This window comes from Vibrio lentus (assembly GCF_002875945.1).
GTDB classification, from domain to species: domain Bacteria; phylum Pseudomonadota; class Gammaproteobacteria; order Enterobacterales; family Vibrionaceae; genus Vibrio; species Vibrio apostichopi.
Map to the genome: position 1 here is coordinate 1 of NZ_MCZK01000148.1, position 57,671 is coordinate 57,671.

Below are 57,671 nucleotides of genomic sequence, written 5' to 3' on the forward strand. Positions count from 1 at the left end.
AGAAGAGCCCTTCAGCTAATCGCACTTCTTACTCAAAAGTTCATATCTGAAAAGACAAGAGTGCGAGTATTTCAGACAAAAAAACAGCCAGTAGGAAATGTTCTACTGGCTTACGTTTGTGAACACGAAGTCCACTAACAACGTCAGTTGGCTAGGTGACCCGAAGGTCAGTTAAATAACTGCATCGTTCGTGCCACATAGATAACACATTGATTGTTTAAAACAGAGAAAGAAATGTTCCACAAATACTGTGGTTAATTTGCATAATGCAAAGCGGAATGCGATTATAATAATAAATGCAAATTATAATGGCTAGGATATGCAATCAAAAACACTAGATAACAAATCGAAGTATTTGTTGATGGTAGAGGATACCGCTTCGGTAGCGGCTCTATATCGCTCGTATCTTACACCGCTCGAAATTGATATCAACATTGTCGGTACAGGCCGCGATGCAATTGAGAGTTTGAATCACCGAACCCCTGACCTTATTTTATTAGATCTACGTCTACCTGATATGACGGGTATGGACGTGCTATTTGCTGTAAAACAAAAATATCCAGAAGTTCCTGTCATCTTTATGAGGGCTCACGGCTCGATTGATACAGCCGTTGAAGCGATGCGTCATGGTTCTCAAGATTTCCTTATCAAACCGTGTGAAGCCGACCGACTTCGTATTACGGTGAACAACGCGATCCGCAAAGCGACAAAACTCAAAAACAGCGCTGAACATCCCGGCAATCAAAACTATCAAGGCTTCATTGGTAGCAGCCAAACCATGCAGCAGGTCTACCGAACGATTGATTCTGCAGCATCAAGTAAGGCGAGTATCTTCATCACGGGTGAAAGTGGTACCGGTAAAGAGGTGTGTGCAGAAGCGATTCACGCTGCGAGTAAGCGTGGCGATAAGCCTTTCATCGCGATTAACTGTGCCGCTATTCCTAAAGATTTGATTGAAAGTGAATTGTTTGGTCATGTTAAGGGAGCCTTTACTGGCGCGGCAACGGATCGTCAAGGTGCAGCTGAGCTCGCAGATGGTGGAACCCTGTTCCTCGATGAGTTGTGCGAAATGGATCTTGAGTTGCAAACTAAGCTTCTGCGCTTCATTCAAACCGGTACTTTCCAAAAAGTGGGTTCTTCAAAAATGAAGAGTGTTGATGTGCGCTTTGTTTGTGCAACCAACCGTGACCCTTGGAAAGAAGTACAAGAAGGTCGCTTTAGAGAAGATTTATACTATCGTTTATACGTGATTCCTTTGCACTTGCCGCCACTGCGTGAGCGTGGGGAAGATGTTATTGAAATTGCGTACTCGCTGCTGGGCTATATGTCTGTTGAGGAAGGTAAGGCCTTTGTGCGTTTTGCTCAGGAAGTGCTGGATCGCTTTAATCAATACGAGTGGCCGGGTAACGTTCGTCAGCTACAAAACGTATTACGAAATGTGGTGGTATTGAATAATGGTAAAGAGATTACTCTGAACATGCTTCCGCCGCCATTGAATCAACCGATTGAAAACAGTCTGCGACTGAAAGAGAAGCAGAATGAAGACATCACGGTAAAAGATATTTTCCCATTGTGGATCACTGAGAAAACGGCAATCGAACAGGCCATAAAAGCGTGTGATGGCAACATCCCACGCGCGGCAGGTTTCTTGGATGTCAGCCCATCGACGATTTACCGTAAATTGCAAACGTGGAATGCGAAGCAGTAATCACCAAACAATAAGAAAGAACGATGATGAAAGTATTAAATCAGCAAAAAGTTGATGAGCTTGCCGGCGAAATTGGGCAAGAGAATGTTCCAGTGCTACTGGAAATATTTTTAGGTGAATTGAAAGGATACTATGAGCACCTAGATCTCAATAAAGACACGGATACATCGAAGTATCTGGCTGACATTAGCCATGCCTTAAAGAGCAGCGCCGCGAGCTTTGGTGCCGATTCTTTGTGTAGTTTTGCGATTAGTGTGGATGCAAAAGTGAAACAAGCGTTACCCGTGACAGACGTTGATTTTCAAGATATGCAAGAACTTCTGTTATCAACGTACACGGAATATCAGCAGTTGATGACTGATCTCTAAAACGGTTGATGGTGGCATAAGTAGATATTAAAAAAGGAGCATGATGCTCCTTTTTTTGTTTTTACTGGTCTCAGTCGTTTAGCCTAAGCTACAAGCTACAAGCTACAAGCTATAAGTATTAAGCGAGTTGAGCCCGAATCGCCTGTTGAAGTTTTAAACGGTCATGTCGCCAATCTCGGTTAGGAGAGGCAAGGTCGGTGGTCACGCAGTTCCAAAGTCCTTCAAGTTCAGGGTGCGGCGCATTGCCCAGCACGACATCAATTTTCCTTGCTTTGCAGGTACGCTCACACCATTCAAGCTGTTCTTGAAGCGTCATTTTTCCTGCAGGGCCATGTTCTGGCGAAAGGTTTTCAATGAAGATAACCTTAGCCTTGGTGTTCTCAGCGATGGCTTTCCCAATCTCTGGAAGGAGAAGAGGGGGCATAACACTGGTCAGGAAGCTGCCAGGGCCAAGAACGATACAGTCGGCTTGTTCGACGGCTGCAACGGCTTCTTTGGTTGCGGGCACTTCTGGAGACAAGTCCATCATGCGCAGTTTTTCTGTCATGTCGTCAACGTTGGTTTCACCCGTAACCCAACGACCATCCATTGATAACGCGGTGAGATCGGAAGGATGCTCGGTCATCGGCACGATATTCACATCGACCTTCAACATGTTTCTGATCAGGTTGATGGCTTCCAACGGACGAACGGATAAGTTATCTAAGGCGGTAAGCATCAGATTGCCGAGGTTGTGGCCGTCCAGCTCACCTTGACCGCGAAAACGGTACTCAAACATCATCGAACTGATGGAAGGTTCGGTGATCAATTGATTGATACAGTTTCGAGTATCTCCCCAAGCGATACCACCTTGGCAGTCTCGAATTCGTCCGGTTGAACCACCGTTATCTGTTGTTGCAACAATGCCAGTCGCATTGCTACCAAAGTCTTTTAATGCAGCAAGCATACGACCTAAGCCATGGCCTCCACCGATTGCTACGACTTTCTTTGAAGAGTAAATATTCATTTTTTGTTCTTGTTAGATTATTACCAACTATAATTTAGGTTAAATGCTTCTCGTCAGATACTCAACAAGAGTTATTTTGAGGGTTTGATACGTTTTTTTTGCCGATGTGACCCGTTTTTTGTCATCAGAGCTAGATTCACGTACAAATATTAAGTATTTTATTACTCAGCTACTGCGCGTGTGAATATAACGTGCAGTTGCCATAACTCCGAGCTCTCGCATGCTAAGTCGCACAGTGGAATTTGCTGTACCGATACGCATCAAGAGCCAGTGACATGTTGTCACAAGGGCTTAATTGGAAATGATTATGCCTCCCGTGTTTGGAAAGGTGTTCCGTGGCGCAACAATTCGAAGATAGATTCCATCGCAAATTTTATTATTTGCGCTTGTCGGTTACAGACGTCTGTAACTTTAAATGTACTTACTGCTTGCCAGATGGTTATAAACCGTCAGGGCAAAAAAACTCGTCTTTTTTAAGTGTTCCCGAGATCAAACGCGTTGTAAGAGCGTTTGTAGATTGTGGTACCTCAAAGATCCGCATTACAGGCGGAGAGCCGAGTCTGCGTAAAGACTTTCCTGAAATCATACATACCGTTGCTTCTACTCCAGGCATCGAAAAAATAGCCACGACAACCAATGGCTACCGCATGGAGAAACAAGTAGGGCAATGGCGTGATGCTGGTTTAACCCATATAAACGTCAGCGTGGATAGCTTAGATTCACGCATGTTCCATCAGATCACTGGTGAGAATAAGTTTACTGAGGTTATGCGAGGCATTGATAAAGCGTTTGAGGTTGGCTATGAACAAGTCAAAGTCAACGTTGTATTGATGAAAGACCTCAACAGTCAGGAATTACCAGCCTTCCTTAATTGGATCAAAGACAAACCTATTCAATTACGTTTTATCGAGCTGATGAAAACCGGCGAGATGGACGAGTTGTTCGATAAACATCATGTATCTGGCGTTGCGATTCGCAATCAGCTTATTGCTAACGGTTGGCTGTTAAAAGTCAAAGCTGTTAATGATGGCCCAGCACAAGTGTTTGTCCACCCAGACTACAAGGGTGAAATTGGTTTGATCATGCCTTACGAGAAAGACTTCTGTGAGAGTTGTAACCGACTGCGTGTTTCTGCGACCGGTAAACTTCACCTGTGTCTGTTTGGCGACCACGGTGTTGAACTGCGAGATCTGATTCAAGAAGATCAACAAGAGCAAGAGCTCATTGATCGAATTCAGGCCCAGCTTCAAACCAAGTCCGTTAGCCACTTCTTGCATGATGGCAACAGCGGCATGACTCCAAACTTGGCGTCAATCGGCGGTTAACCCGCTATACATACTCTAAAGCATTTTATCGCTCAGCTTTTTTAAGCTGGGCGAATCAGTCTAATCATTGAAAAATTTATATAGGTGAACAAATGGGTCACGCAGAAAGCAAATTCCAAGCAGCAAACATCGCAGTACTAACCGTTTCAGATACTCGTACAGAAGAAAATGACACGTCAGGTGGTTACCTAGCTGAGCATGCTAAAGAAGCAGGCCACAACGTGGTTGATAAGCAAATTGTTATCGATGACATGTACAAGATCCGTGCGATCGTCTCTAAGTGGATCGCGGATGAAAGCGTTCAAGCTATCATGATCACGGGCGGTACGGGTTTTACATCTCGTGACAGTACACCGGAAGCGCTTAAGCCACTGTTCGACAAAGAAGTAGAAGGCTTTGGTGAGCTATTCCGCCAAGTGTCTTACGAAGAGATCGGCACATCGACGATTCAATCTCGTGCGATCGCGGGTTTTGCTAATCACACGGTTATCTTTGCGATGCCTGGTTCTACAGGTGCTTGCCGTACAGGTTGGACTAAGATCATCAAGCAACAGATGGATGCTAGCCACCGTCCTTGTAACTTCATGCCACATCTTTCTGTATAAGGTGGTTTGAGCATGAGCCAATTTACTCACATTAACGCGTCTGGCGAAGCAAACATGGTCGATGTATCGGCTAAAGCAGAGACAGTACGCGAAGCGAGAGCTGAGGCTTTCGTTCAAATGTCAGCAGAAACGCTAGAACTGATTGTTTCTGGCAGCCACCATAAAGGTGATGTTTTCGCAACGGCACGTATTGCTGGCATTCAAGCGGCGAAGAAGACTTGGGACTTGATTCCACTGTGTCACCCTTTGTTGCTGACTAAGGTCGAAGTTCAGCTTGAGGCTATCGAGTCTGAAAATAAGGTTCGCATCGAATCTGTTTGTAAGCTTGCTGGTAAGACAGGCGTAGAAATGGAAGCGCTAACGGCGGCTTCTGTTGCTGCGCTAACGATTTACGATATGTGTAAAGCTGTTCAGAAAGACATCGTCATCGAGAATGTACGCTTGTTAGAGAAGACCGGTGGTAAATCAGGTCACTTCAAGGTGGAATCATGATTACTGTACTGTTTTTTGCTCAAACGCGTGAACTTGTTGGTGTGGACAGCGTTGAAGTTGATGCACAGTTCAAGACGATTGAAGCTATTCGCAGCCACCTTGTAGCACAAGAAGGCAAATGGGACATCGCTTTGGAAGAGGGCAAGCTTCTGGCTGCGCTTAACCAATCTATCGTACCTCTAACGACTGAAGTGAAAGACGGCGACGAAGTGGCTTTCTTCCCACCTGTGACTGGAGGTTAACCATGAATGACTCTCAAGTTCTTGACCCAAGAGTACTCGTTACTGCAGATGATTTTTCTGTGGGCGACGAATACGATTACTTGGCTCAAGGTACGGCTGCGGGAGCGGTTGTGACGTTTGTAGGTAAAGTTCGCGACATGAACCTTGGCGACAACGTGATTGGTTTGTCTCTAGAACATTATCCGGGTATGACAGAGAAGTCTCTGAGTGAGATTTGTGATCAAGCTGAAGCGCGCTGGCCTATCCAGAAGATGCGAGTGATTCACCGCGTTGGTGACCTAGATATCGGTGACCAGATTGTTTACGTTGGTATATCCAGTGCACATCGTGGCGCTGCCTTCGAAGCGTGTGAGTTTGTTATGGACTTTCTGAAAACCAAAGCGCCGTTTTGGAAAAAAGAACGTACTACTGAGGCGACTCGTTGGGTTGACTCTCGAGACTCCGACGCGAAAGCAGCAGAGCGTTGGGAAAAGTAAGCTATCCCATATCGTGTATCGTCCTTAACGTAAAGAACACATTTCAGGACGGGACAGTGAATAATAAGAAAGCCGACGTTGAACGTCGGCTTTTTTGTGCGTGCTACAAAGTAATTTATAAATAAACACTGCATTTAATAAATGGTTAAGCATTCAAGATGCATATAAATTCTAGGTGGGATTTTGTCTGGTTTGGTGCAGTGTTGAATCTGTTTTGGTGCAGCGCATTATGCTGTTTTGTAAAAAGTGATAATCCTCACAAATAGTGTAGTCTGTTTAGGTGATATGTGATGTGCAATTAGATTTCATGTGGCATTAATGTTAATTTGCCGGCAGTGTTCTAGCATAAGATGCTAAAAAAAAGTATCAACACAGATACATCAACACTAAAGGCTGTTTTTTAATAATTCCCTATGTGTAACTCACTATGTATTAGGTTTTTATTAGAGATTTACACTGATACCTTGAATACTTCGGAGAATTATCCGATTTTTTGCGACTTGTTTATGGCAAATTACTTCAATGGTTGATAGTGTGTGCCTCAATCTTTGTAAGGTTTTAGATTTTTATGCTTAATTTTTGAGCTAAAGAAATCTAAATCACTGCCGTTCAGTGAACCTGGCAAAGAAGTCATGGATGCAATACGAAAAACTTGGAGTTTATTGAATGTACAAGAATAAAATCACTCAGGCCCTTCTTCTAGGTGCTGGTTTGGCAGTGGCTGCCACTTCTACTCTTTCTATCGCTGCTGAAGTTCCAGCAGGCACAGAACTAGCAAAAGTTCAGGAACTTGTTCGCGGTAACGGTACTGAAGTTGCGACTATCGACCCACACAAATCTCAAGGTGTACCAGAATCTCACGTAATTCGTGATCTTCTAGAAGGTCTAGTGAACCAAGACGACGAAGGTAATACAATCCCAGGTGTAGCCGAAAGCTGGGAAACGACAGACAACAAAACATTCACTTTCCACCTACGCAAAGACGCAAAATGGTCTAACGGCGATCCTGTAACAGCTGAAGATTTCGTTTACAGCTGGCAACGTGCAGTTGATCCTGCCACTGCTTCTCCATACGCTTGGTACATGGAATATACCAAGATGGTGAACGCGAAAGACATCGTCGCGGGTAAGAAAGACAAGAGTGAGCTAGGCGTTAAAGCTGTAGATGCGAACACACTTGTTATTGAATTAGAAACAGCGGTACCGTACTTCGTAATGATGATGGGCCACACAACAGTTAAGCCAGTACATAAAGCAACTGTTGAAAAATATGGCGACCAATGGACTAAACCAGATCACTTTGTTGGCAATGGCGCATTTGCTGTTGATAAATGGGTTGTTAACGAACGCCTAGTACTTAAGCGTAACGACCAATACTGGAACAACGATAAGACGGTTCTAAACAAAGTAACGTTCCTGCCAATCGAAAACCAAGTAGCGGAAATGAACCGTTTCCTATCTGGTGAAATCGACTTCACAAACGAACTTCCAGTAGAGCACTTTAAGCGTCTTAAGAAAGAACACGCTGAAGATGTATCGGTAGCGGGTAACCTATGTACTTACTACTACATCTTTAACACTAAGAAAGCACCATTTGATGATGTTCGTGTACGTAAGGCTATCTCTTACGCAATTGATCGTAATATCGTAAGTGACGCAATCTTAGCGCAAGGTCAAAAACCAGCTTACTTCCTAACGCCTGAAATTACAGCGGGCTTCGATCCAGAACTTCCTTCTTACGGCAAGATGTCTCAAAAAGAGCGTAATGAAGAAGCTGCTCGTCTTCTTGAAGAAGCGGGTTACGGTAAAGACAATCCACTTAACTTCAACCTACTTTACAACACTTCTGAAAACCATAAGAAGATTGCTGTAGCGCTGGGTTCTATGTGGAAGAAGACACTAGGTCTAAAAGTAACGCTTGAAAACCAAGAGTGGAAAACTTACCTATCTTCTAAAGATTCAGGTGATTTCGAAGTAGCACGTGCTGGTTGGTGTGGTGACTACAACGAAGCGTCGTCATTCCTAACGCTAATGAAGAGTAACAACACTACCGGTGGTGTTCACTACGATAGCGCTGAGTACGACCAAATCATTGATAAAGCACTTAACTCTACATCAGCAGAAGAGCGTGAAGCACTTTACCTAGAAGCTGAGGCGTTAATGGCTAAAGACATGCCTATCGCACCTATCTACCAATACGTGAAATCACGTCTACTAAATCCGCACGTTGGTGGTTTCCCTACTAACAACGCGGAAGATAAGATCTTCTCGAAAGACTTATACATCAAAGCTCAATAATAAGAGCTTAGATTCTAAAAAGTTAATATAACTATAACGATACAGACACTACATGCGCAGGGCGCGCATGTAGCGTCTTTCTAATTTTAATTGTCACAGACTGAAAGAGTGAGTTTATGCTTAAATTCATTATGAAAAGGATATTTGAAGCGATTCCAACCATGTTGGTGTTGATCACTATATCTTTCTTTCTCATGCGTTTCGCACCGGGTAACCCGTTTTCAAGCGAGCGTCCATTACCGCCAGAAGTTATGGCTAACATCGAAGCTAAATACGGCTTAGATAAACCTGTATTTGAACAGTACACCACGTACTTGACCAACATCCTTCAGGGTGATTTTGGTCCATCTTTTAAATACCAAGATTACACCGTAAATGAGCTGATCGCTGTTGCACTTCCAGTATCTGCGAAGGTAGGTTTTGTTGCCTTTATCTTCACATTATTGATGGGGGTAACGGTCGGAACCATTGCCGCCTTGAAGCACAACACCTGGATCGACTACACCATAATGTCGACCGCCATGCTCGGGGTGGTGATGCCATCCTTCGTGTTGGCACCAGCGCTTATTTACCTATTCTCTCTACACTGGCATATATTTCCAGCAGGTGGTTGGCACGGTGGTACGTACATGTACATCGTCCTACCCGTTATCGCGATGTCTCTTTTATACGTAGCAACCTTTGCTCGTATCACTCGCGGTAGCATGATTGAAACCCTAAACAGTAACTTTATCCGTACAGCTCGTGCTAAAGGTCTAAGTTACCGTTATATCGTTCTTAAACATGCGCTTAAGCCAGCAATGCTACCTGTTGTTTCATACATGGGGCCTGCGTTCGTAGGTATCATCACAGGTTCTGTTGTTGTTGAAACCATCTTCGGCCTGCCGGGTATCGGTAAGCTGTTTGTTAACGCCGCGTTTAACCGTGATTATTCGTTAGTAATGGGTGTAACCATTTTGATTGGTTTCCTATTCATCTTGTTCAACGCAATCGTTGATATTTTACTAGCGCTTATTGACCCGAAAATTCGCTACTAGCAGGGACGCATGGTTATGTTGAAGAAAAAAGAAAACTTAGAAGCGATCGAAAAATTCTCTGAGAGTTTGGAAATTGAAGGTCGTAGTTTGTGGCAGGATGCGCGTATTCGTTTTATGCGCAACAAAGCGGCAATGATCAGTCTGTTCATTCTAATTGTTATGGTGCTATCGGTAATCTTCTTACCTATGTTGGCGCAGCATGCTTACGATGATACTGACTGGTACGCAATGCACGTTGGCCCAAATGCTGATCACTGGTTCGGTACTGACAGTTTAGGTCGTGACCTATACGTTCGTACGATGATCGGTGGCCGTATTTCTCTTATGGTTGGTGTGATGGGTGCATTCGTAGCGGTACTGATAGGTACGCTTTACGGTGCAGCTTCAGGTTTCATTGGCGGTCGTACTGACCGAGTGATGATGCGTATCCTGGAGATTCTATACGCCGTGCCATTCATGTTCCTAGTGATCGTACTGGTGACGTTCTTTGGTCGTAATATCGTACTTATTTTTGTTGCTATCGGCGCGATTGCTTGGCTCGATATGGCGCGAATCGTACGTGGCCAAACGTTGAGTTTACGTAGTAAAGAATTCATTGAGGCTGCGCACGTATGTGGTGTTAGCAAATGGAAAATCATTACACGTCACATCGTACCGAACGTATTGGGTATTGTTGCGGTTTACTCAACGCTACTTATCCCGAGCATGATCCTTACAGAATCATTCTTATCTTTCCTTGGTCTTGGTGTTCAAGAGCCTATGACAAGTTGGGGCGCGCTATTACAAGAAGGCTCGCAAACAATGGAAGTTGCTATTTGGCAATTGGCATTCCCTGCAGCATTCATGGTAGTTACGCTGTTCTGCTTTAACTACGTAGGTGATGGTCTGCGCGACGCGCTTGATCCAAAAGACAGATAAAGAAATAGCAATTAAAAGCTATAAAAGATTAAGGAAGCAATAATGAGCTTATTAGATGTCAAAGATCTGCGCGTCGAATTTACCACGCAAGATGGTACGGTAACCGCAGTAAACGACCTGAACTTCTCACTCAACCAAGGTGAAACGCTGGGTATTGTTGGTGAGTCGGGTTCGGGTAAATCTCAAACGGTATTTGCACTGATGGGACTGCTGGCTAAGAACGGCATCATCTCAGGCAGTGCAAAGTTTGAAGGTAATGAGATTCTCAATCTACCTGAGAAAGCACTGAACAAAGTTCGCGCTGAACAGATCGCGATGATCTTCCAAGATCCAATGACGTCACTGAATCCTTACATGAAAGTATGTGATCAGCTGATGGAAGTTCTTATGCTGCATAAAGGCATGGGAAAATCGGAAGCGTTCGAAGAATCAGTACGCATGCTGGAAGCGGTTAAAATCCCTGAGGCACGTAAACGTATTACCATGTATCCACACGAATTTTCTGGCGGTATGCGTCAGCGTGTGATGATCGCAATGGCTCTGTTATGTCGTCCAAAGCTACTGATTGCTGATGAACCAACAACGGCGTTGGATGTAACCATTCAAGCGCAAATCATGGAATTGCTGAACGAGCTTAAAGATGAGTTCAATACAGCAATCATCATGATCACTCATGATTTGGGTGTAGTTGCCGGTTCTTGTGACAAAGTTCTAGTGATGTACGCTGGCCGCACCATGGAATACGGCACAGTAGACGAAATCTTCTATGAGCCTAGCCACCCTTATGCGGAAGGCCTGCTTAAAGCAATTCCTCGTTTGGATACCGAAGGTGAAATTCTACCGACGATTCCAGGTAACCCACCTAACTTACTTCGCCTACCAACCGGTTGTCCTTATCAAGACCGTTGTCACCGTGTAATGGACCGTTGTAAGCAAGAAGCACCGATTTTGCAGCCATTTGCAAAAGATCGTCAGCGTGCTTGTTTTTCTGATTGGGAGACTTGGACAAAATGAGTAAAGAATTACTATTAGATATTAAAAACCTTAAGGTTCACTTTAGCATTGCGGCTAAGTCTGCTTGGCCTTGGGCGAAACCATCAAACCTTAAAGCGGTTGATGGTGTGGATGTTCACCTTTACGAAGGTGAGACTCTGGGTGTAGTAGGGGAGTCTGGCTGTGGTAAATCAACATTTGCGCGCGCAATTATTGGTTTAGTTGAGGCAACTGAAGGCGAAGTTATGTGGTTAGGTCAAGACCTGACTAAGATGCAGGAAGTGAAGCGTCGTGAGACTCGTAAAGAGATTCAGATGATCTTCCAAGACCCGCTAGCATCGCTTAACCCGCGTATGTCAGTTGGAGACATCATTGCTGAGCCTCTACAAACTTTCTATCCTGAGCTTTCTAAACAGGAAGTGAAGGACAGAGTTAAAGAAATGATGGCAAAGGTTGGTCTACTACCCAACGTAATCAACCGTTACCCACATGAATTCTCTGGTGGCCAGTGTCAACGTATCGGTATCGCACGTGCACTTATCTTGAAACCTAAGATGATCATTTGTGATGAGCCGGTTTCTGCTCTGGATGTATCTATCCAAGCTCAAGTAGTTAACCTTCTTATGGAACTACAGAAAGAGTTGGGTTTGTCTTTGGTATTCATCGCACACGATTTGTCGGTTGTGAAACACATTTCTGACCGTGTATTGGTGATGTACTTAGGTAATGCTGTTGAGCTAGGTGAATCAGATGCCTTGTTCTCAGATCCTAAACATCCATATACCAAAGCATTGATGTCTGCAGTTCCGATTCCAGATCCACGCTTAGAGCGCAGCAAAACGATTCAGATGCTGGAGGGTGATCTCCCATCACCAATTAATCCACCATCAGGTTGTGTGTTCCGTACTCGTTGCCCTGAAGCAACCGAGGCCTGCGCGCAAACCAAGCCAACTATTCAAGGCGATGACGTACACGCAGTATCTTGCTTGCACGTACAAGTCTAGAACCCATTTAAAACGGTTCAGCCTGTGACAGGCTTAAGCGCAACTTTTTTATGAGTTGCGCTTTTTTTGTGCCCAAAATTCTTCTTAAACAACCTTCTTCAAATAATTCGAACAACTAAGCCAACTTATTCTAGTTTTGAAAGATTAGGCTTTTCTTATACTAATACCAATCGTAGTAAATAACTGCTCATCCTAGCTTGTTAAAACGCTCGATAACGGCGTTAGAATTTTTGATTGTAGAATAACTACTAACAGAAAAATTCTTCCTTGTTCTCAAGCCTTTTCTCTGCGCTATTTCTGAACATTTACTTACTGTGATTGGTATATAAAATTTTGGATGATAGAGGTTTGGATATGGGCAAGTTAGTTGAAGGTGTTTGGCACGATGTGTGGTATGACACCAAAGAAAGCGGTGGTAAGTTCGTTCGTGAAGATGCGGGCTTTCGTAGTTGGATCGAGAACAAGGCCGGCGCGCAGTTTGAACCAGAAAGTGGTCGCTACCATCTATACGTATCGTTAGCTTGTCCTTGGGCGCACCGCACTCTTATCTTCCGAGAGCTGAAAGACCTAACCGATCATATTGACGTGACAGTGGTTTGCCCAGACATGATGAGCGAAGGCTGGCAAATGGGTTTGCCTGAACCTCTGTTTGGCCACACTCGTATGCACCAAATTTACACTCAAGCCAAACCTGACTACTCAGGCCGAGTAACGGTTCCTGTGCTATGGGACAAGAAAACCAACACCATCGTGAGTAACGAGTCCTCTGAAATTATCCGCATGTTCAACTCAGAATTTAATGAGTTAACAGGCAACACCGATGACTACTATCCGTGGGAATTGTCCAAGAAGATTGATGAGTGGAATGACTACATCTATCCAAGCATTAATAACGGTGTTTATCGTACTGGCTTTGCAACCACACAAGAAGCTTATGAAGAAGCGTATGACGCGTTATTTGAGGCGTTAGACAAAGTAGATGCACATCTTAGTGAACATCGTTATCTAGCGGGTAATGACATCACAGAAGCAGATTGGAGATTGTTTACCACTCTGGTTAGATTCGATGCGGTGTATGTTGGCCACTTTAAGTGTAACAAGCAGCGAATTTCAGACTACGTCCATATTCAGGGCTACTTAAAAGAGCTCTATCAGATTGAAGGCATCAAAGAGACGACCGACTTTTATCACATCAAGCGTCACTACTATTACAGTCACACAGGTATCAACCCAACTCAAGTTGTGCCGAAAGGACCTGCGCTAGATTTAGAATCAGCCCATGGGCGAGGCTAGATTCATCTTAAGAGCATCAAATAACCTTAAGCATTAGACATAAAAAAACCCTAGATAAACATCTAGGGTTTTGGCTTTCTACAAAAGAAAAATTAGTTAATTACTTTTTCTTCAGCTTGAGCAGCTTGGTCTGCTTGGATAGCCGTTAGAGCTACTGTGTAAACGATATCGTCTACTAGAGCGCCGCGAGACAAGTCATTTACTGGCTTGCGCATACCTTGAAGCATTGGACCGATAGACACTAGGTCTGCTGAACGCTGTACAGCTTTGTAGGTCGTGTTACCCGTGTTTAGGTCTGGGAATACGAATACTGTCGCTTTACCTGCAACTGGAGAGTTAGGCGCTTTAGAAGCGGCTACGTTTTCCATGATTGCTGCGTCGTACTGAAGAGGACCGTCGATCACTAGATCAGGACGTTTCGCTTGAGCAAGTTTAGTTGCTTCACGTACTTTATCTACGTCTGCACCTTTACCAGATTCACCAGTAGAGTAAGAGATCATAGCAACGCGTGGGTCGATACCGAATGCCGCAGCAGAATCTGCAGATTGGATAGCGATTTCAGCAAGCTGTTCAGCTGTTGGATCTGGGTTGATCGCACAGTCACCGTATACAAGCACTTGATCAGGCAGAAGCATGAAGAAGATGGAAGATACGATAGAAGCATCAGGAGCCGTCTTGATGATCTGGAACGGAGGAACGATTGTGTTCGCCGTTGTGTGAACAGCACCAGAAACTAGACCGTCAACTTCACCCGCTTCAAGCATCATAGTGCCTAGGAATACTGAATCGTTTAGCTTCTCACGAGCAACAACTTCAGTCATACCTTTAGCGCCACGAAGTTCTACTAGACGAGCTACGTAGTTTTCGCGAACAGATGCAGAATCGATGATCTCAACGCCAGCGCCTAGTTCAACACCTTGTTGTGCAGCAACGCGACGGATTTCGTCTGGGTTACCAAGAAGCACACAAGTTGCGATACCGCGTTCAGCACAGATAGAAGCTGCTTTAACAGTACGTGGCTCATCACCTTCAGGAAGAACGATACGCTTAGCCGCTTTACGAGCAAATTCAGTTAGCTGGTAACGGAATGCTGGTGGGCTTAGACGACGAATGCCTTGAGTACCTTCAGATAGAGAATCAATCCAAGGGCCATCGATATGGCTAGCAACGTGATCGTTAACGAACTCGATACGCTCTTTATCGTCTGCAGGTACTTCTAGGTTGAAGCTCTGTAGGTTAAGAGACGTCTGCCAAGTGTTACCTTGAGCCTTGAAGATCGGTAGACCTGAAGCGAATGCTGGTGCACAAAGGTTAGCAATGCTTTCTGGAATGTCGTAACCGCCAGTCAGTAGGATTGCGCCAATTTCAACACCGTTTTTCGCAGCAAGAGCCGCAGCAACGATAACGTCAGGACGGTCTGCAGAAGTTACTAGCAGTGAACCTGGTTTGAAGTGCTCAATCATGTGCGGTAGAGAACGTGCACAGAAAGTGATGCTCTTAATACGACGAGTTGAGATTTCACCTTCGTTAACGATTTCAGCGTTAAGGTGCTTAGCCATATCAACCGCACGAGTAGCGATTAGGTCGATGCTCCATGGCACACAGCCAAGAACACGGATAGGGCTAGAGTTGAAGATTTGCATTACTTCAAGGTTCGCTTGCTGAGCGCTATCTGCATCATCGAAGATTTCAGAAAGGTCAGGGCGAGTACGGCCAGCTTCATCAACAGGTGCATTCAGTTTGTTAATAATAACGCCTGAGATGTTCTTGTTTTTAGTGCCGCCGAAGTTAGAACATGCTACTTCGATGTGCTCTTTAAGCTGACTAGGGTTGTATGTACCCGGAGTCGCAACGAATACGATCTCTGCGCCTAGTGTTTTAGCGATTTCCGCGTTCACTTGGTTAGCAAATGGGTGCTTACGAGTCGGTACTAGACCTTCGATTAGCGTTACTTCTGCGTCTTTGTTGATCTTGTTGTATTGCTCAACAACAGACTCTAGAAGCTCGTCCATTTTTTCGCTACCGATCAAAGCTTCAGCTTTAGTCATTGCGATTGGCTCACCAATCTTAATGTCGCTGTTTGCGCTGATGATAGTAGACGTTAAATCAGGTTGGTTACCACCGCTGCGAGGTTGAGCGATTGGCTTGTAGAAAGAAACACTTACGCCCTTACGCTCCATAGCGCGAAGAACACCCATGCTAACACTAGTAAGACCAACACCAGCGCTTGTAGGGATAAGCATAATAGTACGGGACATTGACGAACACCTTTGACTATTGGAAATAAAAAAAGCTCAACTGCTATTCCCACCGATATTTAAATTGGGGTAGGAATAGAAGTTGAGCCCCATTTTCTTGATATGAAAAACTGACTAGCTTCGAGTGAAGCTAGTCAGGAAAATCAATTAAAGACCTGCTAGTTTCGCAGTGTCTTCAGCAATTACTAGCTCTTCATTAGTAGAGATAACCATTGCAGGGATACGGCTGTTAGCTGTAGTGATAGTACCTTCGCCGCCGAAACGTGCTTTAAGGTTAGCTTCGCTGTCAACTTCGATGCCGAAGATGCCTAGGCGGTTAAGAACCATTTCACGGATTGGGCCAGAGTTTTCGCCGATGCCGCCAGTGAAAGTGATTGCGTCTAGACGACCTTCTAGAGTTGCAGTGTAACCAGCAACGTACTTAGCTAGACGGTGACAGAACACGTCCATTGCACGAGTTGCTTCTTCTTTCTCACCGTAGTTGTCTTCAACGAAACGACAGTCAGAAGTCACTTCAGTTAGACCAGCAAGACCAGACTCTTTAGTTAGCATGTTGTTGATTTCTTCAACAGAGTAACCAAGAGCGTCGTGTAGGTGGAAGATGATCGCAGGATCTAGGTCACCACAACGAGTACCCATTACTAGACCTTCAAGAGGAGTAAGACCCATAGAAGTATCTACAGATTGACCGTTCTTGATAGCACATACAGATGCGCCGTTACCTAGGTGACAGTTGATGATGTTAACTTCTTCAACTGGCTTGTTTAGTAGACCAGCTACTTCACGAGTAATGAACAGGTGAGAAGTACCGTGCATGCCGTAACGACGGATGCCGTGCTCTTTGTACAGGTTGTACGGTAGAGCGTATAGGTAAGACTCAGAAGGCATTGTTTGGTGGAACGCAGTGTCAAATACAGCAACGTTTTGTAGGCCAGGGAAGTTCTGTTGAGCTGCTTCGATACCGATAAGGTGAGCTGGGTTGTGAAGAGGTGCAAAAGTTGCAGCGTCTTGAATACCCTTAAGTACTTCATCAGTGATAAGTGCTGATTTAGTGAACTGCTCGCCACCGTGAACGATACGGTGACCGATAGCGCCAAGGTTAGCTTTAAGCTCAGGCTTAGAAGCAAGAATAGTTTCTACCATGAAAGATAGTGCTTCTACGTGAGCTGCGCCCGCGCCTAGTTGTGCTTCGTGCTTGCCATCAAGTTTCCACTTCATACGAGCTTCTGGAAGACCAAGACACTCAGCAAGACCAGTTAGGTGCTCAGCACCTGTTTCTGCATCAACAACAGCAAATTTAAGAGAAGAACTACCACAGTTTAAAACTAAAACTAGCTTAGACATTAATGACTACCTGTTTATTTTTCTGATCGAAATCAGTTAAGGATGAAAATTAATCTCAAGAATAGTCGAAGCACATGGGCTTGCGTACTAACCTTGGTCAAAAAAACGTTAATTTCCGTATTAAAGTGAAAGCGCACTTTTTCAGAAAAAGAGGCTTTTGCATTCCTTGCAGAAGTCGTCCCAAAGTTGCTTAAATTGTAAATAAGGGCAACAATGAGATTGAGGTCTGCAAATAATAGCGATATTGTGCAAATATAACAAAAAAATTTGAAAGAATATTATTTTTCGTCAAATTTTTGTGTTTTTAGTTGATGATTTCAACTTTTTTTTAATGGGAGACTCATATGAGTAATAGAGTTGGTTTAGCGAGCAGTTTAAAAGATGGCCAAAAGTACATGGATCTCTGGCCTGTTCGAAAAGAGTTAAACGCTATCTTCCCTGAACAGCGCATCATTAAAGCCACGCGTTTTGGTGTGAAAGTGATGCCAGCGATAGCCGCTATTAGTATTCTTACACAAATGGTCTTCAATAATTATCATGCGATGCCGCAAGCTGTGGTCATGGCATTGTTTGCGATCAGCTTGCCACTTCAAGGCATGTGGTGGTTAGGTAACCGTTCGAACACTCAATTACCGCCAGCATTGGTTTCGTGGTATCGAGAGCTGCACGAGAAGATCAGCGAAACAGGTTTTGCATTGGAACCAATGAAACCACGCCCCCGTTATAAAGAATTGGCGATCATTTTGAATCGCGCATTCCGCCAGTTAGATAAATCTTCAATGGAACGTTGGTTCTAAGAATATCTGACCTTCTCCTATCGTCTGAGGACAGCTACACATCGATGTTGGCTTGTTCTCAGATTCATTTCGTTTAATCTTTATTATTCGTTTCACTTATCTCTCGTTATTCACTTCGTTTCTTACCTAATAACTCAATCAAACTTACCTTTTCTCACATAATTCGAGCATTGTTGTGTTTTTGTTAAATATCACTTCAACTTATCAATGGTTACTGGTAATACTATCAATAATGAATTTAATGTTGTTCTCTTTAGATCGAGCAATAACAACGAGAGCTTGATGAAGGGAGTATTGATGGGTTCTGTAAAAAGAGTATTAACGGCGACTTTGAGCTGTTTCCTGTTGCTATGGACAGGCAACGTGATGGCAAATATCGCCAAAGTCTCGGTCTCACAAGTTGTCGACCATCCTGATTTGAACGCGACACGTCTGGGGCTTCTTGAAGGGTTACGAGCGAAAGGTTATGAGCCAGGAAAAAATCTAGAATTCTCGTATGAGATGGCCGATGGTAGTCCAGCGCAAGCGGCAAAAATAGCAAGAGAGTTGGCTAGCGAAAATCCTCACGTGTTAGTTGGTATAGCCACACCGACCTCGCAAGCATTGGTTTCCGCAACCCGATCTATTCCGATCGTATTTACCGCTGTAACCGACCCGATCGGTGCAAGGCTGGTCAAACAACTCAACAACCCCGGAAAAAACGTAACTGGTCTTTCTGATCTCTCTCCTGTGTCGCAACACGTTTCGTTGATTAAAGAACTGCTCCCCAAAGCGAGTTCTATTGGTGTTGTCTACAACCCTGCAGAAGCTAATGCGGTTGCATTGATAAAGTTACTGAAGAAAGCGGCGCGCGAGAATGGATTCCAACTTTATACAGCAACAGCACTGACTATCGATGATGTCGAATCAAAAGCTGAATCTGTCGCTAAAAAGTCAGATGTTATCTACGCGCTGACCGACAACACGGTAGCAAGCGGTATTGAAGATCTAATCCAAGCAGCAAATCAATCCGGTACACCGGTCGTCGCAGGAGCAACCTCTTACGTTGGAAAGGGCGCTATTGCTGGCTTAGGGCTAGATTATTATGACGTAGGTGTTCAAACCGCAGATTATGTGGCGGCAATACTTGAGGGACAAAAGCCCGGAAAGTTGAATGTGAAAACAGCGAAGAGCTCTCAACTTGTCGTCAATTTGGACGCGGCTCGTGAACTAGGCGTAACCCTTCCTCAGTCTGTTATTGATCGTGCGATTGTTAGCCGTTAGTAATAACCCGAATGATGAACATAGGTTGCATATAAATAATGTTGTTAACAGTATTAAAGCAGTTGATAGGAATTAGTAAATTAACTCAACATAATGGTCGTATTTCTCTAATTTGTTCTTTTATAAGTGGTTATTTTGTTCACTTCGAATAGGTTATTTGGCCGTGAGCTATGCTGTTAATATGAATTTACATTATTTTACATCGAGAGAGCTGACAATTAATGTCATAATATTAACGGGGTAAATGAAAATAGCTAAGCGCTAAGAGCACATGATATGAAAGTTAATAGGCATTTTAGCCTTACCTTTGTTTTTGGTTTCCCTGCTGTGATCGCAGCAATGTTACTCGGCTTGATTGCAAAGAACCATTTTGATTCGGTAGAGAAAGACATCAGAAGTGAATTTCAACGTATCGAAGAGGTCTTCAAGCGAACCACTAAAGTCGTTACCGCGTTAGACTACAGTTTCTCAAACTACTATAAATCGGGTAATCCTCTTTTCCTTGACCACAACAAACAGGTGGTTGATGGCCTTTGCCAGATTTGGCCTATCGATAGCTTACTACTTGCTGATGGAAAGACTGCTGATATTCCTTCGGTCGATATTGATTATATGTTGGTGGGCGAGGAGTCGTTGTGCTCTGAAACGAGTGACAGCTATAAAAGTGCGTCAGAAAAAATTGCTCTAGCGCCGATCCTGTCATTTTTATCCCAACTTGATGAGTTTCATAACGGTGTGCATTTTATTGATACAAGCGGCTATGTTATTTCATCACCAGAAGATTTTGCAAAAAGGTTAGGAAAAGAACTACTTTCGACCATCAAAAGCCGTCCTTACTGGCAGAAGACCGCCAATAACCCAGATCAAGTAACGTTGTCTGGTCCCGCTTATCGGTTTGACTCTCTTGACCGTATGATCAGTATGACTATTCCGGTGTTTCACAAAGGTGTGCATCAAGGAATGTTGTCAGTTGGCATCTACGCGGACAAATTACTTGCTACTTCGAATAAGCATCTCGCGGGTCGGATAGATATTATTGATACTACCTTAGTTAATCCAAGTGATACTGCAGCTTTCTACCGTAAGATAGATTTCGAAGGTGTAGCATCTCATCACGCGATGTATTACGAGTTAGATATTGCGAACGAAGTTCGACATTTTTTCGTTTATGAAAAAGACAGTTTAATCGTCGCTATTATCGTATACCTGTTCTCGGTTACGATTTTCTTTTATGTTAACTCCAATATCGAACGTGGCTATTTCAAAGAACTTGCAGCCAAAGACCCAATGACAGGGTTATTGAATCGACGTGGCTTAGAAGCGTTTTGGCGTAGTGTGGAACATGACCAGTTGTTTGCTTTAACGGTGTTCGATATCGATGATTTCAAGTCGATAAATGATACCTTCGGCCACGATAAAGGTGACGATGTAATCCGCTATATGTCACGTCAGATAAGCAATAGCATTCGAAGTAGTGATGTTGCAGCAAGATTTGGTGGTGAAGAGTTCGTTGTCTATCTGAAAGGTGATGACCGAGAAACATTGATCAGAACATTACAACGTGTAAAAAGTGCAGTCTGTTCTAAATCTGCGGATATCATCCCTAATGGCTTCACGATATCTGGCGGTGTGTGCATTGTTGAAACGGAGCAAAGCAAACTCAACTTTGAAGAGATATTTAAGTACGCCGATGAAAAACTGTACGTGGCTAAGACGACCGGTAAAGACCGAATCGAGTTTTAACCACGTTATTGAAGTCTTGTGCTGTATAAGGAGGAGAGGGACTGATGGCTCTCCCTCGCTAAGACATAGTTAAGCTGAGTGGAAATGCTCTTCTTGATAACGTTGTAGGCGCTCTACGATAGGCGGCGCTTTCTTGAAAGTACGAATTTCTTTAAACAGTTCGTTTGCTTCAGGGTAGCCTTTACTTAAATAGACAAACCACTGTTTCACTCTATTGGGGTAGTACATGCCTTTATCCCCTTTAATTTGAAACTCTGAATAGCGCAGTAAAAGTGCGATTACTCTATCCCATGGCATTTTCTGGTGGTTGTGCTTAACGACATTACCAAGGTTTGGAATATTAAAAGCGCCGCGGCAAACCATTAATGAGTCGACGCCCGTTGCTTCAATGCAATCTTGACCATCTTGATAGTTCCAAATTTCCCCATTTGCAATCAACGGCAGAGAGGTTTTCTCTCTTATTTGATTGATGTAATCCCATTTGATTTCGCTGGCTTTATAGCCACCAACTTTGGTTCGTGCATGCACAGTGAGTTCGTCAGCTTTTGCTTGCTCGATAGCGTCAACAATTTCAAAGCACTCTTCAGGATGTTCCCAACCTAATCGAATTTTTGCGGACACGGGAATGTGTGCAGGCACCGCTTCACGGCAAGCTTTCACTACTTGATAGATAAGCTCTGGCTCTTTTAGCAGTGACGCTCCACCATTACTTTTATTTACCGCTTTCGCAGGGCACCCAAAGTTAATATCGATCCCTTTAGCGCCTAAACTGGCCGCTTGGAAGGCATTCTCAGCCATCCAATTTGGGTGTTGTCCAAGAAGTTGGAGGTGAATAGGCACACCTGCCATGGTTTGAGAGCCTTGATGTAATTCAGGGCAAATACGGTGGAAAACATGCGGAGGAAGAAGTTGATCAACGATACGCACGAATTCTGTGACACAGAGATCATAGTCATTAATCTCTGTAAGAATTTCGCGCATTAGATGATCAAGAACGCCCTCCATAGGGCCAAGTATTACTCGCATGCTGTTTTTTACCGAAACTGAGTGGACCGAAAAATTAAGAGGCGTGATTGTACGAGGTGTTAGTTAGATTGTCACTAAGGAGCGGTGTTTGCCATTTCACGGGTCACTCTTACCTCACCTGTAATCGGTGAGTAATAAAGAATAGGCAAGCGTTCGGATGGGGTAAAACTTGAAGTGTAGTAGTAATAACACTCCGGCGTACCCGTGTACCAACTCACAATGGCTTCGTCTGAGGGTAGAATAAAGCCAGTATCATATTGCGATCGAGCAACTAAATCAGATTCAATCAAAGAGTTCCAAAGTGCTACACATTGATCGCCTTCCACTGTTGGAGGTGCAGTAGGTACTTGCTCTCGAACCGAGATTGGAAAACCGGTTTCCGACGGGTATACATCGCCTTCACCATAATTCACCACTTGGTCGAAATCTGGTTCACCATCGACCAGCCATTGTGAGTGGTACATATCAATGCTGTTTCTGAACGCTGAAAACGCACCTTGCGCTAATGCTTCATGAGCATCTCGCTGAACACCAAGAAAACGAGGCGCAGCGGTGACGGCTAAAACACCCAAAATAACGATAACAACAACAAGTTCGAGTAATGTAAAACCTTGGGATTTTGATTTCATGCTGAGCACGCCTAAATGTAACTAAATGTTTATGGCAGCGTTTTACACCCAAGGTTCTGATTATCAAAGCGAAATAAGTGAAAATTCGATAATATTTGAATAGCAATGGTTTGCGTATGATTGTTGGTTAGAAAACAGAGGGAAGTGGTTGGCGACATCTTAGCGGGGATAACGTTATAATATCGAAAATGCCCCAATATCCAGAGCTTTCATGACATATCAATTATTAAGCCTACCAGAACAAGTCACAGACATTACACCGCAGTTTATTGAAGGTGCAATCCTTGCGTCTAACCTAGCGACTAAGCCATTAGATCCAGAAGAGTGGCTAGCTATCGTCGCGCCTGAAGCGGGTAAAGAGCTGGTAACAATCGTGACGGAACAAATTAACCGTCAGCACAACCTGATTCAGCGTAGTGAATACTTACTAGCCGATGTGTTTGCGGAAGGTGACTTTAACGAGCAATTCGCTGATTTCGCGGAAGGCTTCATGATGGTTTGGCCTACGATTGAAGAGCAGTGGCAAAGTGTGACAGTGGCGGATGGTACGTTACGTATGCTACAAGCGCTGCTAACTACATTGATGCTAGCGATTGATGAAGAACAAACCCAACAGCAAATGGTCGCTGCTGGCCTTCAGAATCCGCCATCGCTTGCAGACTTGGTTGGTCAGATTGATTTGATGATTTCTGAAGTGGCACTTGCGGCAGATGAAGCTATGCTGGGTAATAAGTCACAAAGCGTGAACCCATTTAAAGACATTGGTCGAAACGATCTATGTCCGTGCGAAAGTGGCAAGAAATTCAAGCAATGCTGCGGTAAAAACAGCTAATCGAGACTTGTTGATAGAGTAAGCTTGAATGAGCAACAGACTCTCTTTAACTGATAAAAAGCTTAAGCAATAAAAAAGTCGACCTATTGGTCGACTTTTTCGTTTCTGAACATCATGAGTTAATTGTTAGTCATTCTTTGATTTAACGAATTGAGAAACAACAACAAAGCCGAAAGCAACCAAGTTACCCGCGAAGATGATGACCAGCCATTGAGGCATAGAAAGCTCTAAGAACTGCCACACAACCTTACTGCAGTCGCCGTAAGCTTCAAACATCCACGGAGCCCATTGGTTTAGAGGTGCCCAGCTAGGGAAGGTGACGAATAAATCACAAGTTGCGAAAGGAGACGGATTAAACTGGTAGTCAACATGTTGTAATGCCAGCATCAAACCCTTGTATGCGCCAAATCCCCAACCAGCCAGTCCTAGCCAACGTGATATCGGATTATTCGGCGCAATAGCACCAATCATTGCTGCGACACCAATAGCAAGCATGGCAACGCGTTCATAGATACACATTACGCAAGGGCCAAGCATCATTACATGCTGGAAGAATAGGGCACATGCTTCAAAAAATAGTATGAAAGCCAGCAGTAAAAGCCAAGATAAACGTCCCTTAGAGAAGTCTTTGAGCATTGCAAAAAAGTTCACGAATTTAATCCCGTCTATAAAATAAAAAAGCTCTGAATACTCAGAGCTTTTTATCTTGGATAAGTTTCCTAATCAACTAATATTTTTGATTAGTTAGATACACTTATTGTGTTTCGCAACACAAAATCGGATTAGTGACCACCAGAAATCACTGGGGCAACAACTTCACCAGTGCGCTGAACGATCCAACCTGCATCGTAGAACCAGGCTGTCATCGGTTCAACAAAGAACACGATACCAGCAAGACCAACAAGAGCCAGTACGATAGTGTATGGCAAAGCCATGATAACCATGCGGCCGTAAGACAGTCGAATTAACGGGGCAAGTGCGGATGTTAATAAGAATAGGAATGCAGCTTGACCGTTTGGCGTAGCAACAGAAGGTAGGTTAGTACCTGTGTTGATAGCAACAGCAAGTAGGTCAAATTGGTCACGAGTGATGATGCCTTCAACCAGTGCAGTTTTAACTTCGTTGATGTAAACCGTACCTACGAACACGTTATCTGAAACCATCGATAAGATACCGTTAGCCACATAGAATAGTGCGAGCTGTGCACCTTTATCTTCAACGTGAAGTACTGCATCGATCACTGGCTTAAACAGTCCTTGGTCAATGATTACCGCAACGACAGCGAAAAAGACAGCAAGAAGTGCAGTAAATGGTAGCGCTTCTTCAAAGGCTTTACCCATTGAGTGCTCTTCAATTACACCAGTAAACGCCGTTGCTAAGATGATAACTGAAAGGCCAATCAAACCGACTTCAGCCACGTGAAGCGCAAGGCCTACGATAAGCCAAACTGCGATTGCACTTTGAACCCATAGTTTTGCTACGTCTTGTTTTGTACGGTTTGCGCGTTCTTTGTTGTCAAATTCAACTAAGATTTGGCGAACGTTATTTGGCAGCTCTGCACCGTAACCAAATACTTTGAATTTCTCTACAAGTGCACAAGTGATAATGCCGCAGATGAATACAGGCAATGTTACCGGCAGCATACGGATGATAAATTCACCGAATTCCCAGCCTGCTTGCTTCGCAATCACTAAGTTTTGTGGTTCACCTACCATGGTCATTACACCACCGAGTGCAGTACCTACACCTGCGTGCATAAGTAGTGAGCGTAGGAAAGCGCGGTAGTTTTCTAAATCGTCACGAGTTAGCTCAGAGATCTCTTCATCGTGAGTATGATCGTGTGCAGACGTAGTGCCTTTACCTGATGCCACCTTGTGATAGATAGAATAGAAGCCAACTGCAACGCTGATAACAACGGCGATCACCGTTAGTGCGTCTAGGAATGCTGATAAGAAAGCAGCAGCGACACAGAAAGCGACAGAGAGTAAGGCTTTGGATTGGATACCGAGTAAGATCTTCGTGAAAATGAACAAAAGCAGTTCTTTCATGAAGTAAATACCAGCAACCATGAATACGAGCAAGAGTAATACAGGAAGGTTTGCTTGGAGCTCGTGATAAACCATTTCAGGTTTAGTCATGCCAATGGCGACTGCTTGAATGGCTAATAAACCACCCGGTTGAAGAGGGTAGCATTTTAGAGCCATAGCTAGAGTGAAAATAAACTCAACCACTAACAGCCAGCCCGCAACAAATGGGTCAACTAGGAAAAAAACAAACGGGTTGATGATTAAAAAGGAAATGATGGCAAGTTTATACCAATCAGGAGCTTTACCAAGGAAGTTCTTGATAAAAGCGTTTCCGAGAGACATCGGCATGTTAATACTCTTTTATGTTGATTATGAATAGACAAGCAATACAACATTTTGAGAATTGAGCTATAAAATTGATTAAAAACTATAACTAACAGTGACTTAGAAAAACTACATTCCATGTAATGTTCTGTGGTCTTGCCAAGTCACTCCCTTAGAAACTCAAGCACTGCTTATTTTTGAGCGCAACTCTACTCTTAGATAACATTTAGTCAACAGGAAAAGCCCTGTAGCACTAAAAATACCTCTTTTTTGTTGAGAAACGCGATCAAAGTAGCGCAAGCATACCACTTAAAATGTGATAAAAACCGACTAGAATCAATATTTCAGCGAAATGATTGAAATCAACATAATAAAGACTGTTTATGTGTGATTATTACAACTTAATATTGCATTTTAATTACTTTGTAAATATGACAAATGTCATTGATTTTTAAGGTTTTTTGTTGTGTTAATAAGTTGTTGGAATGGTGGTTTGTAGTCACTTGCTTTCCAAACTCTAAGTGTAAACGTGTGCTTAACTTTAGAGCTTTAGCTCTATTGTTGTATTTGGGGGAGTAAAGTTTTTGGGGGTATTTCAGCTAGGTAAGACTAGTGGTATGATGAGTAAATTAGAACATAATAATTAAATTGGATTGAAGTGTAGATGGTCATTAAGGCGAAGAGCCCGGCAGGATTTGCAGAAAAGTATATCATTGAAAGTATTTGGAATGGCCGTTTCCCTCCAGGTTCTATCTTGCCCGCAGAGCGTGAGCTTTCTGAACTGATTGGTGTTACACGTACTACGCTTCGTGAAGTACTACAACGTCTTGCTCGTGATGGTTGGTTGACGATCCAACACGGTAAGCCAACTAAAGTTAACCAGTTTATGGAAACCTCAGGTCTTCATATTCTAGATACGTTAATGACGTTGGATGTTGATAACGCAAGTAAAATGGTCGAAGACTTGCTTGCTGCACGTACCAATATCAGTCCTATCTTTATGCGTTATGCATTCAAAGCAAATAAAGAAGCTTCTGAGCGTACGATTACTAACGTGATTGAATCTTGTGAAGCGTTACTTGCGGCACCGACATGGGATGAATTCCTAGAGTCTTCTCCGTATGCTGATAAGATCAAACAGTCAGTGAAAGAAGACGTAGAAAAAGATGAAGTGAAGCGTCAAACGATCTTAGTCGCTAAAACGTTTAACTTCTACGATTACATGCTTTTTCAACGTTTAGCATTCCATTCAGGTAACCAAATTTACGGACTGATTTTTAACGGCGTTCGTAAGCTGTACGACCGTGTTGGCAGCTACTACTTCTCTAACCCGGAAGCTCGTCGTTTAGCCATGGAGTTCTACAAAAACTTGTTTGTTATTTGTGAAAGTGGTGAGCGTGAAAACCTGCCACTTGTGATTCGCAACTATGGTATCGCAAGCGCACAGATTTGGAACGAGATGAAAACAACGTTGCCAACAAACTTTACTGAAGACGACAGCTAAGTCTTTTCATTTAAGTACGGCTAGGTTTTACTTGTTAAGTAAACGACGTAAAGAACACAAAAAAGCGGCGAGATAATCAAATTATCTCGCCGCTTTTTATTTATCGATAGTTGGTGAAAACTTATCAATAAGCAGTAACTTACCCTGCAAACTCTTCTGAGTCTGGGCGGTTAGTAAACTGAACGCCATTTAAGTAATCACAAAGTAATTGGTCTTCACACACTTTGTAGTTCTTATTTTCTGGTTTGCGGAAGTAAGCGCCGATCTCGTATTTACTTAAGCTCACACCAACAACTTCTAATACATCAAGCACATCTTCAGCTTTCATGTTTAGCGCGATACGCAGCTTCATGAAAATCATGTTGTTCGTTAGCGCAACTTCAGGTTTTGGTTGCTCACCTTCTTTCTTGCCACGCTTTAGGTTGATGAAACCATTTAGAAATACCGCTAACTCTTTGTCTTTCATCGTTGCGCATGACTTGTCGTTATCGTCTTTCAGCCAGTTAATCACTTTATCGTGAGCAACGGTAACGTCAGCTTGTTCAATAGCTTTGATGATTTGTGCATTTTTAAGGTTTAGTGCGTGTTGAATACGACGCAAGATTTCATTGTTAGTCACAGGGTAGTCCTAAAAAGGTATCTGGGAGTGAATATGGCTCCAATCAAATATATTGGATTTGATAAAGCACACTTTACTCTACATAGCATAGTTGAGGGCGACTCTAACAGAGAACGCTTGTTTTCCATAGATATAAAAAATCCCCACAACATGGCTGTTATGGGGATTTTTAAGCGGCTAAACCGGCATTACATTACGCGCATACCTGGTTGAGCACCTTCGTGTGGTTCAAGGATCCACAAGTCGCTGCCACCAGGGCCAGCAGCTAGGATCATGCCTTCAGACATACCAAACTTCATCTTACGAGGTTTAAGGTTTGCTACCATGACAGTTAGCTTGCCTTCTAGCTCTTCAGGTTTGTATGCTGACTTGATACCAGAGAATACTTGGCGAGTTTCACCACCGATGTCCAATTGGAATTTCAGCAGTTTGTTCGCTTTTGGTACTTCTTCACAAGAGATGATACGAGCAATACGCATATCGACTGCTGCAAAGGCATCGAACTCAATCTCATCTGCGATTGGCTCTTTGTCTAGCTCAGTTTGGCTTGCTTGCTCTTTTTCCGCTTCTGCTTTTTCTTTTGCTGCTGCTTCAGCGGCTGCATCTTCTTTAGAAGATTCGATCATTGCTTCCACTTTCTTCGGATCAATACGGCTAAATAGCGCCTTGAACTTAGTGATTTCGTGATCAGTTAGTGGAGTAGCAATTGCTTCCCACGTTAGCTCTTCGTTTAGGAAAGCTTCAGTGCGAGCGGCTAGTTCTGGCATTACGGGTTTCAGGTAAGCCATCAGTACGCGGAATAGGTTAATACCTACAGAAGAAACTTCTTGAAGCTCTTCCTCTTTACCTTCTTCTTTTGCAAGAACCCAAGGTGCTTTTTCGTCGATGTACTGGTTAGCTTTGTCAGCGAGTGCCGTTACTTCACGAATAGCGCGGCTGAACTCACGAGTTTCGTACAGTTGACCGATACGCTCAGCTGCTGCTACGAATTCGTTGTAGAGCTCTGGTTCTGCAAATTCAGCAGAAAGCTTGCCTTCGAAACGCTTAGTGATGAAGCCTGCGTTACGAGACGCTAGGTTAACAATCTTGTTTACTACGTCAGCGTTTACACGTTGAGTGAAGTCTTCAAGGTTAAGGTCTAAATCATCGATACGGCTGTTTAGTTTAGCAGCGTAGTAGTAACGTAGACATTCAGGGTCTAGGTGGTTTAGGTACGTGCTTGCTTTGATGAATGTGCCTTTTGACTTAGACATCTTAGCGCCGTTTACGGTTACGTAGCCGTGTACGAATACGTTGTTTGGCTTACGGAAACCAGAACCTTCTAGCATTGCAGGCCAGAATAGAGAGTGGAAGTACACAATGTCTTTACCGATGAAGTGGTAAAGCTCAGTTGTGCTATCTTTCTTCCAGTATTCGTCGAAATCTAGATCGTCACGCTTGTCACATAGGTTCTTGAAAGAAGCCATGTAGCCAACAGGCGCATCTAGCCATACGTAGAAGAACTTGTCTTTTTCGCCTGGGATTTCGAAGCCAAAGTAAGGCGCATCACGTGAGATATCCCACTGTTGCAGGCCAGACTCGAACCATTCCTGCATTTTGTTTGCAGTTTCATTCTGTAGAGAGCCAGAACGAGTCCACTCTTTAAGCATGCTTTCGAACTGAGGTAGGTCGAAGAAGAAGTGCTCAGAGTCTTTCATTACTGGAGTTGCACCAGAAACTGCTGATTTAGGATTAATCAGTTCAGTTGGGCTGTATGTCTCACCACAGTTATCACAGTTATCACCGTATTGGTCTTCTGACTTACACTTAGGGCAAGTACCTTTTACAAAACGGTCTGGAAGAAACATCTCTTTCTCAGGATCGAAAAGCTGAGAAATAGTACGGCTAGAGATGAAACCGTTCTTTTTAAGTTCTAAATAGATATGAGAAGCCAGTTCACGGTTCTCTTCGCTATGTGTGCTGTGGTAATTATCAAAGCTGATATCAAAGCCAGCGAAGTCTTTTTGGTGCTCTTCACTAACAGCAGCGATCATCTCTTCTGGTGTGATACCCATCTGTTGAGCTTTAAGCATAATTGGCGTGCCGTGAGCATCGTCAGCACAGATGAAGTTTACAGTGTTGCCACGTAGACGCTGGTATCGAACCCAAATATCAGCTTGGATATGCTCAAGCATATGGCCAAGGTGAATAGAGCCGTTAGCGTACGGAAGCGCACAAGTTACCAAAAGTTGTCTTGGATCAGTTGCCATACTTAATAATTCGCTTTTTTGATAGGTATAAATTTTGAGAGGTAATACTACTTTATAACGTGTGATACGCCAAGGTATCAGACAAAGGATTCCCCTAGTTTTTTAGGGGTTCAGTCTTCATCTCGTGGGTGATAGCATAAATAAAAAAAGGAGCCCCAATGCGTAACTTTACTTCTAAGCAAGATTTCTGTTCATGGTTGAATGAGTTTGAGTCACCAATCCTCATACCAGAGTGGGCGCTACACCAAAATATTGTCTCTGTTGATCCACGCGGATCATTTGTCATTACTTTACCTTTTGCTGCCAATCAGCTCACGGTTGAACTGGAACAGTGGATCAACGCTCAAATTGAACAGCAACTAGTGAGTGCTTTCCAATTTGAAGTAAATGTGAAGCCGTCAGCGTTAGAAACCACGGTTGCTACCCCATTGAAAGGCGTGAAGAACATCATCGCCGTGACTTCTGCAAAGGGTGGAGTGGGTAAATCAACAACCTCTGTGAACCTTGCTCTAGCTTTGTCTAAATCAGGATCAAAAGTGGGTTTATTAGATGCAGATATCTATGGCCCATCTGTGCCTATGATGCTCGGCCAGTTAGACGCAAAGCCAGAAGTGCAAAACAACAAATGGATGATGCCAATCGAAGCTCATGGCATTTTTACTCATTCTATCGGTTACCTTGTGTCAAAAGACGATGCGGCAATCTGGCGCGGTCCAATGGCGGCTAAAGCATTAGGTCAGCTCGTGAATGAAACCGTATGGCCAGAACTGGATTACCTTGTTATCGACATGCCACCGGGTACGGGTGATATTCAACTAACGCTTTCGCAGCAGATCCCAGTAACGGGCGCGGTAGTCGTGACAACACCTCAAGATTTGGCTTTAGCTGATGCACGCAAAGGCGTGGCTATGTTTGATAAAGTGAGCGTGCCGGTTGCAGGCTTAGTGGAAAACATGAGCTACCATATCTGTAGTCATTGTGGCGAGAAAGAGCATATCTTCGGTGCTGGTGGCGCGGAAGCGATGTCGGAAGAATTCTTCCTTGATATTTTGGCGCAGATTCCACTGCATATTGATGTGCGAGAAGACATCGATGCGGGCTGCCCAACCGTTATTCGTCGTCCAGATAGCGAGCACACGCGTCATTACCTTGAGTTGGCTGAAAATGTTGCTGCGAAGATGTTCTGGACGGGAAAAGCGAGACCGGAAGCGATTAACTTTTCAATGGTTGATTAGAGCAGATAAGTCTTAAAGCCGTATAAATAACGTTTGGGTGAGATAAATAGCTTTTGTATTTGGCTAGATAGTCGTTGGGTTTGTGCAAATAGTTGTACTCTAGTTATTCGAAAGCAAACGATTGTATTCATTTAATATATAGAGAACATCAATTTGACTGCAATTAGCAAGAATGGCGACTAGAATCTATGTTGTTTAGCCCCTATAATCAGGCGGTTTATCTCTTCCCACCACCAAACCATATCGGGTGCAAAATTAATGTCTGATAATAATCAATGTGTCATCGTAGGTATCGCTGGCGCTTCAGCATCAGGAAAAAGTCTGATTGCTAGTACAATTTATAATGAGTTGCGCGAGAAAGTAGGCGACCATCAAATTGGTGTTATCACGGAAGATTGCTACTACAGCGACCAAAGCCACTTGAGTATGGAAGAGCGTGTTAAAACTAACTACGATCACCCAAATGCACTGGATCATGATCTATTATGTGAACACCTACAGCAGCTAATGAGTGGCAATGCGGTAGAAGTTCCTGAATACAGCTACACGGAGCACACACGTACTTCTGAAACGACTACACTTACACCTAAGAAAGTGATCATTTTAGAAGGTATTCTGCTACTAACGGACCCACGTCTACGTAAATTGATGCACGCAAGTGTGTTTATGGACACGCCGCTAGATATCTGTCTGTTACGTCGTGTTAAGCGTGATGTAGAAGAACGTGGTCGTACAATGGATACGGTACTTAAGCAATATCAGCAAACAGTACGTCCAATGTTTATGCAGTTTATTGAGCCTTCAAAACAACACGCAGACATCATCGTTCCACGTGGTGGTAAAAACCGCATCGCGATTGATGTGCTAAAAGCGCACATTGCGAAGTTGTTGAAGTCTTAATTAAGTAAAATTTTTGCCTAAGTGATTAACTTAGCTTTATTTTTTACCGAATCAGTGGCACTTTTATAGTGCCACTTTCTTTTGGAATCTAAGCAAGGAATATGCGGATGAAGAAACTACTCATTTTCATAGCTGTACCAGTGTTTGTTGTCGTTGCAGCAATTCTGGCACTAGTGCTGTTAGTGAACCCTAACCAATTTAAGCCATTAATTGTCGAACAAGCCCAAAAACACACAGGCTTAGAGCTTGTGATAGAAGGCGATATCAGTTGGCAATTCTTCCCATCTATTGGCTTTGAACTTGGTCAAACTGAACTACGTAATCCAGCAGGGTTTACTCAACCGAACCTATTTAAGGTTGATACCGTTGGCGTCGATGTTTCGGTTACTCCGCTATTTAGCAACCAACTAGAGATTGGTAACATCACTCTAGACGGTGCAGAGTTCTATTTGGAAACGCTTAAAGATGGTCGCAAGAACATCGATGCGCTAACACAAGCGTCAGCGCCTCAAGAATCTGAACCTGCTGCAGATGCAAATGCTGAATCAGCACCTGCACCTCAAGAACAAAACGCAACTGAAGCATCTGGTTGGAAGATCAACCTTGCGGGTGTCACTGTCTCAAACGCACTGTTTGAAATGGATGACAAGCAAGCGGGTTCATTCACTAAGTTATACGATGTGTCTTTGAACTTATCAGAGTTCGCAGTGGACACATGGACAACTGCGACGTTTGCCGCTTCTGGTGAAAACAACCAACAAAAGTTTTCTGCTAACGGCAGCGCTGAATTCAAATTAGCGGAAGGCTTCGCAAGTTACGCATTACGTAATATTGACCTTAATGCTAAATTCAATGATCCAGCAACGTCGATCGAGTCGGCAAAGATTGGCTTGAATACGTTTGAGTTCGATAAGGTTAACCAACTGACTTACGCTGTCGTAGGTAAAGCTGCTGGCCTTGACCTTGATCTTAAAGGTGGTGGTGAGCTAACGGTTGATAGCGCGATTTCAAAAGTAACATTGAACAAGCTAACGTTAGACTCAACATTCAAAGGCGACACGCTTCCTCAGTCACCAATGAAAGTGGATATGTTGTCTGACCTAAGCTTTGATCTAACTAAGAGCCACTTGAGCTTTGTGTTAGAGAAACTGCAAGCTAACTCTATTGCGTTAGATGGTAAAGCCGACGTAACCCTGTCTGAAATTCCAAAGGTTCGTTTCTCTCTTCATAGCCCGAACATCGACCTTGATGAGTTCTTAGGTCTAGGTAACACAACAGAAACGGCGAGCACGGCTCCTTCTGATTCTGCTGGTGGTTCAACGTCAAATGCTGGTAGCTCGGCTCCGGCGAAAGAAGTAGAACCTGATCTGTCGGCACTGAAAACGTTAGACGTGAAAGGTGACATCACGATTGATAAGTTCAAGGCGAGCAATGCGAAAATGCAGAACGTGAAAACAGCGTTCTCTGTTAACCGTGGTATCGCACAGCTAACATCATTCACATCGAATCTTTACCAAGGTTCTATTTCTGCTACCGCTAAGTTAGACGCTCGTAAAACACCAGCGACTTACACGGCTAAGAAGAAAATCAAAGGCGTGAAGGTTCAACCGCTGCTGGTTGATGTTGCAAACAACGACATGCTTGAAGGTACCGGTAATATCGATGTTAACGTGAAAGGTAAGAGCCTGACGCCAACTGGAATCAAGAAGAACCTAGTTGGAACCATCGCGATTAACTTTGAAGATGGCGCAGTGAATGGCATCAACGTTGCTCAACTGATTCGAGAAAACTACGCGAAGATTAAAGGCGAGAAAGTTGAAAGCACAAATGAAGCTCAAAAAACGGACTTCAGTGCAATGAAAGCAACACTGAAAGTAGACAAAGGTTGGGTTTCAACGAACGACTTATCGGCACAGTCGCCACTGTTACGTGTGACTGGTCAAGGCAAAGCAAACTTCATCAATGAAACGGTCGACTTCCTAGTAAGAACGTCAATTGTTGGTTCATTAGAAGGTCAGGGGGGTAAGAACATCGATGATCTGAAAGATGTGACGATTCCTATTAAGGTGACTGGCCAGTGGGCTGACCCGAAATTTGCGCTTGTTTTTGATGATGTGTTGAAACAGAAAGCACAAAAAGAAATCGACCGTGGCGTGAATAAGCTAACGGATAAGATCAAAGACGAGAAAACTAAAGAAGCGGTTGATGGTTTGTTGAAAGGTTTCTTTAACTAATCTTTACCTAACTCGCATATAAAAGAAGCGCCATTCCTGTTGTAGGAATGGCGCTTTTGTTTGGGCGCTGATAATAAGCAAGAGAGATTCACTATGATGCTCGTATCTTGATCTAGGAATGACGAGCCTAGACCGAAAGCTTCCTAGCGTCGTCATCTTTAAGAGGGAAGAATGATCGAGTCGGGGATCTCTAGTTGAACGGGATTACCAGTCGACACCTTGCAGTGCTTTAACACCGGATTCGAAAGCGTGCTTTACGTTACGGACTTCAGATACCGTGTCCGCCATCTCTGTCAGAGTTCGATGCGCACCACGACCAGTAATGATCACCGATTGCATTTTCGGACGGTTGTTGAGAGCTTCTACCACTTCATCTAGCTCGATGTAGCCGTAACTCACCATGTAAGTCAGCTCATCAAACAGAATCACGTCAATGGACTCATCAGCCAGCATCCGCTTACATTCTTTCCAGATACGTTGTGCGGCTTCAATATCTTTTGTTTTGTCTTGGGTTTCCCATGTAAAGCCAGTTCCCATGACTTGGAATTCAACATCCAGCTTTTGGAGAACGTTTTTTTCGCCGTTATCCCAAGTTCCTTTAACAAACTGAGCGACAGCACACTTCTTACCGTGACCGACGGCACGTGTGATGGTGCCAAATCCAGATGTTGATTTACCTTTACCGTTACCAGTGATAACCAATAACAAGCCTTTCACTTCTTGCGCGGCCGCGATACGTGCATCGACTTGTTCTTTTACTTTCTGTTGCCTTGCTTTATGGCGTTGTTCTTTGTTGTCTTCAGTCGACATAACAAATCCTTTTAAGTTGTGATTGCACCTATCATAGCCTAACTTAACCATAGCAAAAACCATCGGAAGAACAGGTGATTACGAATGAAGAAGATACTCGTTGTTTGTATGGGTAATATTTGTCGCTCGCCAACAGGTGAAGCGGTACTGAGGAAGAAGGCTAATCAGCTAGAAGTAGATGTTATTGTCGATTCTGCAGGGACGATTGGCTTTCATCAAGGCAACCCACCAGACTCTCGTTCAAAGTCTGCAGGTGAGAAACGTGGTTACAGTTTCAAAGGTATTACGTCACGCAAAGTCGTGATGAACGACTTTGAAGAGTTTGACCTAATACTCGCGGCAGATAAGGCGAATTTAGATGACTTAATGAGCCAGTGTCCGGCTCATCTGCAATACAAGATTGCGTTGTTTTTGAGTTTCGGAGAATCGCAGTATCAAGAGATACCCGATCCGTATTATGGCGAAGGGAATGGTTTTGAGTTGGTATTGGATTTAATTGAAGAGTCTAGTGAAGCGATATTGCGCTCTATCTAACGCCGAAACTATGTTCCGTGTTCCCACATTAGATATAAAACGACGGGTATAAAAAAGGCCGACATTCAATGTCGGCCTTTCTAAATCTAACGATAAGCGATGGCTAAAATTACTTAGACATTACTTTGTAGATTGGGTCTTCTGCAACGTTCGCTTCAACTAAGCTACCCGCTTTATGCAGCATAGCAACACAGTCTTGGCTTAGGTGACGAAGATGAAGAGTTTTGCCCAGAGCAGCGTAACGATCGGCAATCGTGTCGATTGCTTCAATTGCTGAGTGGTCAGTAACGCGTGAGTTTGCAAAATCAACGATAACATCTTGTGGATCGTTGTATGAGTCAAACAACTCAAGGAAGTTAGCGGTTGAACCAAAGAAGATTGGACCGTTAACTTTGTACTCTTTTGAGCCTTCAGCGTTTACTGATGTGTCTGCGTAGATGTGCTTAGCATGTTGCCATGCAAACATTAGTGCAGAAGCAACAACACCCACACCAACTGCTACCGCTAGGTCTGTTAGTACTGTAACTACAGTTACAAGAACGATAACGAAGAAGTCTTGTTTAGGAACGCGACGAGCCAGCTTGAAGGTTGCCCATTCAAACGTACCGATAACAACCATAAACATAACACCCACTAGCGCAGCTAGAGGAATCATTTCGATAAGCGCAGAGCCGAACAGGATGAACATCAGCAGTGCAACTGCAGCTACGATACCTGAAAGACGACCACGACCACCTGAGTTTACGTTGATCATCGATTGACCGATCATCGCACAACCACCCATCGCACCGAATACTGAACACGTTACGTTAGCCATACCTTGACCCACACATTCACGGTTAGATTGACCACGAGTGTTTGTCATTTCGTCTAGTACCGTTAGTGTCAGTAGAGACTCAATCAAGCCGATAGCCGCAAGGATAATTGCGTATGGCAGGATGATTTGTAGCGTCTCGAAAGAAACCGGAACAGCAGGAATAGAGAACGTTGGCAGAGAGCCTGCAAGTGTTGCAGCTTCGTCACCAGACATAGTACGTAGGAAATCAACAACAGTACGAGTTTCAAGATCAAGGCCGACAACCAAAGCCGTTACCGTAACAATAGCAACCAGTGAAGATGGTACTGCAGTTGTTAGTTTAGGCAGGAAGTGGATGATACCCATTGTTAGCGCAACTAAGCCTAACATCAGTGTCATTTGACCAGTTGGTAGCCAAGTTAATACACCTGTTACGTCTGGTGCTTTAAATTGTCCAAGCTGTGCTAAGAAGATAACGATCGCTAAACCGTTCACGAAACCAATCATTACTGGGTGCGGAACGATACGGATGAATTTACCTAGCTTGAATACACCCGCTGCAATTTGCAGAAGGCCAGCCATCATTACTGCGGCAAAGAGGTATTGAACGCCGTGGGTTGCTACTAGGCTCACCATTACTACAGCCATTGCGCCAGTTGCACCAGAAATCATACCTGGACGACCGCCGAAGACAGAAGTGATTAAACCTACGATGAATGCCGCGTAAAGACCAACCATTGGGTCAACGCCTGCAACAAAGGCGAATGCTACGGCTTCAGGTACCAGAGCTAGGGCTACTGTTAGACCTGAAAGCACATCATTTTTTACAGAGTGCTTTGAAAATTGTGGGAATTCGAACATGTTTGCTCAGCTATGCTTAAAATGGGTTTACCGACAAGAGTGTATTGCGTAGCCAAACAGTGATGAAAAAGAGCGGCAATAGCTAAGTGTCGAAAATATAAGTGCGCGAATGCTACCCAAAAATGTGATTAAGTTCAAGGTTGAACCCCATTTTGAGTAATATATCTATTATAACCAATCGGAACTGTGGATATAAAAAAAGGGCGACTTATGAATAAGTCGCCCTTAGATAGTTCTTTGCAGATTACTCTGCGAAGCTCATTAGTATTGAGGTTTAGTCATGCCAGCGCCGGCTTTATTTGACGCTGCTTGGCTGCCTGCACCTTTCGATACAAAACGCTCAGTACGGAATGGAGCTGCAACAACTTGAATCTCTTTGATCTCTTGAGGACCAGGAGCTTTAGTCATTGGAGAACCCGCTTGTTTCTTCGCTTCTACTGCCTTCGGTGCTGCTTTAGGAGCTTGTGCTTTTACCACAGGAGCTTCTTCTACTTTTGCACTTTCAGCTTTAGGCGCTTCAACCGCTTTTGCTGGTTCAATAACAGCTTCAGTTTCAACAGGCGCTTCAGTTTCAACAGGCGCTTCAGTTTCAACAATTGTCTCTGCTACAACGTCTTCAGCTTTAACTGTCTCAACAGGAGCTTCAACTACTGATGTTGTAACTACCGGAGCTTCTTCAACTACCGCAGGAGCTTCAGTAACCTGAGCTTCAACGACAGTTTCAGCTTCTTTACGGCGGATAATGACTTTACCCATCGCAAGTTCAGGACATGCAAAGCCGCCTGCCATAGCAGTGTTACTTTGCGGTGCCGTCTCTTGAGCTACGTTTTGCTCTTGTACAGCAACTTGAGTTTCAACTGCTACTTCAACTTCAGCCACTTCAGGTTTTGTCTGATTGTGGTGAGGTTTTGGAATGAAGCGAGGCATCACTTTACCCATAGCCATCTCTGGAGAAGCTACACCACCTTTACGTAGGCGGAATGGGTTAGGGCGACGATCACGACCGCGACGACGACGTTGACCACTTGCACGTAGGTGACGTGGTGAACGGCGGTTACGACGTTGCTTCGGCTCTTCCTGTTCAGTTTGCTCTGAGTCTACTTGAGTTGCTTCAACTTGCTCAGCAACCTTCTGTTCTTGAGCTACAGCTTGTTCGTGATTTGCTGCTTGTGCCTTTTGCTCTTTTGAAGCGTTATCGGCATTGTTGTCAGCTTCTGCTTGAGCTAGTTGATCTTTAACTCGAACTTGCTTATTCAGTTTACGACGCTGGCGACGCTCTTTAATCTTCACAGCTTTTGCTTCAGGCTTCGCCTTAGGCGCTTCTGGTTTATCAGCTTGCGCTTCTGCTGCTAGCTGTAGACCTTCTTCTGCTAATTTAGATGGAGCTTGCTCTTCACGTAGCTTCTGCTCATCACGTGGCTTATTGCGACGATCTTGCTTAGGCTTACGTGGTTGACGAGTTTGCTGTGGAGCTGCTTCTTTTTGCTCTTCAGGCTTCTCATCACGTACAGGCTTACGACGGCGTTTGTTGTCACGGTTTTCGTTACGATTGTCACCACGCTCGCTGCGCTCATTACGTTCACCGCGCTCACCACGTTGGTTACGACGGCGATTATCGTTACGATCACGGCGTTGACGGTTGCCGTTGTTGCGGTTGTTCTTAGGCTTTTCTTCTTCTTTCTTCTCTTCTTCTTTCTTCTCTTCTTGAGTTGAAGATCCAAATAAGAAGCTACCGATAGCTTTGAAGAAACGACCAATTAGACCTGGTTCTTGCGTTGTTGCAGCTGGTTCAACTTTCTTCTCTTCAACAGCTTTAGGGGCTGGAGCAGGAGTCGGTGCTGATTGAGCTGGAGCCGCGAAACCTTTCAGAGCTGGCTCTTCGATCTTCTTAGGACGAATAGTCTGTTCTGCTGGTTCTTTGCTTTCTGCTTCTTTTAGAGCTTCTAGCTTGTTAGGCAGTAGGTAAGATAGTAGATCGAACTCTTCACCTTCACGTACACGGATAACCTCAAAATGTGGCGTTTCCATGTCAGAGTTAGGAACAACAGTGATCTTAACTTCTTGGTTCTTCTCGATGTGGTTTACTGAGCGACGTTTCTCGTTCAATAGGTAAGAAGCGATAGGAACAGGGACTACAGCAAGAACTTGCGCAGTGTTGTCTTTTAGAGCTTCTTCTTCGATCAGACGTAGAACAGATAGTGCTAGAGATTCGTTATCACGAACAACACCAGTACCTGTACAACGAGGACAAATGTGGTGGCTTGCTTCTGCTAGTGATGGGCTCAAACGTTGACGAGACATCTCTAGAAGACCAAAGCGAGAAATACGACCAATCTGAACACGTGCGCGATCTAAACGAACAGCATCACGTAGACGGCTTTCTACTTCGCGTTGGTGGCGAACCGGAGTCATATCGATAAAGTCGATAACAACAAGACCACCTAGATCACGTAGACGTAATTGACGTGCAATTTCATCGGCTGCTTCTAGGTTAGTGTTAAGTGCTGTTTCTTCGATATCGCCGCCCTTTGTTGCACGAGCAGAGTTGATATCGATAGAAGTCAGAGCTTCTGTTGGGTCGATTACGATAGAACCACCAGATGGAAGACGAACTTCACGTTGGAAAGCAGATTCGATCTGGCTTTCAATCTGGTAATGGCTGAATAGTGGCACTTCACCATCGTATTTCTTAACGCGATTCATGAAATCTGGGCGTATTAATTGAATGTGCGCTTGTGCACGTTCAAAAATAGTATTGCTGTCGATTAGAATCTCGCCAATATCACGACGTAGATAGTCACGAATCGCGCGAACGATAACGTTACTTTCTTGGTGAATAAGGAAAGGAGCTGCATTTGAATCAGAAGCTTGCTTGATAGCGCCCCAGTGATTCAATAGAACGTTCAAGTCCCACTCTAGCTCTTCTGCACTTTTGCCAACACCCGCTGTACGCACGATTAAACCCATGCCTTGAGGTAGCTCAAGAGTGCTTAATGCTGCTTTCAGTTGAGTGCGTTCATCACCTTCGATACGACGAGAAATACCGCCAGCACGAGGGTTATTAGGCATAAGAACTAAGTAACTACCAGCCAAAGAGATGAAAGTTGTCAGTGCAGCGCCTTTGCTACCACGTTCTTCTTTCTCAACTTGTACGATTACTTCTTGTCCTTCTCTTAGCACTTCTTTAATGCTAGGACGGCCTTGGTATGTATAACCTTCAGGGAAGTATTCGCGGGCAATTTCTTTAAGAGGGAGGAAACCGTGACGTTCTGCGCCGTAATCAACAAATGCCGCTTCTAGGCTTGGTTCAATACGGGTAATACGTCCTTTGTAGATATTCGCTTTCTTTGACTCGTGACCTGGACTTTCGATATCTAGATCGAACAGTCGCTGGCCATCAACCAAAGCGACACGCAACTCTTCTTTTTGAGTTGCGTTAATTAACATTCTTTTCATTTAGAAATTCTCATTGTCTTTTCTTATTTTCATCATTGTTCTTATCGCTTTATTCGTTTCTCATGGTGCCAGATCCCATGGCTTTATCGGTGCAGCCTCCCGGCTGGAGAGGGATGCTCTGGGGCACGTCAGTCATCATAGGAAGTTAGCCTATGATCCGCGATGTGGCGGTGAATACTCAACATGAGCGTACGTGAGTAGAGCGATAAGGAACTCAGTTGACCGTGTCTTACGCCGATTGCAGCACTGTCTAATCTGAGTTATCTACTCATTTACTTGCTTATGAATGGTTAGCTGTTTAAATAATAGTCAAACCACTGATAGCAGCTGTGAACTATAGCAGCGGTCGGTAAACACAGCAATCTGCTTTGTCGGAATGCGGTAAAAAAAACAGTTTTTGTTTGGGTTTTGATAGCTCTAACTCACTGTCTATAAATAATTTATCAATTGATATTTTAATTTGCAGGAATCTTGATGCTTTTTTGTTCGAAGAATCAAAGAAATATAGGACTTCAGTCGCTATTTAGGGAGGATTCCGTGAGGATTAAGGATAAATTAGTACGGAATAGCGCTAAGAAAACCTCAATTATCAAAAGTGACAGTGGTACAATAGCCACATGAGCGAAATTAGAACCCAAGTCCAGTTCGTCGACATTGACGAAGATATGGCTGGTCAGCGTATTGATAACTTCTTACGCAACCAATTAAAAAACATCCCGAAAAGCATGATTTATCGAATCGTGCGTAAAGGCGAAGTCCGCGTAAATAAAAAACGCATCAAGGCTGAATACAAACTAAAAGCAGGTGATTTAGTTCGTATCCCGCCAGTTACTATTGAAGAGAAAACAGAAGACAGTGTGCCAAGCACGAAACTCAATAAGGTTTCGGAATTGGAACAGTGCATCATCTATGAAGATGATCACATGCTGATTCTGAATAAACCATCAGGTACTGCGGTTCACGGTGGCAGTGGACTTAAGTTCGGCGCAATTGAAGCGTTACGAGCACTTCGTCCTGATGCGCGTTTTCTTGAACTTGTGCATCGTATTGATAGAGACACGTCAGGTATTCTACTTATCGCGAAGAAACGTTCTGCGCTAAGACACCTTCAAGCACAGTTCCGCGAGAAAACCGTACAGAAGTACTATTTTGCTTTGGTGATGGGTGAGTGGAAGAACAGCTGTAAAGTTGTTAATGCTCCGCTGTTGAAGAACGAAGTGAATAGTATTGTTCGTGTTAATCCAAATGGCAAAGCTTCTGAAACGCGCTTTAGAGTTTTAGAAAAGTTCCAAGACGCCACTTTAGTTCAGGCAAGTCCAATTACGGGTCGTACGCACCAAATTCGTGTGCATGCTCAATACACTGGCCACCCAATTGCTTGGGATGACCGTTACGGTGATCGTCGTTTCGATGCTTATACGGGTAAAGTAGGACTGAACCGTCTGTTCTTGCATGCAGCCAATATCAAGTTTACCCACCCAGGTAGCGAAGAGAAGATGGATATCTCGGCGCCAATGGAAGCAAGATTAGAAAAAGCACTGACTGGCTTACGTAAGCTTTAACTTTAGGAAGATACGAGATACGAGATACGAAAGAGATAACTCTTTTAGGATTTAGTATCAGTTATCCGCAAATGATAAAGGTTGACGAATATCGTCAACCTTTTTTGTTTTTATATGTTGTAGAAAATCCCTAACACGTTCGAGACTCATTCTTCTTCATCGTCATCCCCTAGACCGACGAAGGAAGGAGTAGGGAACCTCCAATAGAGAGTACCTGCTATAACACACTCATTCCTTGCGCTTCTAACATATCGACCAGATCGATCAGAGGTAAGCCGATCAACGTATTTGGGTCTTTACCTTCCATTTGCTTAAATAACGCAATACCTAATCCTTCACACATAAAACTGCCGGCGCAGTAATAAGGCTGTTCTTTCTCAACATAGGAAATGATCTGTTGCTCTGTTAAATCGCGGAAATGTACTACGAAGGTATCTAAGCGAGTATCGGCTTGATTGGTTTCGCTGTTCCATACGGTTATCCCTGTATAGAAAGTGATGCTCTTACCGCTTTGGCGAGATAACTGCTCAATCGCTTTTTCACGAGTATGTGGTTTACCAATGATCTCCCCGTCAATGACGCACACTTGATCAGAGCCGATCACTAAGCTTGGTTTTTCAACCGCACAAGACTTGGCTTTTGTCTCGGCAAGACGCATTACCAATTGTTGAGGTGTCTCGTCTGAAAGAGGGGTTTCATCGCAGTCTGGCTTGGCTGTAACGAAGCTTAACTGTAGTTTTTTGAGGATCTCTTGCCTAAATGGTGAGGTAGAGGCTAAAACTAGTTGGTAATTTCTCATTTTAATTTACAATTCACGGAAGCATTTATCTCAGGATAACGTAACTTGTCCTGCTATTCATAATGCTCTGAATAGGAAAGGCAGGAAAGTACATTTTTTTTGCCATTTCCTTTGACTAAACATGATTTGGAAGATAAGATTCGCGCCCTATGCAAAAGGAAAAAATACCGCGTACAGTAGATCCGGCACGAACGGCTCAAAAACGACTTGATATGGATGGTATCATCCAAGTAAGTCTTTTGAAGCGTTTAACCGAAACAACTGAAGGCGTAAAACGTGACGCGCAAGTCTCAATGTCATTTGGGCTTGATGAACAACGATTAGTCGTTATCTCTGGTAAAGCTAACGTCGAAGTCGATTTAGAGTGTCAACGTTGTAATGAGGTTTTCGCACATGAGTGCGATGTCCAATTTACTTATACTCCTGTTTACAGCGAGAAAAGTGAAGAGGAAGCACCGGAAGAGTACGATTTGGTAGATCTGAACGAGTACGGTGAGTTAGACCTGATTCAATTAGTTGAAGACGAGTTCATCCTTGGATTGCCACAAATAGCAATGCACGACGATGCGAAATGTAGCGTTAACTCAAATAACTTGGTGTTTGGTGAACTTCCTGAAGAAATTGAGGAAGATAAAAAGCCGAATCCATTTGATGTTTTAAAAAACTTAAAGAAGTAACTTATTAACAAGTAACTATTTTTAAGAATTTACATAGGAGTAGGGTCAATGGCCGTACAAAAGAGCAAGAAATCACGTTCAATGCGTGGCATGCGTCGTTCACACGATGCGCTAACTACAGCTGCACTTTCTGTAGACGCAACTTCAGGTGAAACTCACCTACGTCACAACGTGACTGCCGAAGGTTTCTACCGCGGCAAAAAGGTTATCAACAAGTAAGGTTGACCTTTGCAAAATCTAACCGTTGCGCTTGATGCAATGGGCGGGGACTTCGGTCCTCGTGTAACAGTGCCTGCCGCCGTGCAGGCACTGTCGTATTTCCCAGAGCTAAAAGTCATTCTCATAGGTGATCGAAACGCGATCACATCTCAATTATCTTCATTAGGTCGAATGCCTGATTCTCGTTTGAGTATCCAGCATTGTGATCGAGTTATTTCCAATTCTGAAAAACCTTCACTAGCCTTACGTAATAGTCAGGGTAGTTCTATGCGTGCCGCTATTGATCTTGTTGCCGAATCACAGGCTGATGCTTGTGTGAGTGGTGGTAACACTGGCGCACTGATGGCTTTGTCCCGTTTCCGACTCAAACTCCTTCCTGGTATTGATAGGCCTGCATTGGTTTCAGCTTTGCCTACAGCGTCAGGGAATCGTACATGGATGCTTGATTTAGGGGCAAACGTGTCTAGTGATGCGGATTCACTGTTTCAGTTTGCCGTGATGGGCAGCGCATTAGCGGAACAACATTTAGATCGCGCTCCACGTGTCGCAATCTTGAATATCGGCGCAGAAGAAATTAAAGGCAACGACCTTGTAAAACGATGCGCGGAAATGTTGTCGAATACTCAGTCTGTGAACTTCATAGGCTATATTGAAGGTAACCAGCTACTTCAAGATGCTGCTGATGTCGTCGTATGTGATGGTTTTGTGGGCAATGTCTGCTTAAAAACGTGCGAAGGTACAGCTCAGCTCTTTATTGATAAGCTAAAAACGCGCATGATGGCTTCAACAATAAAGGGTTGGATAGCCAGAATGCTGTTTTCTGAGCTATTTACTGAATTAAAAACCTTGAACCCCGACCAGTATAACGGCGCAAGTTTGTTAGGATTGCGCGGCATTGTCATTAAAAGTCATGGAAGTGCTGATGTATCTGCAGTCGTCAACGCGATTGGTGAAGCAGTACACGAGGTCAAACGACAAGTCCCCAGCCGCATTAGCGATCGTTTGGAAGCGGTTTTACTCGAGAGGCATTATTAGTCTTCATGTATAGCAAAATTTTAGGTACTGGCAGCTACTTGCCATCTCAGGTGCGTACTAACGCAGACTTAGAGAAAATGGTAGAGACTAGCGATGAGTGGATCGTTGCTAGAACAGGTATTAAAGAGCGTCGTATTTCAGCGGAAAACGAAACCGTTGCGGATATGGCGTTTTACGCTGCTGAGAATGCCATTGAAATGGCGGGTATCGACAAAGAAGATATCGACTTAATCATTGTTGCAACAACCAGCAGTAGCCATACATTCCCATCTTCTGCATGTCAGGTACAAGGTAAGCTTGGTATTAAAGGCTGTCCTGCATTCGACTTAGCTGCAGCATGTTCAGGCTTTGTATATGCATTGTCTGTTGCTGACCAGCATATCAAAACGGGCATGTGTAAGAACGTTTTGGTGATTGGTGCTGATGCATTATCAAAAACCTGTGATCCGACTGACCGCTCTACTATCATCTTATTTGGTGATGCAGCAGGCGCGGTGGTTGTAGGCGCAAGCGAAGAGCCAGGTATTTTGTCGACTCACATTTACTCTGATGGTAAATATGGTGAACTTCTAAGCTTAGAAGTACCAGAGCGTGGCGGTGATGCAGATAAATGGCTGCACATGGCGGGCAACGAAGTATTCAAAGTGGCGGTAACTCAGCTTTCTAAGCTAGTTAAAGACACATTAGCGGCGAATAACATGGATAAGTCAGAGCTTGATTGGTTAGTTCCACACCAAGCCAACTACCGTATTATTTCAGCAACCGCTAAAAAGCTGACAATGTCGCTTGATCAAGTGGTGATTACCCTTGATAAGCACGGCAATACGTCGGCAGCTACGGTACCGACAGCACTCGATGAGGCTGTTCGTGACGGGCGAATTAAACGTGGTCAAACGCTTCTTCTCGAAGCCTTTGGCGGCGGCTTCACTTGGGGTTCTGCGCTAGTTAAATTCTAACCTCAAGCGATAATCAACAAACAAGGCACATAACTTATGTGCCTTATTCAATTTTTTGCTTTGCTTAAAGGAAAATTACAATGAGCAAATTTGCTATCGTATTCCCAGGCCAAGGCTCTCAAGCTATCGGTATGCTTGCTGACCTAGGCGAACAGTATCATGTTGTTAAAAAGACATTTGCTGAAGCTTCAGAAGCACTTGGTTACGATCTATGGGCATTGGTTCAAGATGGTCCAGTAGAAAATCTAAATGAAACTTTCCGTACTCAACCAGCTCTACTAACAGCGTCTGTTGCAATCTGGCGTGTATGGCAAGAGCTTGGTCTAGAGCAACCTGCAAACCTAGCAGGGCACAGCCTAGGCGAATACTCTGCACTAGTGTGTGCTGGCGTTATCGACTTTAAAGAAGCGATCAAGCTAGTTGAGCTACGTGGTCAACTGATGCAAGAAGCGGTTCCTGCAGGCGTTGGTGCAATGTACGCAATCATCGGTCTAGATGATGAAGCGATTGCTAAAGCGTGTGAAGAAGCGGCACAAGACGAAGTTGTGTCTCCAGTTAACTTCAATTCACCTGGCCAAGTTGTTATCGCGGGTAACAAAGCGGCAGTAGAGCGTGCTGGTGCACTATGTAAAGAAGCAGGCGCTAAACGTGCTCTTCCTTTACCTGTATCTGTGCCGTCTCACTGTGCCCTTATGAAGCCTGCAGCAGACAAGCTAGCGGTTGCTCTAGAAGCTCTAGAGTTCAACACACCGGCACTGCCTGTTATCAATAACGTCGATGTTATTGCTGAAACAGACCCTGCAAAAATCAAGAGCGCACTTGTTCGTCAGCTATACAGCCCAGTTCGTTGGACTGAAAGTGTACAAGCGATGAATGAGCAAGGCGTTGAAAAGCTACTAGAATTAGGCCCAGGTAAGGTTCTTACTGGTCTAACAAAACGTATTGTTAAAACTATGACAGCTGCTGCAGTTAATGACACTGCATCACTAGACGCTGCTAAGTAAATAACCAATTAATAGAGAAGTTATGATGAATTTAGAAGGCAAAGTTGCACTAGTTACAGGCGCAAGCCGTGGTATCGGTCGTGCAATCGCTGAACTTTTAGTTGAGCGTGGTGCTAAAGTTATCGGTACTGCTACGTCTGAAGGCGGCGCTGCTGCAATCAGCGAGTACCTTGGTGAGAACGGTAAAGGTCTTGCTCTTAACGTAACTGACGTTGACTCAATTACTGCTACACTGAAGACCATCAACGATGAATTTGGTGCGATCGACATTCTAGTTAACAACGCAGGTATCACTCGTGATAACCTACTTATGCGTATGAAAGACGACGAATGGAATGACATCATCGATACTAACTTAACGCCTATCTTCCGCATGTCTAAAGCTGTATTGCGTGGCATGATGAAGAAGCGTCAAGGTCGTATTGTAAACGTTGGTTCTGTAGTAGGTACTATGGGTAACGCTGGTCAAGCTAACTACGCAGCTGCAAAAGCTGGCGTGATTGGTTTTACTAAATCAATGGCTCGTGAAGTTGCATCTCGTGGCGTTACAGTGAACACTGTTGCTCCAGGTTTCATCGAAACTGATATGACTAAAGCGCTAAATGATGACCAACGTGCAGCAACTTTGGCGAATGTACCAGCAGGTCGACTAGGTGACCCTCGCGAAATCGCTGAAGCTGTGGTATTTTTGGCGTCACCTGCGGCAGCTTATATCACAGGTGAAACACTTCACGTCAATGGCGGTATGTACATGGTGTAAATTATGTGCAACATTTGTGCATGATTTAAGTCAAGATCATACGTAATTTCGGTTAAAATCGTGAAAATTGTGGTTTGACCAGAAAAGTTGACCTTGCAACTTTCAATAGATTGAATAAACTACGGAAAACATCGCATAAAGCGAACTCTGTAAAGGAAAAGAAAAAATGAGCAACCTCGAAGAACGCGTAAAGAAAATCATTGTTGAACAGCTAGGTGTAGACGAAGCTGAAGTTAAAAACGAAGCTTCTTTCGTTGATGACCTAGGTGCAGATTCTCTAGACACAGTTGAGCTAGTAATGGCTCTAGAAGAAGAATTCGACACTGAAATCCCAGATGACGAAGCTGAGAAAATTACTACTGTTCAAGCTGCTATCGATTACGTAACTAGCGCTCAGTAATAATCTCTCCCAGGCGGTCACCTTGACCGCCTGTGTTTTATCTAACTCATCTATCCTCATCTTAAATCACCTCAATCCCCGGAGTGTAATATCGTGTCCAAGCGTCGTGTAGTTGTCACTGGCATGGGTATGTTGTCGCCGGTAGGCAACACTGTAGAATCTTCTTGGAAAGCCCTGCTAGCTGGTCAAAGTGGTATCGTTAATATCGATCATTTTGATGCAACCAATTTCTCAACTCGTTTTGCAGGTCTAGTTAAAGACTTTAACTGCGAAGAGTATATGACTAAAAAAGATGCTCGTAAGATGGACTTGTTCATCCAGTACGGCGTCGCAGCAGGTATTCAAGCTTTAGATGATTCAGCCCTAACTATTACTGAAGAAAACGCCCCTCGTGTTGGCGTTGCTATCGGTTCTGGTATTGGTGGTCTTGGTTTGATCGAAGCAGGTCACCAAGCTCTAACTGAAAAAGGCCCTCGTAAAATCAGTCCGTTCTTCGTTCCGTCGACGATCGTGAATATGATTGCGGGTCACATGTCTATCATGCGTGGTCTACGCGGTCCAAACATCGCGATCTCTACGGCATGTACGACTGGTCTACATAACATTGGTCACGCGGCTCGTATGATTGCATACGGCGATGCTGACGCAATGCTAGCGGGTGGTGCAGAAAAAGCATCTACACCACTAGGTATGGGCGGTTTTGGTGCGGCTAAAGCACTGTCTACTCGTAACGATGAGCCTCAAAAAGCTTCTCGTCCATGGGACAAAGGTCGTGACGGCTTCGTTCTTGGTGACGGTGCAGGCATGATGGTTCTTGAAGAGTACGAACATGCGAAAGCTCGTGGCGCTAAGATTTACTGTGAGCTAGTTGGCTTCGGTATGTCGGGTGACGCTTACCATATGACATCTCCAAGTGAAGATGGTTCTGGTGGCGCGCTAGCGATGGAAGCGGCTATGCGTGATGCTGGCGTGACTGGTGAGCAAATCGGTTATGTTAACGCACACGGTACATCGACTCCTGCGGGTGATGTAGCTGAAGTTAAGGGTATTAAACGTGCTCTTGGCGAAGCAGGCTGTAAGCAAGTATTGGTTTCTTCTACGAAATCAATGACTGGCCACCTTCTTGGTGCTGCTGGTTCTGCTGAAGCGATCATCACAGCGATGTCCTTGGTTGACCAGATTGTCCCACCGACAATCAACCTAGATGATCCTGAAGAAGGCTTAGATATTGACTTAGTACCTCACACCGCACGTAAAGTTAGCGGCATGGAATATGCTGCATGTAACTCATTCGGTTTTGGTGGTACAAACGGCTGTTTGATCTTCAAAAAGATTTAATCATCTTATTAAAGACATAAACACTCGTAGATAGTCACAATTAGACTTGTTTTTAAACGGCTTGATGCTTTAGCATTGAGCCGTTTCTTTTTATGGGGAAAAACATGTTTTGGGTTGATGGAGAAAGCCAACAAACTATCGGTATCTTGGATCGTTCGTTTCAGTACGGAGACGGCTGTTTCACAACAATGCTTGTCCGAGATGGTCAGATTCAACATTTTCACGATCATCAGCGTCGTGTCGATGATTGCCTTAAAGCGTTACGCATTTCCGCACTTGACTGGGATGTGGTTAACCTTTGGCTCGATAGTGCGCTTCAACATATCCAAGATAATGCTCTTCATGGAACAAAGAGCCTTGATGGTTCAACGAATCTTCAAGGTAAAAACAAGCTTCATAATGAAAAATCAGGGATCAAGCTGCACGTTAGCCGTGGAGCTGGCGGTCGTGGCTACAGTACCAAGAATATCGCCAAGCCAACGATAACCATCAGTACATTTGATTACCCAAGTCATTATTCAGCGTGGCAAGATTTCGGTGTAGAACTTGGCATCTGCCAACAAGCATTAGGTTTGAGCCCACTATTGGCCGGTCATAAGCACAATAATCGCCTCGAGCAAATCTTGATGAAAGATGAAATGGATCAGGCCGATGAAGTTGATGGTGTTGTTCTTGATATCTCAGGTAATGTGATTGAAACCACCATGGCCAATTTGTTTTGGCGAAAAGGGCAGATGGTTCACACTCCTCAACTGACGCAAAGTGGCGTTGCTGGGGTTATGCGTAAGCAAGTGTTAACCGCGCTGAATCAAGCTGAACTTTCCGTTACTATTAGTGACTACTGCTTATCTCAACTCATGCAAGCTGACGAGGTTTTCATGACCAACTCCATTTTAGGGATTGCCCCCGTTACTCGTATTAGTGATACCCAATTTACGATTGGGACCGTTACTCGTAGCCTTCAAGGACAACTAAACTCGTGATCAAAAAGTTATTTATTTTTATTATCTTGTGCCTAATTGCAGCCGGTGCTGCTGGGTTCTACGTTTACAACCAAGCGCAAGATAACCTGAAACAAGTTATTCAATTAGAAAAACCACAGGTTGTTACTGTTGCTTCAGGTAGCAGCTTTAACCGCGTTCTCGCTCAGCTGATTAATGACGGCCTGTTTGAAGCGTCTCCTTACGAGAAACTGATCCGTAAGTTACATCCTGAGCTTGTAGACGTAAAAGCGGGGACATTCCTGCTTGAGCCTGGTTTAACCCTCGAGCAAGCGCTACAAGTGCTGGTCGAAGGGAAAGAGCACCAATTTACGATTACTTTCGTCGAAGGCAGTCGTTTTGATGAGTGGCTTGTTCAGCTAAAAGATAACGAATTCATTCAACAGACGTTGGATGGTGTGTCTGAAACAGAGATCGCTGAAAAGTTGGGTATTGAAAATGAAAAGCTAGAAGGTCTTTTCTTAGCGGAAACGTATCATTATACCTATGGCACAACGGATTTAGATCTGTTGAAACGCGCCCACCGAGATCTAATGAACGTGGTGAATGATGAGTGGGAAAATAGAGCCGATAAACTGCCTCTTAAATCGCCTTATGAAGCTCTGATTCTTGCGTCTATCATCGAGAAAGAGACGGCTGTCGCTTCTGAGCGTGAGCGTGTGTCTTCTGTGTTCGTTAACCGCTTGAACAAGCGTATGCGTCTGCAAACTGACCCAACGGTTATCTACGGCATGGGCGATAGCTATAAAGGCAATATTCGTAAGAAAGATCTACGTACACCAACGCCCTACAACACCTATACAATGAGTGGTTTACCACCGACGCCGATTGCAATGGCGGGTAAAGCGTCTATCAACGCGGCTCTGAATCCAGAGAAGAGCAACTACCTGTATTTTGTAGCGAGTGGAACAGGCGGTCACGTATTTTCAAAGAGTTTGACTGAGCATAACCGTGCAGTACGAGCTTACTTAAAGCAATTAAGAAAAAACAAATAAAGAAAGAATTATGAATCAGTCGAAATTTATCGTGGTTGAAGGCCTTGAAGGCGCAGGCAAAAGTACAGCAATCAATGCCATCGTTGAGACATTGAAAGCCGCTGGTGTCGCGGACATCGTTAATACTCGTGAACCCGGTGGCACCGTGCTTGCCGAGAAGATGCGCTCATTGGTCAAAGAAGAACACGAAGGCGAGAAGCTTCAAGACATGACCGAATTGCTGCTGATGTACGCGGCGCGTGTTCAATTAGTAGAAAACGTCATCAAGCCAGCACTCGACAGTGGTAAATGGGTCTTGGGTGATCGTCATGATATGTCATCTCAAGCTTATCAAGGTGGTGGTCGCCAGATCGCACGCACTACGATGGAATCACTGAAAGAAACCACGCTAGGCGGTTTTAAGCCAGATCTAACCCTATACTTGGATTTGGACCCTAGAGTAGGGCTTGAACGCGCTAGAGGCCGCGGTGAGCTCGATAGAATCGAAAAGATGGATATCTCATTCTTCGATCGTACGCGTGAACGTTACCTTGAGATTGCAGCACAAGACGAAACGGTTCTTGTGGTTAATGCACAGCAAGAGATTGAGCAAGTGGCTGCTGATATTAAAGTCGCGCTAGGTGCTTGGCTCGATAAACAGTAGGTAGTCATGGCTGAAGTGTATTCTTGGCTCACACCGGTATGGAGTGAGTGGAAAAAAAGTCTCGATGCAGAACGTTTTCCTAACTCTGTGATTGTTAATGCGCCTGAAGGGCTCGGCGTGGAAGCGCTGGTTAGTCAGCTCACGTCGGCATTGATGTGTGTTAACTACGAAAGTGAAGCGTGCGGCTTTTGTCACAGCTGTGAATTAATGAAGTCGGGGAGTCACCCGGATTTCCATGTGATTGAACCTGAGAAAGAAGGTAAATCGATTACCGTTGACCAGGTGCGTGCGAGTAACCGCTGGGCTCAACAATCGTCCCAGTTAGGTGGCCTGCGTGTCATCTTACTGAATCCGGCTGAAGCGATGAACGAATCGGCGTCTAATGCGCTGTTGAAAACGCTGGAAGAACCTGCGAGTAACTGTATTTTCATTCTTTCGACGCGCAATAGTAATCGCTTAATGCCGACTATTCTTAGCCGTTGTCAGCAATTTAATGTCGTGTGTCCACAATTGGATGCGGGCTCGGCATGGTTAAATGGAGAAGTCGGTAAAACGGTTCCCCAGTATATATTGGCATTGAATGACAACGCGCCTTTGAAAGCCAAAGCGATGTTTGAGCAAGGCGGTGTTGAGGCTTCTAGCAAAGCGTTAGATGGCTTCGTGGATGTTATCAAAGGTGTCCAACCAGACATGCTGAAGTTCTCTACAGAGCTGAGTAAGGAGCCTCTGGTTCAACTAGGTTGGCTATGGCACTTACTGTCTGACGTGCAAAAGCTGCATTTTGGTTTAGCGAGCAAGGCGATCACCCCGAGTGCCAACGCACTCTCTGAGGTGATGTCTTACCAAAGTGCCTATACAGTATCGAATAAGCTGCTGATATTAATTGAGCAGTTGAAGCAACACCCTGGGCTCAATACGGAGCTACTCATAATGAATTGGCTTATTGCCACTTGCGAGGAAACATGTTCGTAGATTCCCATTGTCATTTAGACAAACTGGATTACCAAGATTTGCACACAAGCGTCGAAGACGTGGTTAATAAAGCGAAAGCAGCAAACGTTGACCAACTGCTTTCTGTTGGCGTTACGCTGGATTCGTTTGAAAATATGCTCGAGATGATCTCGCCGTTTGATAACGTTAAGGCATCGTGTGGCGTACATCCTCTCGATGTAGAGAGCGACTTTTGTTTAGACAGAATGCGTGAATACGCGAGCAACCCTAAAGTGGTGGCGATTGGTGAAACAGGCCTAGATTATCACTACCAACCAGAGACGGCAGAGCTACAACAACTGCGATTTAAGCAGCATGTCGCGTTGGCAGTAGAGCTAGATAAGCCTTTGATCATCCATACTCGTAATGCGCGTGAAGATACATTGTCGATTTTGCGTGATGGCGGTGCTGATAAATGTGGTGGTGTGATTCACTGCTTTACTGAGGATCAAGCGTTCGCTGAAGCGGCGATGGAACTTGGCTTTTATATCTCGATCTCAGGGATCGTTACTTTTAGGCAAGCGACGGAACTTAAAGAAGTCGTAAAGAATTTGCCGCTTGATCGACTGTTGATCGAGACGGATTCTCCATATCTTGCCCCAGTTCCATATCGTGGTAACCAGAATCAGCCTGCATATGTGGTCGAAGTGGCGGCTTATATTGCGCAGTTGAAAGGGCTGTCAATGAAAGAGGTTGCTGAACAAACGACCAAAAATTACCAAAAACTTTTTTTGCGATAAAAAACTAACTTAACAAATAAAAGGGAGCGAAAGCTCCCTTTTTGTGTTTTTGATCACCAAAAATGCGCTTTTTTTTAATGTTTACTAATTATGTTGAACTTGAGAGCCCTATTTCTAACATTTGTAATTTTGTTACTAAAAATAACATTCGCTCCTATTTTATTTACCCAGTAAAATAATAAGACTCTTAAAAAATTCTGTTTGTTTTCAATTGTTTACTGGCTTGTAAAGCATTGCATTTCTTGATTTGACATGTGATCCAAGACGTGTTTTGAAACTAAATTTCGTAAGTGACTAGAAAGTTAGTTCCCCATCAATATATATTTAGCGGCAGAAAATATAATGCAATACATGGTTACATTTTCGCAGGGTGCTAACATATAGGCTACGGGGGTGTGCCGTTAGGACCCATATAATTATTTTATCTTTATCAGGAGCATAAACATGTTTAAGAACCTTTTTGCTAGCCTGCAGAAAGTTGGTAAGTCTCTGATGCTACCAGTATCAGTTTTACCAGTTGCGGGTATTTTGCTAGGTGTCGGTGCAGCAGATCTTCCTTTCATTCCAGAAATTGTTTCAAACTTAATGGAACAAGCTGGTGGTTCAGTATTCGGTCAAATGGCACTGCTGTTCGCAGTAGGTGTTGCACTTGGCTTTACTAACAACGATGGTGTAGCTGGTCTAGCTGCTATCGTTGGTTACGGCATCATGACTGCTACACTTGGCGTAATGGCTGGTGTAATGGGCGTTGATAAAATCGATACTGGTGTACTAGGTGGTATCCTAGTCGGTGGTGTTGCTGCTTGGGCATTCAACCGTTTCTTCCGTATTCAACTACCAGAGTACTTAGGCTTCTTCGCTGGTAAGCGTGCCGTGCCAATCATCACAGGTTTCTCTGCGATTGGTCTAGCAATCCTACTATCTGTAGTATGGCCACCAGTTGGCGGCGCTATCTCTGCGTTCTCTGATTGGGCTGCTCACCAAAACCCACAAGTGGCGTTTGGTATCTACGGTATCGTTGAGCGTTCTCTGATTCCATTTGGTCTTCACCACGTTTGGAACGTACCTTTCTTCTTTGAAGCTGGTACTTGTGTAAACGCTGCTGGCGAAACTCAAAACGGTGTTCTTACTTGTTACCTAGTTGCTGATGACGCATCTCGTGCAGCGGGCAATGGCTTCGGTCAGCTAGCTGGTGGTTACATGTTCAAGATGTTCGGTCTACCTGCTGCTGCAATCGCGATTGCACATTCAGCTAAACCTGAAAACCGCGCTAAAGTAATGGGTATCATGGCTTCTGCTGCGTTAACTTCATTCCTAACGGGTATCACTGAACCAATCGAATTCTCATTCCTATTCGTTGCTCCTGTTCTGTACGCAATCCACGCTCTACTAGCTGGTTCTGCATACGTTCTTGCGAACACTCTAGGTTTTGTACACGGTACATCTTTCTCACACGGTCTAATCGACTTCCTAGTTCTATCTGGCAACGCGTCTAAGATGGGCCTAATGGTTGTATGTGGTATTGCTTACGCTGCAATTTACTACATCGTATTCCGCACTGTGATTAAAGCACTTGACCTTAAAACTCCAGGTCGCGAAGACGAGTCAGAAGACGAAATCGTTGCAACTGGTACAGAGCTTGCTGGTGAGTTAGTTGCTGCATTCGGTGGCAAAGCGAACATCACTGGTCTTGACGCTTGTATTACTCGTCTACGTGTAGCAGTTGCTGATACAGCAGTTGTTGACCAAGACAAACTGAAGAAACTAGGTGCTGCAGGTGTTGTTGTAGTTGCTGGTGGCGTACAAGCTATCTTCGGTACTAAGTCTGACAACCTTAAGACAGACATGGATGAGTGGATCCGTAACAACGGTTAATTCACTGATTCAATAAATTGAAAGGAGGCCGAAAGGCCTCCTTTTTTGTTTTCTGAGTTATGAAAGTCCTTCCTGCACTTATTCTTTTGCACTCAATCGGTTATCGAACAGCTCAATGTTTTGATGCTCAATTACCCGCTTTGGGTACCTCTTATCTTTAACTTTATGATGACAACATCCGTTGTGATTTAAGTAATCTACCGTTTTTTAAACACAGTCTGAGAATACTATGAAACATCGTTACCTAATTGGCCTTATGTGCTGCAGCGGAGCCTCGCTAGCTCATGCTTCTGAAACTCCAAACCTAGAAGTTGGCTTAGCCGTCGACCAAGATCTAAGTGTTGTTGTTGAGTTTGATCAGAAGTATCGCGCCACAGTCGGTAATGATGGTGCAGCATTCGATTATATTTTTAAGCGTGGTCAATTTGAGACTGAAGCGCCTTTAAGTTGGTATGTCGGTGCAGGTGCTTGGGCTGAATGGAATGATGATTTTGGTTTGCGTGTGCCGCTAGGCGTGAAAGTGAATTTCTACGAAGGTTGGAATGCTTACGCACAAGTTCATCCTGAGCTCGACATGTATAAAGGTGTTGAGTTACAAATAGGCGGCGCACTAGGTGTGACCTACAAGTTCTAAGTTGAACTGAAAAACGTTTTTTCATTTCGTTAGAATACTTCTAGTCTAAAGGCTTATTGAGCCAATATGGGGACTCAACCTAGAAGGTAAAACTCAATCCAACATTGGCTTGGAATTGATTCATCCAGTCGGTATCAAAGCGGATAATGCAGTCTTGGCCATTGCTCGGTATGTTACAAACACCGAAGGTATCGTTGTCGACGACCGTGCCTAACCAACGTACTTGTGTGTTCAATGCTAAGCGGTCGCTAAATTTGTACTCCAAACCGCCGAAGATCGAGGTTGAGAAGCCATATTTATCTTTCGCCCAGTCGACATCAACGTAAGACGCTCCAAGACCTAACCCTAGATACCCAGACAATACAGGGGATGCAGGGTAGTAGATACTGCTTTGAAGGTGCAGGTATTGAATTGAGGAGCTTAGGTTGAGTGTTTCTAGTTCAGAGCTCTGATTGGAATAGAAAAAGCCGATGCGACCTTTCTCAAGTGGAGTTTCAATGGCGAAGGTGTAGTTTTCTGAACCTTCCATGTCATAAGTATTACCATCCTGATCTTCGACGCTACCACCACCGGTATAACCAATCATCGGAGTGATAATAATTTCCGGTGCTGCATACAAGTTTGAAGCGGAAATTAGCGCAACAAGCGCAATCATATTTGCTTTGTTATTCATGAGTATATCCTTATCCATACGCTGACTAATTGTGATGGTTACATCAATATTGTGCGACTAATTTCGACGATTCTTGAAGATACTTCACACACCTGATAATACTTAAATAGAGACTCGACAAATTAATAATAAGCCAGAGGTGTTTATGGACCATAATCTGAAAA

Annotated in this window: 53 protein-coding genes and 1 riboswitch (1 of these 54 running past the window's edge); of the genes, 39 read left to right on the top strand and 14 right to left on the bottom strand. The window is 44.0% G+C overall.

The window, feature by feature from the left end:
* The first annotated feature begins 319 nt into the window (after positions 1 to 319).
* Positions 320 to 1,708 carry a quorum-sensing sigma-54 dependent transcriptional regulator LuxO gene (gene luxO / locus BCT49_RS17345; RefSeq protein WP_102436969.1) on the top strand — a complete coding sequence of 463 codons (1,389 nt, stop codon included), beginning with the start codon at positions 320 to 322 and terminating at the stop codon, positions 1,706 to 1,708.
* 23 nt (positions 1,709 to 1,731) lie between these two features.
* Positions 1,732 to 2,076, top strand: a complete 345-nt coding sequence (luxU, locus tag BCT49_RS17350) for a quorum-sensing phosphorelay protein LuxU (RefSeq protein ID WP_065103213.1) — start codon at positions 1,732 to 1,734, stop codon at positions 2,074 to 2,076.
* Between the two features lie 118 nt (positions 2,077 to 2,194).
* Here luxU and BCT49_RS17355 read toward each other — a convergent pair whose 3' ends face one another.
* Entirely contained in the window at positions 2,195 to 3,082 is an 888-nt protein-coding gene (locus tag BCT49_RS17355; RefSeq protein ID WP_102436971.1) for a YvcK family protein, read from the bottom strand.
* Positions 3,083 to 3,276: 194 nt separating this feature from the next.
* Positions 3,277 to 3,429, top strand: a riboswitch (molybdenum cofactor riboswitch).
* Between BCT49_RS17355 and moaA the strand changes: the two genes are divergently transcribed.
* The 11 genes from moaA to BCT49_RS17410 all read left to right on the top strand — a co-directional run bounded on the left by moaA (position 3,418) and on the right by BCT49_RS17410 (position 13,765).
* Positions 3,418 to 4,407: a GTP 3',8-cyclase MoaA gene (gene moaA / locus BCT49_RS17360; protein WP_102436974.1), complete on the top strand. Its 990-nt coding sequence runs from the start codon at positions 3,418 to 3,420 to the stop codon at positions 4,405 to 4,407. (Overlaps the previous riboswitch by 12 nt.)
* 92 nt (positions 4,408 to 4,499) lie before the next feature.
* Positions 4,500 to 5,012 (top strand): molybdenum cofactor biosynthesis protein B, encoded by a 513-nt coding sequence (gene moaB, locus BCT49_RS17365; protein WP_004734027.1) that lies wholly within the window; start codon positions 4,500 to 4,502, stop codon positions 5,010 to 5,012.
* 12 nt (positions 5,013 to 5,024) lie between these two features.
* A complete protein-coding gene (moaC, locus tag BCT49_RS17370) occupies positions 5,025 to 5,504 on the top strand; it encodes a cyclic pyranopterin monophosphate synthase MoaC (protein WP_004734026.1) in 480 nt (159 codons plus the stop codon).
* Positions 5,501 to 5,746 carry a molybdopterin synthase sulfur carrier subunit gene (gene moaD, locus BCT49_RS17375; RefSeq protein WP_017632501.1) on the top strand — a complete coding sequence of 82 codons (246 nt, stop codon included), beginning with the start codon at positions 5,501 to 5,503 and terminating at the stop codon, positions 5,744 to 5,746. Before moaC ends, moaD begins: the two co-directional genes overlap by 4 nt.
* A gap of 2 nt (positions 5,747 to 5,748) precedes the next feature.
* Positions 5,749 to 6,222, top strand: coding sequence for a molybdopterin synthase catalytic subunit MoaE (gene moaE, locus BCT49_RS17380; protein ID WP_102436976.1), 474 nt, complete (start codon positions 5,749 to 5,751; stop codon positions 6,220 to 6,222).
* A 666-nt stretch (positions 6,223 to 6,888) separates the two neighbouring features.
* On the top strand, positions 6,889 to 8,520 hold the full coding sequence (locus BCT49_RS17385; protein WP_102436978.1) for an ABC transporter substrate-binding protein: 1,632 nt from the start codon (positions 6,889 to 6,891) through the stop codon (positions 8,518 to 8,520).
* Between the two features lie 116 nt (positions 8,521 to 8,636).
* A complete protein-coding gene (gene oppB / locus BCT49_RS17390) occupies positions 8,637 to 9,557 on the top strand; it encodes an oligopeptide ABC transporter permease OppB (protein ID WP_004734022.1) in 921 nt (306 codons plus the stop codon).
* A gap of 15 nt (positions 9,558 to 9,572) precedes the next feature.
* Positions 9,573 to 10,475 carry an oligopeptide ABC transporter permease OppC gene (oppC, locus tag BCT49_RS17395; RefSeq protein ID WP_004734021.1) on the top strand — a complete coding sequence of 301 codons (903 nt, stop codon included), beginning with the start codon at positions 9,573 to 9,575 and terminating at the stop codon, positions 10,473 to 10,475.
* A gap of 42 nt (positions 10,476 to 10,517) precedes the next feature.
* Positions 10,518 to 11,489 (top strand): ABC transporter ATP-binding protein, encoded by a 972-nt coding sequence (locus tag BCT49_RS17400; protein ID WP_102436980.1) that lies wholly within the window; start codon positions 10,518 to 10,520, stop codon positions 11,487 to 11,489.
* Positions 11,486 to 12,472, top strand: a complete 987-nt coding sequence (gene oppF, locus BCT49_RS17405) for a murein tripeptide/oligopeptide ABC transporter ATP binding protein OppF (RefSeq protein ID WP_004734019.1) — start codon at positions 11,486 to 11,488, stop codon at positions 12,470 to 12,472. Before BCT49_RS17400 ends, oppF begins: the two co-directional genes overlap by 4 nt.
* Before the next feature lie 354 nt (positions 12,473 to 12,826).
* Positions 12,827 to 13,765: a glutathione S-transferase family protein gene (locus BCT49_RS17410; RefSeq protein ID WP_102436982.1), complete on the top strand. Its 939-nt coding sequence runs from the start codon at positions 12,827 to 12,829 to the stop codon at positions 13,763 to 13,765.
* Positions 13,766 to 13,857: 92 nt separating this feature from the next.
* Here BCT49_RS17410 and pta read toward each other — a convergent pair whose 3' ends face one another.
* Both pta and BCT49_RS17420 read right to left on the bottom strand, forming a co-directional pair.
* Positions 13,858 to 16,023, bottom strand: a complete 2,166-nt coding sequence (gene pta, locus BCT49_RS17415; protein WP_102436984.1) for a phosphate acetyltransferase — start codon at positions 16,021 to 16,023, stop codon at positions 13,858 to 13,860.
* 147 nt (positions 16,024 to 16,170) lie between these two features.
* Positions 16,171 to 17,367, bottom strand: coding sequence for an acetate kinase (locus BCT49_RS17420; RefSeq protein ID WP_017088570.1), 1,197 nt, complete (start codon positions 17,365 to 17,367; stop codon positions 16,171 to 16,173).
* Positions 17,368 to 17,711: 344 nt separating this feature from the next.
* Here BCT49_RS17420 and yfbV point away from each other — a divergent pair, with 344 nt between their 5' ends.
* From yfbV to BCT49_RS17435, 3 genes are all read left to right on the top strand, one after another.
* The gene (gene yfbV, locus BCT49_RS17425) at positions 17,712 to 18,164 is read left to right on the top strand and encodes a terminus macrodomain insulation protein YfbV (protein ID WP_017084030.1); all 453 of its coding nucleotides are present in this window, start codon (positions 17,712 to 17,714) and stop codon (positions 18,162 to 18,164) included.
* A 297-nt stretch (positions 18,165 to 18,461) separates the two neighbouring features.
* A complete protein-coding gene (locus BCT49_RS17430) occupies positions 18,462 to 19,427 on the top strand; it encodes an ABC transporter substrate binding protein (RefSeq protein ID WP_102436986.1) in 966 nt (321 codons plus the stop codon).
* A gap of 276 nt (positions 19,428 to 19,703) precedes the next feature.
* Positions 19,704 to 21,170, top strand: a complete 1,467-nt coding sequence (locus BCT49_RS17435; protein ID WP_102436988.1) for a GGDEF domain-containing protein — start codon at positions 19,704 to 19,706, stop codon at positions 21,168 to 21,170.
* A gap of 69 nt (positions 21,171 to 21,239) precedes the next feature.
* Here the strand turns inward: BCT49_RS17435 and dusC are convergent, their stop codons facing one another.
* Both dusC and BCT49_RS17445 read right to left on the bottom strand, forming a co-directional pair.
* On the bottom strand, positions 21,240 to 22,196 hold the full coding sequence (gene dusC, locus BCT49_RS17440) for a tRNA dihydrouridine(16) synthase DusC (RefSeq protein ID WP_017107304.1): 957 nt from the start codon (positions 22,194 to 22,196) through the stop codon (positions 21,240 to 21,242).
* A gap of 74 nt (positions 22,197 to 22,270) precedes the next feature.
* Positions 22,271 to 22,825, bottom strand: coding sequence for a prepilin-type N-terminal cleavage/methylation domain-containing protein (locus BCT49_RS17445; protein WP_102436990.1), 555 nt, complete (start codon positions 22,823 to 22,825; stop codon positions 22,271 to 22,273).
* Between the two features lie 211 nt (positions 22,826 to 23,036).
* Between BCT49_RS17445 and BCT49_RS17450 the strand changes: the two genes are divergently transcribed.
* Positions 23,037 to 23,657 (top strand): YecA family protein, encoded by a 621-nt coding sequence (locus tag BCT49_RS17450; RefSeq protein WP_017111100.1) that lies wholly within the window; start codon positions 23,037 to 23,039, stop codon positions 23,655 to 23,657.
* Positions 23,658 to 23,783: 126 nt separating this feature from the next.
* Here BCT49_RS17450 and dsbB read toward each other — a convergent pair whose 3' ends face one another.
* Positions 23,784 to 24,308 carry a disulfide bond formation protein DsbB gene (gene dsbB / locus BCT49_RS17455; protein ID WP_102436992.1) on the bottom strand — a complete coding sequence of 175 codons (525 nt, stop codon included), beginning with the start codon at positions 24,306 to 24,308 and terminating at the stop codon, positions 23,784 to 23,786.
* A 131-nt stretch (positions 24,309 to 24,439) separates the two neighbouring features.
* A complete protein-coding gene (nhaB, locus tag BCT49_RS17460) occupies positions 24,440 to 26,032 on the bottom strand; it encodes a Na(+)/H(+) antiporter NhaB (protein WP_102436994.1) in 1,593 nt (530 codons plus the stop codon).
* 640 nt (positions 26,033 to 26,672) lie between these two features.
* Here nhaB and fadR point away from each other — a divergent pair.
* Positions 26,673 to 27,512 carry a fatty acid metabolism transcriptional regulator FadR gene (fadR, locus tag BCT49_RS17465; protein WP_102436996.1) on the top strand — a complete coding sequence of 280 codons (840 nt, stop codon included), beginning with the start codon at positions 26,673 to 26,675 and terminating at the stop codon, positions 27,510 to 27,512.
* Between the two features lie 139 nt (positions 27,513 to 27,651).
* Here the strand turns inward: fadR and BCT49_RS17470 are convergent, their stop codons facing one another.
* On the bottom strand, positions 27,652 to 28,131 hold the full coding sequence (locus tag BCT49_RS17470) for a DUF1456 family protein (RefSeq protein ID WP_102436998.1): 480 nt from the start codon (positions 28,129 to 28,131) through the stop codon (positions 27,652 to 27,654).
* A 188-nt stretch (positions 28,132 to 28,319) separates the two neighbouring features.
* Entirely contained in the window at positions 28,320 to 30,380 is a 2,061-nt protein-coding gene (gene metG, locus BCT49_RS17475; protein ID WP_102437000.1) for a methionine--tRNA ligase, read from the bottom strand.
* Positions 30,381 to 30,538: 158 nt separating this feature from the next.
* On the opposite strand from metG, the gene apbC reads away from it, so the two are divergent.
* The 3 genes from apbC (at position 30,539) to BCT49_RS17490 (ending at position 34,749) form a co-directional block, all read left to right on the top strand.
* A complete protein-coding gene (gene apbC, locus BCT49_RS17480; protein ID WP_102437002.1) occupies positions 30,539 to 31,615 on the top strand; it encodes an iron-sulfur cluster carrier protein ApbC in 1,077 nt (358 codons plus the stop codon).
* Between the two features lie 258 nt (positions 31,616 to 31,873).
* Positions 31,874 to 32,515, top strand: a complete 642-nt coding sequence (udk, locus tag BCT49_RS17485) for a uridine kinase (RefSeq protein ID WP_102437004.1) — start codon at positions 31,874 to 31,876, stop codon at positions 32,513 to 32,515.
* A 107-nt stretch (positions 32,516 to 32,622) separates the two neighbouring features.
* Positions 32,623 to 34,749, top strand: coding sequence for an AsmA family protein (locus tag BCT49_RS17490; RefSeq protein ID WP_102437006.1), 2,127 nt, complete (start codon positions 32,623 to 32,625; stop codon positions 34,747 to 34,749).
* A gap of 204 nt (positions 34,750 to 34,953) precedes the next feature.
* Here the strand turns inward: BCT49_RS17490 and cobO are convergent, their stop codons facing one another.
* Complete coding sequence (gene cobO / locus BCT49_RS17495; RefSeq protein ID WP_102437008.1) at positions 34,954 to 35,559, bottom strand: cob(I)yrinic acid a,c-diamide adenosyltransferase; 606 nt, start codon at positions 35,557 to 35,559, stop codon at positions 34,954 to 34,956.
* Positions 35,560 to 35,643: 84 nt separating this feature from the next.
* Here cobO and BCT49_RS17500 point away from each other — a divergent pair, with 84 nt between their 5' ends.
* Positions 35,644 to 36,093 carry a low molecular weight protein-tyrosine-phosphatase gene (locus BCT49_RS17500; RefSeq protein WP_102339804.1) on the top strand — a complete coding sequence of 150 codons (450 nt, stop codon included), beginning with the start codon at positions 35,644 to 35,646 and terminating at the stop codon, positions 36,091 to 36,093.
* Positions 36,094 to 36,202: 109 nt separating this feature from the next.
* Here BCT49_RS17500 and BCT49_RS17505 read toward each other — a convergent pair whose 3' ends face one another.
* Both BCT49_RS17505 and rne read right to left on the bottom strand, forming a co-directional pair.
* Positions 36,203 to 37,750, bottom strand: a complete 1,548-nt coding sequence (locus BCT49_RS17505) for a SulP family inorganic anion transporter (RefSeq protein ID WP_102437010.1) — start codon at positions 37,748 to 37,750, stop codon at positions 36,203 to 36,205.
* Between the two features lie 261 nt (positions 37,751 to 38,011).
* A complete protein-coding gene (rne, locus tag BCT49_RS17510) occupies positions 38,012 to 41,206 on the bottom strand; it encodes a ribonuclease E (protein WP_102437012.1) in 3,195 nt (1,064 codons plus the stop codon).
* 617 nt (positions 41,207 to 41,823) lie between these two features.
* Between rne and rluC the strand changes: the two genes are divergently transcribed.
* Positions 41,824 to 42,768 (top strand): 23S rRNA pseudouridine(955/2504/2580) synthase RluC, encoded by a 945-nt coding sequence (gene rluC, locus BCT49_RS17515; protein ID WP_017107288.1) that lies wholly within the window; start codon positions 41,824 to 41,826, stop codon positions 42,766 to 42,768.
* A gap of 217 nt (positions 42,769 to 42,985) precedes the next feature.
* On the opposite strand, the gene BCT49_RS17520 is transcribed toward rluC, so the two are convergent.
* On the bottom strand, positions 42,986 to 43,567 hold the full coding sequence (locus BCT49_RS17520) for a Maf family protein (RefSeq protein ID WP_102437014.1): 582 nt from the start codon (positions 43,565 to 43,567) through the stop codon (positions 42,986 to 42,988).
* A gap of 149 nt (positions 43,568 to 43,716) precedes the next feature.
* Between BCT49_RS17520 and yceD the strand changes: the two genes are divergently transcribed.
* The 15 genes from yceD to BCT49_RS17595 all read left to right on the top strand — a co-directional run bounded on the left by yceD (position 43,717) and on the right by BCT49_RS17595 (position 56,834).
* Positions 43,717 to 44,244, top strand: coding sequence for a 23S rRNA accumulation protein YceD (gene yceD / locus BCT49_RS17525; RefSeq protein WP_004733994.1), 528 nt, complete (start codon positions 43,717 to 43,719; stop codon positions 44,242 to 44,244).
* Between the two features lie 48 nt (positions 44,245 to 44,292).
* Positions 44,293 to 44,463 carry a 50S ribosomal protein L32 gene (gene rpmF, locus BCT49_RS17530; protein WP_004737376.1) on the top strand — a complete coding sequence of 57 codons (171 nt, stop codon included), beginning with the start codon at positions 44,293 to 44,295 and terminating at the stop codon, positions 44,461 to 44,463.
* Between the two features lie 9 nt (positions 44,464 to 44,472).
* Positions 44,473 to 45,498 carry a phosphate acyltransferase PlsX gene (plsX, locus tag BCT49_RS17535; RefSeq protein WP_102437016.1) on the top strand — a complete coding sequence of 342 codons (1,026 nt, stop codon included), beginning with the start codon at positions 44,473 to 44,475 and terminating at the stop codon, positions 45,496 to 45,498.
* Between the two features lie 5 nt (positions 45,499 to 45,503).
* The gene (locus BCT49_RS17540) at positions 45,504 to 46,454 is read left to right on the top strand and encodes a beta-ketoacyl-ACP synthase III (protein WP_010437276.1); all 951 of its coding nucleotides are present in this window, start codon (positions 45,504 to 45,506) and stop codon (positions 46,452 to 46,454) included.
* Between the two features lie 80 nt (positions 46,455 to 46,534).
* Entirely contained in the window at positions 46,535 to 47,458 is a 924-nt protein-coding gene (gene fabD / locus BCT49_RS17545; protein ID WP_102437018.1) for an ACP S-malonyltransferase, read from the top strand.
* A gap of 25 nt (positions 47,459 to 47,483) precedes the next feature.
* Positions 47,484 to 48,218 (top strand): 3-oxoacyl-ACP reductase FabG, encoded by a 735-nt coding sequence (gene fabG, locus BCT49_RS17550; RefSeq protein WP_029223568.1) that lies wholly within the window; start codon positions 47,484 to 47,486, stop codon positions 48,216 to 48,218.
* Between the two features lie 166 nt (positions 48,219 to 48,384).
* Entirely contained in the window at positions 48,385 to 48,618 is a 234-nt protein-coding gene (gene acpP, locus BCT49_RS17555) for an acyl carrier protein (protein WP_012603569.1), read from the top strand.
* Positions 48,619 to 48,711: 93 nt separating this feature from the next.
* Entirely contained in the window at positions 48,712 to 49,956 is a 1,245-nt protein-coding gene (fabF, locus tag BCT49_RS17560) for a beta-ketoacyl-ACP synthase II (protein WP_017107282.1), read from the top strand.
* 104 nt (positions 49,957 to 50,060) lie between these two features.
* On the top strand, positions 50,061 to 50,939 hold the full coding sequence (pabC, locus tag BCT49_RS17565) for an aminodeoxychorismate lyase (protein ID WP_102437020.1): 879 nt from the start codon (positions 50,061 to 50,063) through the stop codon (positions 50,937 to 50,939).
* Positions 50,936 to 51,952 carry an endolytic transglycosylase MltG gene (gene mltG / locus BCT49_RS17570; protein WP_102437022.1) on the top strand — a complete coding sequence of 339 codons (1,017 nt, stop codon included), beginning with the start codon at positions 50,936 to 50,938 and terminating at the stop codon, positions 51,950 to 51,952. Before pabC ends, mltG begins: the two co-directional genes overlap by 4 nt.
* A 10-nt stretch (positions 51,953 to 51,962) precedes the next feature.
* On the top strand, positions 51,963 to 52,595 hold the full coding sequence (gene tmk / locus BCT49_RS17575; RefSeq protein WP_065103230.1) for a dTMP kinase: 633 nt from the start codon (positions 51,963 to 51,965) through the stop codon (positions 52,593 to 52,595).
* 6 nt (positions 52,596 to 52,601) lie between these two features.
* Positions 52,602 to 53,567, top strand: coding sequence for a DNA polymerase III subunit delta' (locus BCT49_RS17580; RefSeq protein WP_102437024.1), 966 nt, complete (start codon positions 52,602 to 52,604; stop codon positions 53,565 to 53,567).
* A complete protein-coding gene (locus tag BCT49_RS17585) occupies positions 53,558 to 54,325 on the top strand; it encodes a TatD family hydrolase (RefSeq protein ID WP_102437026.1) in 768 nt (255 codons plus the stop codon). Before BCT49_RS17580 ends, BCT49_RS17585 begins: the two co-directional genes overlap by 10 nt.
* A gap of 444 nt (positions 54,326 to 54,769) precedes the next feature.
* The gene (ptsG, locus tag BCT49_RS17590; RefSeq protein WP_102437028.1) at positions 54,770 to 56,200 is read left to right on the top strand and encodes a PTS glucose transporter subunit IIBC; all 1,431 of its coding nucleotides are present in this window, start codon (positions 54,770 to 54,772) and stop codon (positions 56,198 to 56,200) included.
* Positions 56,201 to 56,429: 229 nt separating this feature from the next.
* On the top strand, positions 56,430 to 56,834 hold the full coding sequence (locus BCT49_RS17595) for a hypothetical protein (protein WP_102437029.1): 405 nt from the start codon (positions 56,430 to 56,432) through the stop codon (positions 56,832 to 56,834).
* Between the two features lie 79 nt (positions 56,835 to 56,913).
* Here the strand turns inward: BCT49_RS17595 and BCT49_RS17600 are convergent, their stop codons facing one another.
* On the bottom strand, positions 56,914 to 57,507 hold the full coding sequence (locus tag BCT49_RS17600) for an outer membrane beta-barrel protein (RefSeq protein WP_102437031.1): 594 nt from the start codon (positions 57,505 to 57,507) through the stop codon (positions 56,914 to 56,916).
* A 145-nt stretch (positions 57,508 to 57,652) separates the two neighbouring features.
* Here BCT49_RS17600 and BCT49_RS17605 point away from each other — a divergent pair, with 145 nt between their 5' ends.
* Positions 57,653 to 57,671 carry the start of a YnhF family membrane protein gene (locus BCT49_RS17605; RefSeq protein ID WP_099165371.1) on the top strand. 71 nt of this gene lie beyond the right edge of the window, so 19 of the gene's 90 nt are visible here — the first part of the coding sequence; it begins with the start codon at positions 57,653 to 57,655; its stop codon lies off the right edge, out of view.

Excerpts from the sequence above, each read along its gene's own strand:
- BCT49_RS17435 (WP_102436988.1), top strand. The coding sequence starts at position 19,704 with ATGAAAGTTAATAGGCATTTTAGCCTTACCTTTGTTTTTGGTTTCCCT.
- BCT49_RS17580 (WP_102437024.1), top strand. The coding sequence starts at position 52,602 with ATGGCTGAAGTGTATTCTTGGCTCACACCGGTATGGAGTGAGTGGAAA.
- yfbV (WP_017084030.1), top strand. The coding sequence starts at position 17,712 with ATGAGTAATAGAGTTGGTTTAGCGAGCAGTTTAAAAGATGGCCAAAAG.
- moaE (WP_102436976.1), top strand. The coding sequence starts at position 5,749 with ATGAATGACTCTCAAGTTCTTGACCCAAGAGTACTCGTTACTGCAGAT.
- moaB (WP_004734027.1), top strand. The coding sequence starts at position 4,500 with ATGGGTCACGCAGAAAGCAAATTCCAAGCAGCAAACATCGCAGTACTA.
- metG (WP_102437000.1), bottom strand. The coding sequence starts at position 30,380 with ATGGCAACTGATCCAAGACAACTTTTGGTAACTTGTGCGCTTCCGTAC.
- luxO (WP_102436969.1), top strand. The coding sequence starts at position 320 with ATGCAATCAAAAACACTAGATAACAAATCGAAGTATTTGTTGATGGTA.
- rne (WP_102437012.1), bottom strand. The coding sequence starts at position 41,206 with ATGAAAAGAATGTTAATTAACGCAACTCAAAAAGAAGAGTTGCGTGTC.
- moaD (WP_017632501.1), top strand. The coding sequence starts at position 5,501 with ATGATTACTGTACTGTTTTTTGCTCAAACGCGTGAACTTGTTGGTGTG.
- yceD (WP_004733994.1), top strand. The coding sequence starts at position 43,717 with ATGCAAAAGGAAAAAATACCGCGTACAGTAGATCCGGCACGAACGGCT.
- BCT49_RS17355 (WP_102436971.1), bottom strand. The coding sequence starts at position 3,082 with ATGAATATTTACTCTTCAAAGAAAGTCGTAGCAATCGGTGGAGGCCAT.
- nhaB (WP_102436994.1), bottom strand. The coding sequence starts at position 26,032 with ATGCCGATGTCTCTCGGAAACGCTTTTATCAAGAACTTCCTTGGTAAA.
- BCT49_RS17420 (WP_017088570.1), bottom strand. The coding sequence starts at position 17,367 with ATGTCTAAGCTAGTTTTAGTTTTAAACTGTGGTAGTTCTTCTCTTAAA.
- BCT49_RS17445 (WP_102436990.1), bottom strand. The coding sequence starts at position 22,825 with ATGAAATCAAAATCCCAAGGTTTTACATTACTCGAACTTGTTGTTGTT.
- udk (WP_102437004.1), top strand. The coding sequence starts at position 31,874 with ATGTCTGATAATAATCAATGTGTCATCGTAGGTATCGCTGGCGCTTCA.
- BCT49_RS17540 (WP_010437276.1), top strand. The coding sequence starts at position 45,504 with ATGTATAGCAAAATTTTAGGTACTGGCAGCTACTTGCCATCTCAGGTG.
- ptsG (WP_102437028.1), top strand. The coding sequence starts at position 54,770 with ATGTTTAAGAACCTTTTTGCTAGCCTGCAGAAAGTTGGTAAGTCTCTG.
- BCT49_RS17410 (WP_102436982.1), top strand. The coding sequence starts at position 12,827 with ATGGGCAAGTTAGTTGAAGGTGTTTGGCACGATGTGTGGTATGACACC.
- oppC (WP_004734021.1), top strand. The coding sequence starts at position 9,573 with ATGTTGAAGAAAAAAGAAAACTTAGAAGCGATCGAAAAATTCTCTGAG.
- apbC (WP_102437002.1), top strand. The coding sequence starts at position 30,539 with ATGCGTAACTTTACTTCTAAGCAAGATTTCTGTTCATGGTTGAATGAG.
- rluC (WP_017107288.1), top strand. The coding sequence starts at position 41,824 with ATGAGCGAAATTAGAACCCAAGTCCAGTTCGTCGACATTGACGAAGAT.
- fabD (WP_102437018.1), top strand. The coding sequence starts at position 46,535 with ATGAGCAAATTTGCTATCGTATTCCCAGGCCAAGGCTCTCAAGCTATC.
- BCT49_RS17585 (WP_102437026.1), top strand. The coding sequence starts at position 53,558 with ATGTTCGTAGATTCCCATTGTCATTTAGACAAACTGGATTACCAAGAT.
- BCT49_RS17520 (WP_102437014.1), bottom strand. The coding sequence starts at position 43,567 with ATGAGAAATTACCAACTAGTTTTAGCCTCTACCTCACCATTTAGGCAA.
- fadR (WP_102436996.1), top strand. The coding sequence starts at position 26,673 with ATGGTCATTAAGGCGAAGAGCCCGGCAGGATTTGCAGAAAAGTATATC.
- BCT49_RS17385 (WP_102436978.1), top strand. The coding sequence starts at position 6,889 with ATGTACAAGAATAAAATCACTCAGGCCCTTCTTCTAGGTGCTGGTTTG.
- tmk (WP_065103230.1), top strand. The coding sequence starts at position 51,963 with ATGAATCAGTCGAAATTTATCGTGGTTGAAGGCCTTGAAGGCGCAGGC.
- moaC (WP_004734026.1), top strand. The coding sequence starts at position 5,025 with ATGAGCCAATTTACTCACATTAACGCGTCTGGCGAAGCAAACATGGTC.
- BCT49_RS17500 (WP_102339804.1), top strand. The coding sequence starts at position 35,644 with ATGAAGAAGATACTCGTTGTTTGTATGGGTAATATTTGTCGCTCGCCA.
- oppB (WP_004734022.1), top strand. The coding sequence starts at position 8,637 with ATGCTTAAATTCATTATGAAAAGGATATTTGAAGCGATTCCAACCATG.
- rpmF (WP_004737376.1), top strand. The coding sequence starts at position 44,293 with ATGGCCGTACAAAAGAGCAAGAAATCACGTTCAATGCGTGGCATGCGT.
- acpP (WP_012603569.1), top strand. The coding sequence starts at position 48,385 with ATGAGCAACCTCGAAGAACGCGTAAAGAAAATCATTGTTGAACAGCTA.
- BCT49_RS17600 (WP_102437031.1), bottom strand. The coding sequence starts at position 57,507 with ATGAATAACAAAGCAAATATGATTGCGCTTGTTGCGCTAATTTCCGCT.
- oppF (WP_004734019.1), top strand. The coding sequence starts at position 11,486 with ATGAGTAAAGAATTACTATTAGATATTAAAAACCTTAAGGTTCACTTT.
- BCT49_RS17505 (WP_102437010.1), bottom strand. The coding sequence starts at position 37,750 with ATGTTCGAATTCCCACAATTTTCAAAGCACTCTGTAAAAAATGATGTG.
- pta (WP_102436984.1), bottom strand. The coding sequence starts at position 16,023 with ATGTCCCGTACTATTATGCTTATCCCTACAAGCGCTGGTGTTGGTCTT.
- fabG (WP_029223568.1), top strand. The coding sequence starts at position 47,484 with ATGAATTTAGAAGGCAAAGTTGCACTAGTTACAGGCGCAAGCCGTGGT.
- dusC (WP_017107304.1), bottom strand. The coding sequence starts at position 22,196 with ATGCGAGTAATACTTGGCCCTATGGAGGGCGTTCTTGATCATCTAATG.
- cobO (WP_102437008.1), bottom strand. The coding sequence starts at position 35,559 with ATGTCGACTGAAGACAACAAAGAACAACGCCATAAAGCAAGGCAACAG.
- luxU (WP_065103213.1), top strand. The coding sequence starts at position 1,732 with ATGATGAAAGTATTAAATCAGCAAAAAGTTGATGAGCTTGCCGGCGAA.
- BCT49_RS17595 (WP_102437029.1), top strand. The coding sequence starts at position 56,430 with ATGAAACATCGTTACCTAATTGGCCTTATGTGCTGCAGCGGAGCCTCG.
- BCT49_RS17430 (WP_102436986.1), top strand. The coding sequence starts at position 18,462 with ATGGGTTCTGTAAAAAGAGTATTAACGGCGACTTTGAGCTGTTTCCTG.
- BCT49_RS17450 (WP_017111100.1), top strand. The coding sequence starts at position 23,037 with ATGACATATCAATTATTAAGCCTACCAGAACAAGTCACAGACATTACA.
- BCT49_RS17400 (WP_102436980.1), top strand. The coding sequence starts at position 10,518 with ATGAGCTTATTAGATGTCAAAGATCTGCGCGTCGAATTTACCACGCAA.
- pabC (WP_102437020.1), top strand. The coding sequence starts at position 50,061 with ATGTTTTGGGTTGATGGAGAAAGCCAACAAACTATCGGTATCTTGGAT.
- BCT49_RS17490 (WP_102437006.1), top strand. The coding sequence starts at position 32,623 with ATGAAGAAACTACTCATTTTCATAGCTGTACCAGTGTTTGTTGTCGTT.